The 57671-nt window shown below is 51.2% G+C and carries 51 protein-coding genes, 1 other RNA gene and 3 pseudogenes (1 of these 55 running past the window's edge); 23 read left to right on the top strand and 32 right to left on the bottom strand.

Annotation, left to right across the window (positions count from 1 at the left end):
- Nucleotides 1–224 precede the first annotated feature (224 nt).
- The 3 genes and pseudogenes from Dpoa2040_RS18335 to Dpoa2040_RS04175 form a co-directional block, all read right to left on the bottom strand.
- A pseudogene (locus tag Dpoa2040_RS18335) lies at nt 225–572 on the bottom strand (IS630 family transposase); the annotation flags it as partial.
- 117 nt (nt 573–689) lie between these two features.
- Nucleotides 690–1151 (bottom strand): GNAT family N-acetyltransferase, encoded by a 462-nt coding sequence (locus Dpoa2040_RS04170; RefSeq protein WP_168640403.1) that lies wholly within the window; start codon nt 1149–1151, stop codon nt 690–692.
- Nucleotides 1152–1276: 125 nt separating this feature from the next.
- Nucleotides 1277–1462, bottom strand: a pseudogene (locus Dpoa2040_RS04175) (IS630 family transposase); the annotation flags it as partial.
- A 264-nt stretch (nt 1463–1726) separates the two neighbouring features.
- On the opposite strand from Dpoa2040_RS04175, the gene Dpoa2040_RS04180 reads away from it, so the two are divergent.
- On the top strand, nt 1727–1978 hold the full coding sequence (locus Dpoa2040_RS04180; RefSeq protein WP_168640404.1) for an HTH domain-containing protein: 252 nt from the start codon (nt 1727–1729) through the stop codon (nt 1976–1978).
- Between the two features lies 1 nt (nt 1979).
- A complete protein-coding gene (locus Dpoa2040_RS04185; protein WP_050569381.1) occupies nt 1980–2870 on the top strand; it encodes a DNA adenine methylase in 891 nt (296 codons plus the stop codon).
- Here Dpoa2040_RS04185 and Dpoa2040_RS04190 read toward each other — a convergent pair.
- The 13 genes from Dpoa2040_RS04190 to Dpoa2040_RS04250 all read right to left on the bottom strand — a co-directional run bounded on the left by Dpoa2040_RS04190 (nt 2867) and on the right by Dpoa2040_RS04250 (nt 17517).
- A complete protein-coding gene (locus Dpoa2040_RS04190) occupies nt 2867–3583 on the bottom strand; it encodes a hypothetical protein (protein WP_042873749.1) in 717 nt (238 codons plus the stop codon). The genes Dpoa2040_RS04185 and Dpoa2040_RS04190 overlap by 4 nt on opposite strands.
- Before the next feature lie 243 nt (nt 3584–3826).
- Nucleotides 3827–4327, bottom strand: a complete 501-nt coding sequence (locus Dpoa2040_RS04195; protein ID WP_042868356.1) for a serine acetyltransferase — start codon at nt 4325–4327, stop codon at nt 3827–3829.
- 26 nt (nt 4328–4353) lie between these two features.
- Complete coding sequence (locus tag Dpoa2040_RS04200; protein WP_168640405.1) at nt 4354–5748, bottom strand: DUF4832 domain-containing protein; 1395 nt, start codon at nt 5746–5748, stop codon at nt 4354–4356.
- A gap of 38 nt (nt 5749–5786) precedes the next feature.
- Nucleotides 5787–6194, bottom strand: a complete 408-nt coding sequence (locus Dpoa2040_RS04205) for a hypothetical protein (RefSeq protein WP_168640406.1) — start codon at nt 6192–6194, stop codon at nt 5787–5789.
- A gap of 18 nt (nt 6195–6212) precedes the next feature.
- Nucleotides 6213–7325: a glycosyltransferase family 4 protein gene (locus Dpoa2040_RS04210; protein ID WP_168640407.1), complete on the bottom strand. Its 1113-nt coding sequence runs from the start codon at nt 7323–7325 to the stop codon at nt 6213–6215.
- 1 nt (nt 7326) lies between these two features.
- Complete coding sequence (locus tag Dpoa2040_RS04215) at nt 7327–8538, bottom strand: glycosyltransferase family 4 protein (protein ID WP_168640471.1); 1212 nt, start codon at nt 8536–8538, stop codon at nt 7327–7329.
- Nucleotides 8539–8547: 9 nt separating this feature from the next.
- Complete coding sequence (locus Dpoa2040_RS04220; protein ID WP_168640408.1) at nt 8548–9537, bottom strand: glycosyltransferase family A protein; 990 nt, start codon at nt 9535–9537, stop codon at nt 8548–8550.
- Nucleotides 9534–10913: a capsular biosynthesis protein gene (locus tag Dpoa2040_RS04225; protein WP_168640409.1), complete on the bottom strand. Its 1380-nt coding sequence runs from the start codon at nt 10911–10913 to the stop codon at nt 9534–9536. Before Dpoa2040_RS04225 ends, Dpoa2040_RS04220 begins: the two co-directional genes overlap by 4 nt.
- Nucleotides 10910–12121 carry a lipopolysaccharide biosynthesis protein gene (locus tag Dpoa2040_RS04230; RefSeq protein ID WP_168640410.1) on the bottom strand — a complete coding sequence of 404 codons (1212 nt, stop codon included), beginning with the start codon at nt 12119–12121 and terminating at the stop codon, nt 10910–10912. Before Dpoa2040_RS04230 ends, Dpoa2040_RS04225 begins: the two co-directional genes overlap by 4 nt.
- A gap of 13 nt (nt 12122–12134) precedes the next feature.
- On the bottom strand, nt 12135–14267 hold the full coding sequence (locus Dpoa2040_RS04235) for a polysaccharide biosynthesis tyrosine autokinase (RefSeq protein ID WP_168640411.1): 2133 nt from the start codon (nt 14265–14267) through the stop codon (nt 12135–12137).
- A 2-nt stretch (nt 14268–14269) separates the two neighbouring features.
- The gene (locus tag Dpoa2040_RS04240) at nt 14270–14827 is read right to left on the bottom strand and encodes a polysaccharide biosynthesis/export family protein (RefSeq protein WP_042868344.1); all 558 of its coding nucleotides are present in this window, start codon (nt 14825–14827) and stop codon (nt 14270–14272) included.
- A 1-nt stretch (nt 14828) separates the two neighbouring features.
- Entirely contained in the window at nt 14829–16115 is a 1287-nt protein-coding gene (locus Dpoa2040_RS04245) for an outer membrane beta-barrel protein (protein WP_168640472.1), read from the bottom strand.
- Nucleotides 16105–17517, bottom strand: a complete 1413-nt coding sequence (locus tag Dpoa2040_RS04250) for an undecaprenyl-phosphate glucose phosphotransferase (protein ID WP_128569664.1) — start codon at nt 17515–17517, stop codon at nt 16105–16107. Before Dpoa2040_RS04250 ends, Dpoa2040_RS04245 begins: the two co-directional genes overlap by 11 nt.
- 462 nt (nt 17518–17979) lie before the next feature.
- On the opposite strand from Dpoa2040_RS04250, the pseudogene Dpoa2040_RS04255 reads away from it, so the two are divergent.
- Nucleotides 17980–18207, top strand: a pseudogene (locus Dpoa2040_RS04255) (substrate-binding domain-containing protein); the annotation flags it as partial.
- Nucleotides 18208–18223: 16 nt separating this feature from the next.
- Here the strand turns inward: Dpoa2040_RS04255 and cadR are convergent.
- The gene (gene cadR, locus Dpoa2040_RS04260; RefSeq protein WP_042868335.1) at nt 18224–18655 is read right to left on the bottom strand and encodes a Cd(II)/Pb(II)-responsive transcriptional regulator; all 432 of its coding nucleotides are present in this window, start codon (nt 18653–18655) and stop codon (nt 18224–18226) included.
- Nucleotides 18656–18725: 70 nt separating this feature from the next.
- Here cadR and Dpoa2040_RS04265 point away from each other — a divergent pair, with 70 nt between their 5' ends.
- Complete coding sequence (locus tag Dpoa2040_RS04265) at nt 18726–21077, top strand: heavy metal translocating P-type ATPase (RefSeq protein WP_168640412.1); 2352 nt, start codon at nt 18726–18728, stop codon at nt 21075–21077.
- A gap of 465 nt (nt 21078–21542) precedes the next feature.
- Complete coding sequence (locus Dpoa2040_RS04270) at nt 21543–22370, top strand: DUF1868 domain-containing protein (protein ID WP_168640413.1); 828 nt, start codon at nt 21543–21545, stop codon at nt 22368–22370.
- 181 nt (nt 22371–22551) lie between these two features.
- Here the strand turns inward: Dpoa2040_RS04270 and ahpF are convergent, their stop codons facing one another.
- Nucleotides 22552–24114 (bottom strand): alkyl hydroperoxide reductase subunit F, encoded by a 1563-nt coding sequence (gene ahpF / locus Dpoa2040_RS04275; protein WP_168640414.1) that lies wholly within the window; start codon nt 24112–24114, stop codon nt 22552–22554.
- 71 nt (nt 24115–24185) lie between these two features.
- Nucleotides 24186–24749, bottom strand: coding sequence for an alkyl hydroperoxide reductase subunit C (ahpC, locus tag Dpoa2040_RS04280; protein ID WP_042868321.1), 564 nt, complete (start codon nt 24747–24749; stop codon nt 24186–24188).
- Nucleotides 24750–25025: 276 nt separating this feature from the next.
- Between ahpC and Dpoa2040_RS04285 the strand changes: the two genes are divergently transcribed.
- Nucleotides 25026–25256 carry a hypothetical protein gene (locus Dpoa2040_RS04285; RefSeq protein WP_042868318.1) on the top strand — a complete coding sequence of 77 codons (231 nt, stop codon included), beginning with the start codon at nt 25026–25028 and terminating at the stop codon, nt 25254–25256.
- Between the two features lie 44 nt (nt 25257–25300).
- Here the strand turns inward: Dpoa2040_RS04285 and Dpoa2040_RS04290 are convergent, their stop codons facing one another.
- The 7 genes from Dpoa2040_RS04290 to prfC form a co-directional block, all read right to left on the bottom strand.
- Entirely contained in the window at nt 25301–26053 is a 753-nt protein-coding gene (locus Dpoa2040_RS04290; RefSeq protein WP_168640415.1) for an SDR family oxidoreductase, read from the bottom strand.
- 35 nt (nt 26054–26088) lie between these two features.
- Nucleotides 26089–26808 carry a 4'-phosphopantetheinyl transferase gene (locus tag Dpoa2040_RS04295; RefSeq protein ID WP_042868316.1) on the bottom strand — a complete coding sequence of 240 codons (720 nt, stop codon included), beginning with the start codon at nt 26806–26808 and terminating at the stop codon, nt 26089–26091.
- 397 nt (nt 26809–27205) lie between these two features.
- Nucleotides 27206–28039, bottom strand: a complete 834-nt coding sequence (locus Dpoa2040_RS04300; RefSeq protein ID WP_210423824.1) for a TatD family hydrolase — start codon at nt 28037–28039, stop codon at nt 27206–27208.
- 10 nt (nt 28040–28049) lie between these two features.
- Nucleotides 28050–28238, bottom strand: coding sequence for a stress response protein (locus Dpoa2040_RS04305; protein WP_042873744.1), 189 nt, complete (start codon nt 28236–28238; stop codon nt 28050–28052).
- 87 nt (nt 28239–28325) lie between these two features.
- Entirely contained in the window at nt 28326–28487 is a 162-nt protein-coding gene (locus Dpoa2040_RS04310; RefSeq protein WP_168640416.1) for a DUF1328 domain-containing protein, read from the bottom strand.
- 167 nt (nt 28488–28654) lie between these two features.
- On the bottom strand, nt 28655–29311 hold the full coding sequence (gene osmY, locus Dpoa2040_RS04315; protein ID WP_371810576.1) for a molecular chaperone OsmY: 657 nt from the start codon (nt 29309–29311) through the stop codon (nt 28655–28657).
- Nucleotides 29312–29667: 356 nt separating this feature from the next.
- Nucleotides 29668–31257 carry a peptide chain release factor 3 gene (gene prfC / locus Dpoa2040_RS04320; RefSeq protein ID WP_042868313.1) on the bottom strand — a complete coding sequence of 530 codons (1590 nt, stop codon included), beginning with the start codon at nt 31255–31257 and terminating at the stop codon, nt 29668–29670.
- Nucleotides 31258–31671: 414 nt separating this feature from the next.
- Between prfC and Dpoa2040_RS04325 the strand changes: the two genes are divergently transcribed.
- Nucleotides 31672–32544, top strand: coding sequence for a hypothetical protein (locus tag Dpoa2040_RS04325; protein ID WP_168640417.1), 873 nt, complete (start codon nt 31672–31674; stop codon nt 32542–32544).
- Nucleotides 32545–32647: 103 nt separating this feature from the next.
- Here the strand turns inward: Dpoa2040_RS04325 and Dpoa2040_RS04330 are convergent, their stop codons facing one another.
- On the bottom strand, nt 32648–33328 hold the full coding sequence (locus Dpoa2040_RS04330) for a YtjB family periplasmic protein (protein ID WP_168640418.1): 681 nt from the start codon (nt 33326–33328) through the stop codon (nt 32648–32650).
- Nucleotides 33329–33456: 128 nt separating this feature from the next.
- Between Dpoa2040_RS04330 and serB the strand changes: the two genes are divergently transcribed.
- From serB to nadR, 3 genes are all read left to right on the top strand, one after another.
- Complete coding sequence (serB, locus tag Dpoa2040_RS04335; RefSeq protein ID WP_168640419.1) at nt 33457–34434, top strand: phosphoserine phosphatase; 978 nt, start codon at nt 33457–33459, stop codon at nt 34432–34434.
- A gap of 49 nt (nt 34435–34483) precedes the next feature.
- Nucleotides 34484–35869: a DNA repair protein RadA gene (gene radA / locus Dpoa2040_RS04340; protein WP_168640420.1), complete on the top strand. Its 1386-nt coding sequence runs from the start codon at nt 34484–34486 to the stop codon at nt 35867–35869.
- A gap of 71 nt (nt 35870–35940) precedes the next feature.
- On the top strand, nt 35941–37197 hold the full coding sequence (gene nadR, locus Dpoa2040_RS04345; protein WP_168640421.1) for a multifunctional transcriptional regulator/nicotinamide-nucleotide adenylyltransferase/ribosylnicotinamide kinase NadR: 1257 nt from the start codon (nt 35941–35943) through the stop codon (nt 37195–37197).
- A gap of 28 nt (nt 37198–37225) precedes the next feature.
- Here nadR and Dpoa2040_RS04350 read toward each other — a convergent pair whose 3' ends face one another.
- From Dpoa2040_RS04350 to zapA, 3 genes are all read right to left on the bottom strand, one after another.
- Complete coding sequence (locus Dpoa2040_RS04350) at nt 37226–37840, bottom strand: 5-formyltetrahydrofolate cyclo-ligase (RefSeq protein ID WP_168640422.1); 615 nt, start codon at nt 37838–37840, stop codon at nt 37226–37228.
- A 44-nt stretch (nt 37841–37884) separates the two neighbouring features.
- Nucleotides 37885–38067, bottom strand: a non-coding RNA gene (gene ssrS / locus Dpoa2040_RS04355) — 6S RNA.
- Between the two features lie 81 nt (nt 38068–38148).
- Nucleotides 38149–38478: a cell division protein ZapA gene (zapA, locus tag Dpoa2040_RS04360; protein ID WP_012883229.1), complete on the bottom strand. Its 330-nt coding sequence runs from the start codon at nt 38476–38478 to the stop codon at nt 38149–38151.
- A gap of 207 nt (nt 38479–38685) precedes the next feature.
- Here zapA and Dpoa2040_RS04365 point away from each other — a divergent pair, with 207 nt between their 5' ends.
- Genes Dpoa2040_RS04365 through ubiI form a run of 4 tightly spaced genes read left to right on the top strand, consistent with a single transcriptional unit; the run spans nt 38686 to nt 43049 of the window.
- Entirely contained in the window at nt 38686–39270 is a 585-nt protein-coding gene (locus tag Dpoa2040_RS04365; RefSeq protein ID WP_042868298.1) for a YecA family protein, read from the top strand.
- 38 nt (nt 39271–39308) lie between these two features.
- Nucleotides 39309–40640, top strand: a complete 1332-nt coding sequence (pepP, locus tag Dpoa2040_RS04370; protein ID WP_168640423.1) for a Xaa-Pro aminopeptidase — start codon at nt 39309–39311, stop codon at nt 40638–40640.
- On the top strand, nt 40637–41815 hold the full coding sequence (gene ubiH / locus Dpoa2040_RS04375) for a 2-octaprenyl-6-methoxyphenyl hydroxylase (protein WP_168640424.1): 1179 nt from the start codon (nt 40637–40639) through the stop codon (nt 41813–41815). Before pepP ends, ubiH begins: the two co-directional genes overlap by 4 nt.
- Nucleotides 41816–41837: 22 nt before the next feature.
- Entirely contained in the window at nt 41838–43049 is a 1212-nt protein-coding gene (ubiI, locus tag Dpoa2040_RS04380; protein ID WP_168640425.1) for an FAD-dependent 2-octaprenylphenol hydroxylase, read from the top strand.
- Between the two features lie 134 nt (nt 43050–43183).
- Here the strand turns inward: ubiI and Dpoa2040_RS04385 are convergent, their stop codons facing one another.
- Nucleotides 43184–43504 (bottom strand): hypothetical protein, encoded by a 321-nt coding sequence (locus tag Dpoa2040_RS04385; RefSeq protein WP_168640426.1) that lies wholly within the window; start codon nt 43502–43504, stop codon nt 43184–43186.
- Between the two features lie 283 nt (nt 43505–43787).
- On the opposite strand from Dpoa2040_RS04385, the gene Dpoa2040_RS04390 reads away from it, so the two are divergent.
- The 4 genes from Dpoa2040_RS04390 (at nt 43788) to Dpoa2040_RS04405 (ending at nt 49656) form a co-directional block, all read left to right on the top strand.
- Nucleotides 43788–44330, top strand: coding sequence for a DUF1440 domain-containing protein (locus tag Dpoa2040_RS04390; protein WP_042868288.1), 543 nt, complete (start codon nt 43788–43790; stop codon nt 44328–44330).
- Between the two features lie 281 nt (nt 44331–44611).
- A complete protein-coding gene (locus Dpoa2040_RS04395; RefSeq protein ID WP_246867244.1) occupies nt 44612–46486 on the top strand; it encodes a DUF1800 family protein in 1875 nt (624 codons plus the stop codon).
- 13 nt (nt 46487–46499) lie between these two features.
- A complete protein-coding gene (locus Dpoa2040_RS04400; protein WP_168640428.1) occupies nt 46500–47723 on the top strand; it encodes a DUF1501 domain-containing protein in 1224 nt (407 codons plus the stop codon).
- Nucleotides 47724–47751: 28 nt separating this feature from the next.
- Nucleotides 47752–49656 carry an addiction module gene (locus Dpoa2040_RS04405; protein WP_168640429.1) on the top strand — a complete coding sequence of 635 codons (1905 nt, stop codon included), beginning with the start codon at nt 47752–47754 and terminating at the stop codon, nt 49654–49656.
- A gap of 92 nt (nt 49657–49748) precedes the next feature.
- On the opposite strand, the gene Dpoa2040_RS04410 is transcribed toward Dpoa2040_RS04405, so the two are convergent.
- Nucleotides 49749–50201 (bottom strand): hypothetical protein, encoded by a 453-nt coding sequence (locus tag Dpoa2040_RS04410; protein WP_168640430.1) that lies wholly within the window; start codon nt 50199–50201, stop codon nt 49749–49751.
- A gap of 605 nt (nt 50202–50806) precedes the next feature.
- On the opposite strand from Dpoa2040_RS04410, the gene Dpoa2040_RS04415 reads away from it, so the two are divergent.
- The 5 genes from Dpoa2040_RS04415 to Dpoa2040_RS04435 all read left to right on the top strand — a co-directional run.
- Nucleotides 50807–52444 carry an ABC transporter substrate-binding protein gene (locus Dpoa2040_RS04415; RefSeq protein ID WP_168640431.1) on the top strand — a complete coding sequence of 546 codons (1638 nt, stop codon included), beginning with the start codon at nt 50807–50809 and terminating at the stop codon, nt 52442–52444.
- Entirely contained in the window at nt 52422–53387 is a 966-nt protein-coding gene (locus tag Dpoa2040_RS04420; protein WP_168640432.1) for an ABC transporter permease, read from the top strand. The genes Dpoa2040_RS04415 and Dpoa2040_RS04420 overlap by 23 nt, the downstream gene beginning before the upstream one ends.
- 85 nt (nt 53388–53472) lie before the next feature.
- Complete coding sequence (locus Dpoa2040_RS04425; protein ID WP_168640433.1) at nt 53473–54318, top strand: ABC transporter permease; 846 nt, start codon at nt 53473–53475, stop codon at nt 54316–54318.
- Complete coding sequence (locus tag Dpoa2040_RS04430) at nt 54315–55994, top strand: ABC transporter ATP-binding protein (protein ID WP_168640434.1); 1680 nt, start codon at nt 54315–54317, stop codon at nt 55992–55994. The genes Dpoa2040_RS04425 and Dpoa2040_RS04430 overlap by 4 nt, the downstream gene beginning before the upstream one ends.
- A 482-nt stretch (nt 55995–56476) precedes the next feature.
- Nucleotides 56477–57671, top strand: partial view of a methyl-accepting chemotaxis protein gene (locus tag Dpoa2040_RS04435; RefSeq protein WP_168640435.1) — the 5' portion only. Its footprint extends 398 nt past the window's final position; the window shows 1195 of its 1593 coding nt (coding positions 1–1195); the start codon lies at nt 56477–56479; the stop codon falls past the right edge of the window.

Raw genomic sequence — 57671 nt, forward strand, 5'->3', positions numbered from 1 at the left:
AATTTCAAAATTTAATCATGCAAGATTACAATATAAAGAAATAAAATCTGGAAAAATGATTTAATTCACATCTGACAACAGTCATATTTTAATTGATATGACTTTCTTATACATTAATTAACGCATCATATTACCGCTCCACTTTAACCAGCCCATACTTATTACCGGGTAACGACAAATCGGCATTCATAAATTGGCTTACCTGACCAGTAATGATCACATGTATCTGCCTGTTTCAGATACCAATGCAAGGTAGCGCGGTGACGCGTTATATCAAAAAGCCTGTTGACGATCAGCAGCGGCAACGCCTGAATAATATCGGCGGCCAGCCACAGTGGAGCACGTGCTGATCTGAGGCTTTTAGCCCTTCAATGCCCTGTAAAGTAAACTAATTTATCCCTCTTTCAACGGAAGAACGGGTAGCGTATAGCATGTTGGCGACCTCGGTGACGGTCATTCCTCACTGCAGCATCAGTACGGCAGCCGTCTGGCATGATTTTTATCACGCGTTGCTGGGCTGCTTTACGCATTAGTTGTCGCTCTTCACCGGGGATAGCAGCTATGATCGGCATCGCTTAGTTCAGTTGGTGATGTATGATTTTTGGCGATTGATCAGATCGCTCAACCCAAATCCGCAGTTCCATTTAAGTGATCGACTAATTTGAGAAGCTATTTATTTGAGAAGCCATTTAGCCTAATAGTTTCTTTTCAAAACAAATCGCTTCTTCCCGCCCCTTGTAAATACCATAATTATCAATAACATGATAACCATTTGCCAAATAAAACCGCACCGCAGCCTCATTTACCTTCCGAGTCTCAAGGCAGACAGAAAGGTAACCATAATCAAATGCAGCCGTTTCCAGAGCCTGAAGGACCATTCGACCAAATCCCTTATTTTTTTCTAATGAAAACATTCTTTTAATTTCACACACATGCGCCATTAATGGCCGAAACCCACCACAAGCTACAGCCTTACCCTTATTCAAAACCAACAAAAATAAAGCGCCCTCCTGAGAAAAATTGGACAACGCTGCGCGTTTTGAACCATCACTACCGCTGATATTCGAAAGAGAATCATTTAAAAGTTGTATTAACTCCATAACCTGCTTATCGTCAGCCGGTTGGTTGATTATTTTAATTTCAATACTCATTAACACCTCTTTATTAAATTAGTCGCTAAGATAATAGTAGGTTATACAGCATTAAAATTTTTGACCGATAGCGGGAATATAAATAATTTGTCTTTCTGAGGATTTAATAACAAAGCGTAATAAACTTTATGGATAGCCGCCATTTTTTCTGCCTGGTGCGGGTCACAGATATACAGTGTCGGTACGGCCCGTCACCATACCAGCCCCGCCGCAGGCAACCAGCGACGGATTATACCGGCATGGAACTGGCATCCTGTTATCTCATTGATTTTTATTGTCAGCAGCTCAGTGCTCCAGCGGGAGCGCTGGTGTCAACAACACCGCTTAATGACCGCTTTGCGGTCTTATATCAGTGTTGCTGACACTGGTAACCGAAATCACAGGGTAAGTGTTTCACAAGTTGTACCAGCAACGCACAATTCAGACTGAGTTACCTCCAAGTGATCTACTATTTGGCGCAGCTATTTAGTTGTCAGAGCCACTATGTAAGCTGTAGACCTAGCATGCCATTGCATGCTATGATATTATTATTAATAGCCATAAAAAGTGCTTGATATATGCCTTGGGACAGAAATGTGAGTCGTAATGAACAACTTATGCTCCAAGTGTTAGAGTCTGCTGTGCAGCCTCTAAATCTGAGAGAGATAGTTAATGCAATAAATGCTATCAATAATACTAGTCTGGCTGGAAAAACTCCGGAAAAATCGCTTTACTCGATAATTTATAGGCGTGAAAAAAGAAGAAAAGAAAATGGTCAAACACCAATATTCATAGTAAATAAACGTGGTGGAACACAGTATTACTCAGTAAATAAAGAGGCCATTTAAAATGAGTGTTCCTCATATAATTCCTTACCAAGGAAGTAAAAGAAAAATAGCAAATGAAATATTAAGTAATATTGAATTTAAGGTTGAAGGAAGACTTTTTGAACCTTTTTCTGGTTCGGCTGCAATCACCTTATCTGCTGCGAGTCAGGAAATAGCAAGGGGTTATGTTATAGGTGATAAATATAAACCACTAATTGACCTGTGGAAGGCTATCATTGATTCTCCCGATAAGGTTGCGGATGAGTACCATAGACTTTGGAATGCCCAACTTTATGATCCAAAAGATTTTTTTTCTAAAACCAGAAATCAGTTCAATATTGATAACGATCCAGTTAAGTTTCTTTATTTAGTCGCACGTTGTGTAAAAAATGCTATTAGATTCAATGTTCAAGGCGAGTTTAATCAATCTCCAGATAATCGGAGACTAGGAACGAAGCCTGATCGTGTGAAAAGGGAAGCTGATAGAGTATCGAGGTTATTATCTGGAAAAGTTGAATTTCGCTCAGGTGACTTCATGGAAATACTCAAAGATGTAACTCCTGAAGATGTTGTTTATATGGATCCACCTTGGCAAGGAACAAGCAATAAAAAAGATCCTAGGTATGCATATTTATTAGATTTGGAGCGTTTAATCGAAGGGCTTAGTGACCTTAATCAGCGCGGTATTCCTTATCTACTATCATTTGATGGGACTTGTGGAGATAGGACCTATGGTAATGAACTGCCAGCAGAGTTAGGCCTGACAAAAACAGGCATTCATGCTGGCAGATCGAGTCAGGCCACCCTTCTGGGAAGAGATGATGTGACTATTGAGTCTCTATATCTATCTCCCGCTCTGGTTGAACGGGGTGAATTTACCAGGGGAAACGTTCAGCTTAAAATGTTCGCCTAACCATTATAGCGCTTGTGAATTATAGCTTTTATCAATTCCTGAGGAGAGCAGCCAATGTTAACGCTCTCCTTGTATAGGCTATCAAAATCTTTAACTTCTTTACCTTCCCAGGTCAGATTTATACTTCTCTGGGTGCGCATCGCAACGTGTGTATAATTTTCTGGGGTAGCCCAGTAACAAGTCTTGCAAATATTTAGATCAAAATAATTTTTCAGATTTTCACAATGCTCACAGTCCCAGGATTTGGATCTCTGCATAGATTTTGATAGAAGCATGAAATCTTCAGAGTTGCGCTCTCCTGCAATATCCCCAGAGATATAATATGGAACTCTGTGATCGATTTGTAATTCATAAGCGGGAAGAGGCTGTTTGGATATTGAACAGAATAGGCCATCACGCTCTATAAGTTTACCTTTTAAAGAGTGAGGAAAGTTTATTCTACCGCCGAATTTGTGTTTTTTAATATCTGAAGCGGGACCAAATATATATTCGGCTATTGTTCTATTGTCAGAACTCTTAATGTTTCTAGTTATTAGTGGAACTCCGTTGTCTCTTACATCACCAACGGCGCGAGCTCCATGAACAAAACCAGCATTTCTAATTTGTTCAGAGTTTATTGATCCATATTGAACGATATGATTTATTACAAAAATCGCCCGAGAACTGCAAACTTTCAAGACATCCCTTAAATAATCTTCAAGCTCTTTTTCCACAATCCATAATCTCAGCATCAAAAAATAGCATCATGATAACCATGTTTTGATACTGACATCAATCATAATGCTGGCTTGATTGTTTTTCATTTATTATCAATTCCTTGAGTATGGTTTAGGTTTAATTTTCAACATGTAAAAGTTCACGGTTAACTGCATTAGGATGCTTTTTAACCAGAGAACTCTATTACGCGGTAAGACTAAATTCTGGGGGGACTACACGCACACAGCGCCTGCACGCATTTAATTCAACTCCCTGACCCCATACCCCACGACCACTTTATTCGCAGCAAGACTCTTGGTGACCACCGTTCCGGCCCCCACTTTTACGTTATCACCTAACGTAATATCGCCAAGCAGAATGGCATTGGCGCCAAGCTCCACCTGGTTACCCAATACCGGGCTTTTCGTGACCTGACCATCACGGTTTATCACACTGCCAATGGTCACGCCCTGCCGTAACGTACAGTTGTCCCCAATGATTACGTCATAATTCACCACAATGCAGTGAGGGTGATATATTTTCAGCCCAAAACCAATTTGGGTTCTGTGTGGAATTTCCACACAGAACACCCACTCATTAATAACTTTATTCAGAATCACAAAAGGAATGCTGATAATTTTCAGCAGCGCATTTGATGACTGGTAGAGGGTAGCAAGGCGAAACAACAATATTACCAGTTTAGCTTTAACACTGCCCGCTGCTTTAACTTCACGCCATACATGGCCAATATTTTTCAGCATATGAATATCTATTCTTTATTCCGCGCTCAGCGCACCGTTACTGTGGAAACCCGATACCAACCATCAGCCTGTTTGCCTTCGTTGGCAAGATTAATTCGTGATACCCCTTTCGCATCCAGCATCGCCACATCGATATTATACTGCCCGGCTGGCAGCGCTTCCGGCATTGCCAGTTGATAAATGAACAAATGCTGCCCCGGCAGCCAGGCACGGATATTCTCCGTCGTTTTACCCATAATCATCACGTTATTAGCATCATTCGCTACACGATAAGCCAAATCATATTTCAGATAAATGGGTGCTACACCGTCATTAAACCACTGGCTGTTTAATGTCAGGCTCTGCCCTTTCGCCAATTCAGACTCATGGGTTAAAGAAGCCAGGCGGAAACGGTAGCCAAGCTTAGTCAACGCGTTATCCACAATATCCCGATATGCAGCGGGTACGATGCGCGATTTCAAATTAATGGTACTGGCATGTTGTGCCAGCGCCCAGTCAAATGTCGCCTGCACTTGCTCACGCGTATAATGCTGAACGCTCTGCCACTCCGACATATAACCACAGATTTCCAGACTCACCGGCGCACGTTGCCACACAGAACTAAAATTTGGATAAAGGACTCCAGCATTCTGTAGCTGTTGAGGATAATAATCTTGCATGTGACTCCATGTTGCTGAAAAGTTATGCCAGTCTCCCCAGCAATCTGCACGCCATCCCGCGCCTTGTTTCGCTGCACTTGCCAGCGTATCGCCACCGTTAATTAACATAATTTTTGGGCTGTTGGGAAACGCCGTAACATACATGTTGACGTATGTATCCAGTTGGGCTGAGGTATAGCGCTCCAGTAGCGGCTTAATCGAGGGAAAATTGCTGTTGTGCCACTCGCCCCATGAACCTATCAAGCCAATATCGATATAAGCCAGGTTTAAATTACCGTCATAACGCTTACCAAAAGCGTTAAGCAAACGCTGGCTGTATTTGATAAACACCGGGTCGGTCCAATCCGGTACAAACGTTTTTTTATCCGGCGTCCACTCCCCTTTGATGCCTTTTTGGATCAACCAATCAGGAATTTTTGAGCCACTGGCAGGCTCATCCAGAGCCATAAAACGCAGCCCTACCGCCATCGCAGGCTGATGCTGGCGAGCCAGATCGAAAACGGCATCCACAAGCTGAAAGTTATATTGCCCTTCTGCCGGCTCCAGTTCGCTCCAGTAAAAGCGATCATATTCAATACCGGTATCAGGATAATCAGCCAGCGATAATGTGATGCCATTACCTTTATTAAAGCTGGCAACGCCATTGCCCGGATTGGTTAACGGACCATTTAGCCCTCTGGGAGTGACGGTCGTCATAGATTCGCCAGCCATCCCCAACGCCGAAAATAACAAACCTCCTAACGCAATAACTTTAAAGTTCATTTATGACTCCTTATTTCCACATCAGCAGAAACCGGAGGTCAGTGATCCTTCAGGCTGAGCCACCAATCCCAAATCCCTAAGTGGAAATGTGGGAAAATGTCAATACCCAAGGCAGACTTAATCATATATAGCGTTAATAACGTCGCAAGCGTGCAGAACAACCCAAGAAACAGGATCAACGCCGTCAGCAGAATGCGAAATAGCGTCGATTCTTTACGTGGACGCTTACGGTGGTCCAGACCGAACAAAAAAACGAAGTAATAGCGCCGGTTCAAAAAAGGAAAACTTTTACGCACATCGATCCAATGCATTGACGATGCCGTGACAGACAACACTGCCTGCTCAACAGCCAGTCGTTGTTCCAATGTCAGTTCTGTGTCGGTTTTGTCATCAAGCGCTTCATAGAAGCGTTCAATGACTAACGGGCGTTTATTAGATTCGTTCACTATTAACCTATTGATGTATTAACTCGATAATTTATTTACTGAGGTGTAAACGGCCATCGTTTGTTGCGCGATTTTTTGCCAATTATACCGTTGTAAATATTCAGAGTAATCAACAGATAACGATTTAGAACGCTGTGCGATTTTTTCAGATAAATCTGCCACGTCTCCTACATTGAAATACGCGTCTGATGCTAATTTCACCTCCAGATTGGCTGGAATATTACTGACCACGGCAGGCAATGAGAACGACATTGCCTCCAGCAACGCAATAGGTAACCCTTCATGATATGAGGGCATTACAAATAGTTTAGCTTGTGAAAAGACAGTTTGTAGTTCGTGCCCCATTAAAAATCCGGTCAGGATCACATTGGGGGTTTCATGGGCTAACTGTTTTAACCGTTCGCTATATGCAGTCGGGTGATCAGCATCGCCAACCAAAACCAGCGGCATCTGGATGCCTGATTGCTTATAGGCGGCGATAAGGTCGTGCAGACCTTTTTCTTCCACGAAACGGCCTACTGCAACCACATAGTTTTGCGGCTGAAGGGAAAAACGCGACAGCGTTTGATTAATCACTTCAGGTGTCAATTGCTGAGATAGGTTCACACCGTTATAAATAAGATGCGCATCATCCCGGCCATATTTTCTTTTGATCATCTCGTTAATGACTTCGGAGATCACAATCACTTCATTGGCATATTTCACTGCAACCTTTTCACCCAGCAACAGCACTTTTTTAGCCAGAAATCCCCATTTCTGACGTTCATAATCCGGTCCATGATGAGTAAAAACCACTTTTTTACCCAATAAACGTAACAGCGGCACCACCAGGCCGGGGCCAATAGCGTGAACATGCACCACAGTGGACTTATCAAAACAGGTCGCAAATGCAGCGAGAACAGAATGGACGATTGCCTCTAATGACCGTTTTTTCGGCGCTAATAACGCACGGGTCATCACTCCGCGATACTGTGATTCTTTATAATTGACATAGGGTGAGCGTGCCAGAACACAAATATCTACATCAAAGTGCTGTTTTATAGTTGGGTATAAATTTTGGCAATGTGTTTCCACACCGCCAGACACGTTTGGAATACCACGTGTACCCAAGACGGTAATCTTAGTTGTCATATTATTTTTCGCTTATTATTTCCTGATAAAGCGCTAATAAAGATGCTGTGTGTGTATGCAATGAATATTTTTCGCTAAGACGCTGACGCGCGTTCAATCCCATTTCTCTGGCTTTTTGTGGATTCACCGCCAGGTCATCAAGCACATCGGCCAGCGCCTGGACATTACCCGGCTCGAATAAAATGCCATCGATATTATCGCGGATTTGTTCGGGAATACCGCCAATACGACCACCCACCACCGGTTTGGCGAACGCCATAGACTCCAGTACCGACATTGAGCAGTTCTCATAATATTCGGAAGGAACCACCACCGCACGAGCCTTTCTAATCAGCGTATTAAGCTCTTCGCCCTGTTGTTTATAACCCAGGAATTCCGCATTCGGAAATTGTGCGACCAGATCGTCATACAGCGGTCCGCTACCCGCTATTTTTAACGGGATTTTATTCCGCATTTGCTGATGTGCGCGGGCCAGAGTAGCAACGCCTTTTTCCCGACTCAGGCGGCCAATAAACAGAAAATAACCTTCGTCTTCAATGTCCTCTAACGGCTGGCTGTCATCAATCCCGTTCACAATGACATCGATACGAGAATGCGGCAGTTTACGAATGAGTTGGCTGCGTAAAAATTCGCTGGGTGAAATAATCACATCCAGCGCCTGATAATTTTGGGCAATATTCTGCCAGGCCGCCTCTAGCGAAAGCAGCAGGCTTTTTGATGCAGAACCCTGCTGACAACGGTATTTAACCGCGTTAAAGACCGAACCGGTTAAACAAGCATCGCAAACCTTGCCATCACGCAGCATGGTGTATGAAGGGCAGATAATTTTGTAGTCATGAGCCGTTAACACGGTTTTACAACCAAACTTCCGTGCGACATTAATCAACGACGGCGTAAGCTGGTGGTAGATATTATGGAAATGGACAATATCCGGTTTTTCTTTGCGCAATAGCGCCAACAACTTTTTGCAGGCTTGCGCATTATGAATAAAGTTAACCGCGGTTTTTACCGCCGCTACCACGCCACTGTGCTGGTGGTAATCCACATTATTGACAAAATAGGGCGCGTAATCTGACGGGAAATTATTTTCATGTTGCATGGAGAAAGCGATAACCTCAACACCGGCTGCTTTCAGCATTTCACTTTCCTGAAAATAAACCGTTTCTGCGCCACCCTTGATATAGAAAAATTTATTGACTAATAAAACTTTCATCATCCCAGCCTATTCATGAATAACCTTGCTGTCTGGCGGAGTCATAGGGTCGCGCATTGTTCTGCTTAACCCCTTTACCAACCCAGCCGAAAATACCGTCAGGTTCATCACACTTTGCAATCCATTCAATAGTGAGCGGTTCTTAACCGTTTTTAATGCCACAAAAATTAGTAACGGCAATAACGTTATGCCAATCACACTGGCGCTAAACGTCAATAATCCCAGCAGCAGCGCCAACAGATACACCGCAAAAATCGCCTCGTTTTTAACAATTTTTAATGCCTCGCGGAAATGGGGGGTGCCCCATGCGCTGCGCAACAACTCGCCCGGCGCCCAAAGAAAACCCGTTGTCCAACGATATTGCAGCATTTTAAATGTTGGCATGGTGTACGAGGTGTGACGAAAATAAGGCACACTCAAGCGATGTAATTTATATCCGGCAGCGTGCAGACGAATGCCTAATTCAGCCTCTTCATAACCATGCAGGCTGCGGTGGGTGAGATAGCCTATTTTTTCAATGGCCGAACGGCGGTATAACCCCCCGCCCCCAAGATGGCTACAATCGCCCAGCGGATATATTTTATGAATGCGTTGCTTGCGCGATTTAAATTCATAATTTGCTGCATCATCCATTTCTACCGTTCCAGCCACGCCGGCGTACTCTGGATGTGCCGCCAAAAATGCAATCCCCTGCTCAATAAAACCGTCTTCCAGCATCATATCGCCATCCATTAGCAGGAGATAATCCCCCTGGCTGTACAGATAGCCAAGCTGGTGCCCCACGCCACAACAGCGTTCAGACGGTTCCGTCAGCGACACCACGGTTACGCCTTTGGCGCTGGCAAGCTGCTGAGTGTTGTCGGTTGACAAGCTATCGGCAACAATAATTTTATGAGGGTAATCGGCAATATGGCGACGAATACTATCGATAGTTTTCTCGATACATTCCGCCTCATTGAACGTTTTAATACTCACTGAAATAAAAGATTTATCACTCATACAGTCTTTCCCGTATAGCGGTGGACAGAATGGCGTATCACCAGACTTGAGCCTAGTGATAAATAAAATAGGAATTGCAACATGGGAATAATCATCAGAATCTGACTATAAGGCAGACTCAACAGACAGCCAATTGCAAACACATTAAATGCCGGAGAAAAACTCAGCAATTGCAAATCTTGCCGGTCTAACTCATTACGCTCCAGCACTGGCTTTGGATGTGCAATAATTAATATATAAACAGTTAATCCAATAAAAAATAGTGTTCCTACCACACCCACTTCCCATAGCAACACACTTAATGAAGTCGAATCAATAATCAGGTTATAGATAATATTTAAAAACCCCGGAGAAACGGCACTACCACTATTGGTTGCATTTAATCCATAACCGAATAAAGTACCGGAAGGTCCCCACATATCGTGATTCTTCAACCAGAAAAATAGGGTAGTAAAACGCCCCAGCTCACCTGATTCCATAATATAATTGGTATCGAAAATATAACTTAACGAATCCAGAAATACGCTAGCGGCGCTTTTTGTCGGATCGCTGCCAAACGCCGAGGAGTAACCAGAAGCCAAAATCGTAATCGCCACGGTAATCAGTAACGCCATGCCGATCAAAATCAGTAAAATCGCTTTCAGGTTGACATTACTCAATCCCTTAATATAACCCGGCATCATCCAAACACAGGCCAGTAATAACGGTGAAATCAGGATAACGAACTTCACTTCTCCCAGGATACAGAGGCTAAATCCCAAAATGATATGTAATGCCGTGGATTTAAAGGACGTCAAACCATGTTTAAACTCCGACACTTTTAGCAGCATAATCAGCAGACAGAACAACCCCATCGCTGCAGTATTCCCGCCGCCCATGGGATCGCCGCCAAAAGTACCGACCACGGAATCCCATTTTTCATCTTCGCCACGCAAGGCTACCCGCTTTGGTAAAACGAATAACACCTGATAAAACACGACAGGAAATTGCGCGTAGAACACCCAATACAAGCTACAGGTCACGCGATAAATTTGTGATTCCCGGCAAAATCCCAGCAACAGGCAAAACATAATCAGCGATAACGCAATCTCGTTTTTAAAACCGACAATGGTGACGGTTATTCCCCCCTGCAATAGCGTAGACACCAACGCCATCGCCATAAAAGAGAGATAAAGCGTGATAACCATCAGTTCCTGGGTATCTAAATGCAATCCATCGTAACGGGTTTGCATGATGAGCAGCGCTGACATGATCAGAACCATAAAAAAGGGTAACCACAGCACCGCCAGCAAACCGGTGAAATATTGCGTCAGCCCACAAAACACCAACGTAATAAAGACATATGCCTGCAGATAATGTCCGGTATTTAAATTCATGATTCAGTCATCATGCTTTTCAGCGCATTAGCACGCTTATTCACTTTTATATAAATGAACGCGTAGCGCACCAGCGTCAATACCGAAAAAAGAATCATTGATGTAGCATAATGATGATAAAAATAAGGCACCATCACAAAAGCGATTAATACAATACTTAATTGCTCCAGCTGAATACGCAGAAAATAGCGATGAGATCCAAATATTAATTCAATCACCGTCAACGGACATACTGCCAGCGCCGGGAATAAGTAAGGTAACATATAGCGAGACGTAGGAATGGAATTGATCCACTCCTCGCTGAAAAAAAGATTCATCACCAACGGATAACACACAAACACACCTAATGTGCAGATGACGCCCGCTACCAGTAATACCCGACGAACCTTTTTGAATTCATCATAGTTAAATCGCTTATTTCTAAAATCGGCGGACCATGACGAAAAAATAGAGTTACGCACCGCATTGCCGATGATCACAACCGGCGACAGACAAAAACGGCTTACCACCGAAAAATAACCCGCGGTCAACGAAGAGAACCAAAAATTAATCAGCATAATCGGCAAATTATTATTTACCATCGCCAGCACTTCCGCACTGCCAACGCGGGTAAGGTGGTGAAAATGCTGAGTAAAGAATGCCGTATTACGCTGCGGACTAAAATGCCTAAACGTAATGGTGTGAATATTAAATGAATACAAGATGCAGCCGCTAATCAGCGCCATCATGGTGCAAGCCCAGGCCCAATAAAAGGCGGAGCTATGTGAGGTGAACACAACCGACAATACCACCACCGTCGAAACAGACAGGCGCTGAAAAGCCAGAAAACGATAGTTGCCCGCGCGCAGCGATAAATTCTCGGCTATCAATACCAGCGCATAGGAAAGCGTGAGCAGGTAGAGAAAGAATACGTTTTGCTGGAACAACCATGCGGTCAGTACGGCGTAAGGCACCGCAGTAATCAGACTTTGCAGCGTACTGAACACCACGTTTTGCGCCAACTCACTGTCTTGCTGTTTTGGGATCAGCAGTTGCGATGCAAAGGTACAGACCTGTGCCCCCACCAGCACGATGCTGTAGTTCAGCGCGTAAATCCCCACCTCGGCCATATCATATTTATGAGAAATCAGCCAGATAGACAACGCGCCAATCAGTTGTGAAAGCACCGAGGAACTCGCAATGGTAGAAACACTTTTCAGTAAACTCATATTTTCACTAAACTCATAGATGACCTGTGCGGTTGATGAGCGCATTCATGTGATGGCTCAGGGAACGTATTCCCTCTTTGGTTTCAAGGTCGTTATCAGCCACCTGATTTATTACCGCGCCAATCAGCACCGCGTGGTGATGTTTCACTTTCTCAATGGCACTCAACACATCGCCAGCACGCCACGCACCGGCTTTCAATACAAAAATCAGCCCATCGGTCACCCGATTAATCAGTTGAATATCCTGAGTTTGATTCACAGCAGCCACGTCAATAATTATTCGCTGATAACGTGTTCTCAGTTCCGCCATCAACGTTGCGACCTGTTCGGATGACAGCATCAGCAAAGAAGACATCTGTGCATTACCACGCGGCAGGAAGCTTAAATTTTCACTGACCGTCACCAGAGCGGCATCCATAATGGATTGGTCTTGCAGTATTTCTGCCATGCCAATCGCAGAAGGTTGCGCCAAATCTTGCGTCAACCCGGCGTTGTTAAAGAAATCCAGATCGATAAGCAGCGTTTTTTGGTCCGCACTGAAGGATGTCGCCAGCAAATGCGCCAGCAGTGATCGCCCTTCACCGGCTTCCGTCGAACTGATGGCAATGGTTTGGCAGGATGGATGCGACAACAAAATATGGGTTCTGATGCTGTGGACAATATCCACATCCAGCGGTGACTCGGTTATCAAGCGCACCACCTGTGTTCGTCTCAACCCATTGGTAAAACGGCGAATTTCACCCACTGGCTCCACATTAAGGCGTTTTTTCATCTGGCTGATGCTGTTGATTGAATTATCCAGCGCGGCTCTCACGATGAAATAAACCACCGAGAAAATCAGGGTCAGCATGACAGCCATCACCAGCAGCATCGCTTTATTCGGTTTCGACGGCTTGTCAGTCGGCACCGCAGGGTCATACAACACCGCATCCGGTTCTAAGTAGTTGCCGGCAAGCGTCTGCTCTTTGGTGCGTTGATAGAGCGCCTTATAGAGTTCTTTCGTTTTCTCCAACGCCGTCGTCAGGTTGTTGTATTCATCACGTTTAGACGCCAGCGTCTGGAAGGCCGCTTTTTGTTGATCCAACAGTTGCTGATAGTATTTTTCATCCCTCAGCGCCGCTTGATACTGCTTACTCAGCCCCGTTTCCAGTTCGAGTAACACGGTGCGGGTCTGTTCCTCAATCGCCTGAACCTGGGCTTCCGCTTCCAAAATCTTGGTATGTTTCAGCCCATAGCGTTTGCGTAAATCATATAAAGAACGTCGGGCCTGCGTCAGAGCAATGCGCAAATCCTGAATCTGAGCATGATTAGAAATATCGGGCAGCGAAATGATGTTTTCCAGCGATTTTCCTGCATTCAAACGTACGCTGTTATAGTTCGTTTCTGCGGTGATGCGACGCTGGGTAGCATCCGCCAGCTTCGTGGTGACGATACCCAACTGTTCCGTTTCAAAACCATCCACACCACGGAACGTGAGCAATCCTTCTCTCTTTAGAAACTGATCGATAGCGGCCTGCTGCGCTACAACTTGCTGCCACACCTCTTCCATCTGTTTTTGGTTCAATTCTCTGGCTTTTAACGTCTTAAGGTGCTTTTGTCTCGCCGTATAATTAATGAATGCTTGCGCAACCCCGTTAGCGATTTCAGCCGAAAGCGCCGGCGATGCCGATTCATATGAGATAGTGGCGAGATGCGTGGTGCGAACACCGTTAATCGTCAGGTTTGGCACCATCGCTTTCAGCGCACGATCAACCTGTTGTTGCTCATCAGCCTGGTTATCCGCATTTTTGTCAGAATCACCGTTAATCGCTGAATTTTGGTACAATTTGATGTCCCGTACCGCTTGTTCAAGCACAATACGCGACTGCATCAACGCATACTGCGTTTCGTAATAGCCACTGCGGGTGGAATCGTAGCCATCGACCTGCGGCAAGGGTGAAACATTATCTTGTTGCGCTTTAATCAGCACCGTGGCCGTCGAAACATATTTAGGCGTGATCATGTTAATCAGCGGGTATGCCACTGCCGCAGCAACCAAGCCAGACAGGGCTATCTTCCAGCCGTTTTTTTTGAGTTCTTGGGCAAACCGGGAAAAGTCGATGGTGCTTTCCAGCTTTTTGCCGTTTTCCACAATAGATAGACTCATGTTCAGAAAAAACTCATACCAACAATCACGGTATCACCGGGATGAACTGTGTGTCTTACATCAACATTTTCAATCAGTTGATTGCTCTTCGACAGACGAATAGCAATATCTTTGCGGTCTGCACGATCAGTAAATCCACCGGCCAACGCCAGCGCTTTTTCAACGGTCAACCCCGGCTCGTAGCCATACCCATTCGGCTTGTGAACTTCACCCGTGATATAGAACTTCCGGAATTCGGCGATGCTGACCGTCACCATCGGATTTTGCAGATAGTCACCACGCAGGCGATGAGTCAATTCTTCGCTCACCTGCCCCGGCGTTTTTCCTTTCAACACCAGTTGACCGATATAGGGAAAAGTAATCGCGCCACTTTTATCCAACATGAATTTCATTGTCATCTCAGGCTCGCCGTATACCAGAATATTGACGGCGTCGCCTTCATCTAACTGATAACCGGTGTCCTCGCTGTCAGGTTTGTCCATCTGCTGCGGACTTGACAGGGTACATCCGGCCAGCAATGCGCTCAGGCACAGAAAAATGCACAGCTTTATTATTCTCACGTTAGATCTGTACCTTAGTTGTAAACATAATCAGAGAGTTATCGTGGCCCAGCGTTCTGATGACCTGGCGATTACCATCAGGGCCAATAAAGAAAGAATCAGTATTTTTATTAGAACGGAGCGTGTTTAGTTGGTACTTAATTTCAACGTTAATAGATGGCCTGACGCTATAGTTCATAGCGAATGTGAATACCCTGTTCCTGTCTTTACGATCATCCAGATAATTCTTGTAATCATCTGTCAGGTACGAATAATCGAACGTGGTAGAGAATTTCCCAACCAGCCAAACATGCTGATAAGAGATACCATATTCAGACACCATGATATAGCCACCGACTTCTGTCGGATCTTTGATGCGCTGTGCCGTATGAGCGATAAAAGCAGACTGTTTAACCGGCTTCCACTCACCCTGAATGTTCCAGTTGACGCCACTGAAATCCCTGGCATTCGGGTTATTATCAAAGGTTTTGTATAACCAGGATACGTTCGCATCAATACGGGTTTTGCCTGTAAGCTGCGATTTGACGCCGTATTCCAGGTAATAGTCGTTGTTGTCTTTTTTAGCATCGATTTCATAACGCCGCTGATTATTAGTAAAGCGGTAGTTAAAGCGCGTTGCCTGGGAGTATTGGTCAGTGAGTTCTGCTACCAAACCGTTCTCATGCCATTCCTGCCCAAGGATATAGTTATAAAAATCAATATCGGTATTTCTGATATCACCGGTATGGCCTAAACGCAGTTTTTTAAACAACACAGCAACGTCGGCTTTACCTCGCCCACCCGGTGTACCATAGCTGTAACGTAATTCGCTATTGAAAAGCGTGTTACTCAACGGTGAATGAATACCAAATTCGCGCAACTGTTGAGGCCGAAATCCTTCGGTAATACCACTCCCACGCGCTTCATGGCCAAGGGAATCATCAAGAATAAGCGCTATCCCATGCCTTTGCCCATAGCGCCATGCGCCATTAAATCGCAACAGATGATCGGTATAATTATCCGCCGGGGCGCTGCCGTAATGACGATAATCCCCAGAATACATCAGTAAATAGCGGTCCTGATCACGTTGACCAATAGCTTTAAGCGTTGGCTTGAGGCTTTGAAAATCAGATCCTATCACGTCTTGATGATAAGCCTGATTGGTCACGTTACTCTCATGCCCATAATCCAGACCAAGCTGGCTTTGAAAATCAATACCCGCAATACCGATATGCGATTTAGGTACCAGTTCCGCCCAGGAAGGGTGAGGTATTACCATTCCCGCAGCAATGATCAATTTAGTACGCATTTTCACCGATAAAGCCTTTGAAAATGGTTCTAAAGATAATCTTGATATCCAGCCAGAGGGACCAGCTTTGAATGTAGGCAATATCGTAGTAAACCCGTTTTTCCATTTTATCGAGGGTATCCACCTCACCACGATAACCATTAACCTGCGCCAGCCCTGATATTCCCGGCTTCACTTTATGGCGAATCATGTAATTTTCGACCAGTTGCCGATACTGTTCATTATGCACAACCGCGTGGGGCCGGGGACCAATAATTGACATTGTACCTTGTAATACATTGAAAAACTGAGGCAATTCATCTAGCGAGGTCCGGCGTAAAAAAGCGCCAAAGCGTGTAACGCGCGGATCGTTTTTCGTTGCCTGCTTCACAACATCGCTATTCTCCATCACGTGCATCGAGCGAAATTTCCACACTTTGATTTTGTTGCCACTCAGGCCGTAGCGATCCTGCTTGAATAACACCGGCCCAGGCGACGTCAGCTTGATGCCGATAGCAATCACTAATAGCAACGGCGAAATCATCAGCGTAATAATTCCGCCAATGATCAAATCCTCCGCACGCTTAATTACTGAGCCAAGACCGTCAAACGGCGATCTAAAAATACTGATGGTTTGAATATTATTAATGGAACGAAGCTGTGATACGTATGAACTATAAGAATAAAGATCAGGAATAATATAAGTATCAACTGTAGTATCAGACATCATCGACAGAAAATAGCGAATGCGTTTCAACGCAATCATCGGCAGTGCAATATAAATTTCATCTACCCGGCCAGCTTTAGCTTCCTCAACCAGCGCACTCACCTTGCCTTTAAATTCACTTTTTATCAGGTAGCCAAAGCGGGATGGATTGCGATCATCGTAGAAAGCCAACTCTAACTGCATATTAGCGTACTCTTTGAGCAAGGCTTTTTCCGCTGCTAACCCGCCAGGGGTTAATCCTACAATCGCCACCCGAATCCGTTTTTTAGCCATGCATTTGAACGTAATTAAACGCATCAGATAGAGAACGCATAAAGAAAGGGTGTACCAGTAAAATGTAGAAGGAAAATATATGTTATCGAGTTGGTGCAACAGCCCTAGCGAGTACAATGTACCGGCATATGTCCTGACCACCTCAACAAATATGACAGATAGCAATGCGGACACCCACAGCGTTCTCTGTCCACGAAACTGCATATTTTTAAGCCGATTCTGATATAAGCCCGTATATTCCCCAACAAGTAGAAAAGAGGTAGAGAATAGCAGGCTAATCATAATGACATCATCAAAAGCGCCTATGCCCATCAAGAATATCTTGGCACTGACGATTAATGTCACATTGATTGATAAGAAATCCATCAATTTAATAATGGAAAAGTCATTTCCATAGGAAATTTTTATCTGATTGCTAGACACGTTTAATCATAGTCCATTAAATTTTTATTATTCGCACCTCTCCGGTCACGATAATATATCACACAAAAAAAATTTAAAATAGCGACCAGAAAAATCATAACAATACGGCGTCAGAAAACACCAAAATAGACAATAGCACCTATTAATTCATTTATATAAATGATCACACTATTTCTTTTTTATTTTAATTATTTTTTAATAATTAAATATTATGCTAATGCTTATTGAGATCAATATTTGTGATTATTGGTAATGTGTATAATATTTAGCCTGATTAGCTCGCAAGATAATCAGGCCAGAAAATTGAAAGAATGTGGATCGTACGTTGGTCGCCTCAGTTACTTTGGCTGGTAGCAGCACGTCAACGGTTATCAATAGCCGTACCAGACAAGACACTACCCGGCTACTTGCCAAATTCATAGCTCAGTTGCGTCCACTTGCGAGCCTGCTCACTCAGCGTAGGAAGCGGAAAGCCGTGGCCTGCGTGTTCCTCAGGATCTGGCGGTGATGGGGTTCGGCGATTTGGATTTTGCCGCCAGCAATCGTCCCTCTATCACCACTGTCGGCATCGACAGGCGGGAGATGGGCCGCCGGGCCGCTACCTTACTGGCAGACAACATCGCCGGCCATCCCCACAGCGATGCAATTATCGATATCGGCTTTCAGCTCATCGAGCGAGAATCGGCGTAATCGGGTGGGTAAGCGCTTACCCCAAGTGCGTATGGCCGGTGCCGCTGTCTTCAATCTCCAACGCAGACAAACCATGCAGAATGCCGCAGTCGTCCACAGTCTGCGTCACCTGACAGCGTTGGCTAATGTGCATCAGTTGCACTTTCAGTTGCTGTAGCTCCGCAATACGCGCTTCCACATGCCCCAGATGCTCATTCAACAGGATATTCACCCCCTCGCAACTGGCAGCAGGTTGCTCACTGAGCGCAACCAGCGCGCGGATTTCATCGTGGTTCATGTCCAATGAGCGGCAGTTACGGATAAACCGCAACCGATCAACATGAAACTGATGGTAGTGGCGATAGTTCCCTTCGGTACGTTCCGGTTCGGGCAACAGCCCTTTCTTCTCATAAAAACGAATGGTTTCCGGTGTGGTGTTGGTCGCTTTCGCCAGATCGCCAATTTTCATGTAATTCCCCCTTGACCCTATAGTTGCTACAGGGTTTTTACTACAACAAAACCCAGAACAGGAATCAACCATGTCAGAGAAACATTCATCTACTTCTCACCGTCAATTCCAGCCAGTCACGCTGGAAAAACCGGGTAAGGCCCTGTTCCGGCCACATCAGCAGACGCGCCAGACGCCTCACACCGCTAACAATACCCAACAACGTGGGCAAACATGCGCTCATCACTGTTGCGACAATGCGGCACCGACCGAGCCAACCACTACGCTGGAAGGTGCGGAACGTATCGGCGACCAGCAGCGCACGCCGATACGCATTATGCAGATGGACTGCCCGACCGAAGAAACGATGCTGCGAAAAAAACTCGGCACCTTGCCGGAAATCAGCAAGCTGGAATTCAATCTGATGCAACGGGTGATGACGGTTACCCACCGTTACGATGCATTGGACAAGGTGCTGGCCGCCATCCGCACGTTAGGGTTCGAACCTGAAGTTCGCACCGGTGATGACCGCGCTGCCTTGCCGCCGGAGCCGAAAAAAACCTGGTGGCCGCTGGGTCTGGCGGTGGTCGCTGCCGGAGCGGCGGAAGCAGTAGAGTGGAGCGGTTTGCCCGAATGGTGGGCTGCGGTACTGGCGATTCTCGCCGTCGCCGCCAGTGGACTGACCACCTATCGCAAAGGCTGGATTGCCCTGCGTACCGGCAATCTGAACATCAATGCGCTGATGAGCATCGCGGTGACCGGTGCGCTGTTCCTGCAACAGTGGCCGGAAGCAGCGATGGTGATGGTGTTGTTTACCCTTGCCGAACACATTGAGGCGCGTTCGCTGGACCGCGCCCGCAATGCCATTGCCGGGTTGATGAATCTGGCCCCGGATACCGCCACAGTGCAACAGCCAGATGGCAGTTGGCGCGACATGGAAGCTAACACCGTCGCGCCGGGCAGCACCGTACGGATACGTCCCGGCGAGCGTATTGCGTTGGATGGCAACATCACCAGCGGCCACTCCGCTGTCAATCAGGCGCCGATTACCGGAGAAAGCCTGCCGGTGGATAAACGTGTCGGCGACAGCGTATTTGCCGGCACTATCAATGAAAGCGGCTCGTTTGAATATCGGGTGACAGCGGCGGCGGCTAACACCACGCTGGCGCGGATTATTCACGCGGTGGAGCAGGCACAGGGCACCAAAGCGCCAACGCAGCGGTTCGTCGATCAGTTCGCCCGCGTTTACACCCCGCTGGTGTTTCTGGGCGCAGTATTAGTGGCAGTACTGCCGCCGCTGTTTACCGGCGGAAACTGGCAGGAGTGGACCTACAAGGCGCTGGTGCTGTTGGTAATAGCCTGCCCGTGCGCACTGGTGATTTCTACCCCGGTCACCATCGTCAGCGGGCTGGCGGCGGCGGCGCGGCGCGGCATTCTGATCAAAGGCGGGGTATTTCTGGAAAAAGGCCACGCGCTTTCCTGGCTGGCGCTGGACAAAACCGGCACCCTGACCCACGGTAAACCGGTGCAGACCGGCTTTGAGACGCTCGCTGACGTTGACGCCGCCCGCTGTCAGCAACTGGCTGCCAGTCTGGCCAGCCGCTCTGACCACCCGGTATCGCAGGCAGTAGCAAAAGCAGCGCAGGAAATCAGTACGCCATTGCTTGATGTCGATAACTTCAGCGCCGTCGCCGGACAAGGCGTCATCGGCACTCTGCAAGGGCAGCGCTATTTTCTCGGCAACCAGCGACTGGCTCAACAGTGGCTGGGCGATACCGCCACGGGGATTACCGGGCGACTGACCGCACTGGAGCAGGCTGGCAACACCGTGATCATTCTGGGCGACGAGCGGCAAATTTTAGCGTTGATGACGGTGGCCGATACGGTGAAACCCTCCAGTCAGGAGGCTATCAACGCGCTGCATCAGGCCGGCATTAAAACCCTGATGCTTACCGGCGACAACCAGTACGTGGCGCAAGCTATCGCCCGTGATGTGGGCATTGATGAAGCGCGCGGCAACTTGTTGCCGGAAGACAAACTCTCACAGATTGAACGGCTGTCGGCACAGGGCGTGATCGGCATGGTGGGAGACGGTATCAACGACACCCCGGCGCTGGCGCGCGCGGATATCGGTTTCGCTATGGGCGCAATGGGGACCGACAGCGCCATTGAAACCGCCGATGTGGCGCTGATGAACGACGACTTGCGCAAAATTCCAGAATTTGTGCGCATTTCTAAAGCCACACGTACCCTATTAATCCAGAATATCGTGTTGGCACTCGGCATCAAAGCTTTGTTCCTGACGCTCACGCTGCTGGGCATGGGCACCATGTGGATGGCGGTGTTCGCTGATGTCGGCGCCAGCTTGCTGGTGGTAGGCAATGGTCTGCGACTGCTGCGCCAGACGCCAGTTAACGCCCGCCAGCAGCATCAAGCGGCATAGCATCCACCGGCATAAACACGCATCGGGCCGACGGGAAACGCGTCGCTGCGCGCCTTATCGGCACAGTGTCTACAACAGGCTATTTGCAATAAATATTCGCAAAAGTATATAAGCACTCACTAACATCCTTTCCTTCATCGCATCAGGTGACCAACTGGTAGCAGGCGTCTCTCAGTTGCCAGTTGGCGCTTGCTATAAAGCGCGCCATCAGAGTAGTGATTACTCACTTCATCAACAGTTCAGCAACCGGCGGCAAGCCAGTCCCATCGGCACACCTGTTCCGGCTTTTCTGCCACCGCTGGTGCTTCAAACCGAGGGCGCAGCACCCGCGCCGACGATATGTCAGACCCGGCAAAAATTAAGATTCACTTACAACTCCATGACAACATGAAATTTACCCGTCATTAAAGTACGCCTAACCTAGACAAACTGCGCATCCCTCAATCTACACCACCTGGAGGAGTCATGAACCCGTTACGCCGCCGCTTCGTCCTGCAACTGCCGTTGCTCGCTTATGGTATGTCGTTATTTGCCAGCGCCAGAGCCGACGACATGTTCAGCACCATGCGTCCAGCGGATTCTCTGGTGCCCACACCACACGACATTGGCGGCAAATTCGATCCCGATGGCAGCGTCAGCCGCTTTCCCGGCAACACCATTATTTCTCACATCCCGCTGGATTCCGACGCCTCGAATGCGTTTATGACGGTACGCGATACGCTAAAACAGCAGGACTTCAGCCACTGTCTGGCCTTCACCCCACCTTCCAGCTATCACATGACCGTGTTTGAAGGCGTGAACGAAACCAAACGCAGGTTACCGTTTTGGCCGGTTGACCTACCCACCGATGCTCCGATGCAGGCCTGTTCCGATCATCTGGCTCGCAAACTGGCAGGGTTCGACTTGCAAGCCACGTTACCGTTTAAAATGCGTATCACCAACTTCAACGCCCAGCTGGATTCTGGCGCCATACTGCGCCTGACCCCCGCAGATAACAACGAGGAGCGCAAATTGCGTACCCTGCGGGATCAGTTATCTGAGCGGCTGGAGATCCGTGCACCGGACCACGATACCTATGGTTTTCACGTGACGTTGGGGTATCTGGTGCGCTGGATGACGGAAGAGGAATCGCAAGCGTACCTGAAAACCCAACAGGCGTGCCTGCGTTACCTGCAACAACAGGTGCCGGTACTGGAACTGGGCGTGCCGGAATTCTGCGTTTTCAATGATATATTCGCGTTCGATACCCAGTTGAAGGTCGGCCAGCCTGCCAGCACCGTGCCAACGGCCTGACGAGCGTGAGAGTCACGGTGTCCATGTCGCAACACGGCAATAATACCCCTGGGTTTGGCGCATAAAAAAAACCCCTTCAGACAGGCTGAAGGGGCTGGGTCAGTTTAGTGATATGAGGGATAACAGCCCGAAAGTGGGTGGCCAGGCAACAAGATGGAACAGGATTCAGGCCGGAATCTGATTACCCCTGGGTTCTGATCAGATGATCAAACGCGCTCAGAGAGGCTTTGGCCCCTTCGCCAGTGGCGATGATAATCTGCTTGTAAGGTACGGTAGTGCAGTCCCCCGCCGCAAACACACCTTTCACGCTGGTTTCACAACGGACATCGATCTCAATTTCACCGATGCGATTGCGCTCAACCGTTCCTTCCAGCCAGTTGGTATTCGGCAACAGGCCGATTTGTACAAAAATCCCTTCCAGCGCCAGCTTATGAACGCTGTCAGTGACACGATCCTTATACTGCAGGCCGGTGACCTTCTGTCCATCACCCAACACTTCCGTGGTCTGGGCATTCACAATCACGTCCACGTTCGGCAGGCTGCGCAGTTTGCTCTGCAGCACGGAATCCGCTTTCAGTTCTGGCGCGAACTCCAGCAGGGTGACGTGTTTCACCACGCCCGCCAGGTCGATAGCCGCCTCCACGCCGGAGTTACCGCCGCCGATCACCGCCACATGCTTGCCTTTAAACAGCGGACCATCGCAATGCGGACAATAGGTCACGCCACGGGTACGGTACTGCTCTTCACCCGGCACGTTCATGTTGCGCCAGCGCGCACCGGTAGCAATGATGATGCTACGGGATTTCAGCACGGCGCCGGAGGCGGTTTCAATCTGGTGCGGCTGACCCGGTTCAGAAGCCGGAATCAATCTTTGCGCGCTCTGTAAATCGATAACATCAACATCGTAGTCATCTACATGGGTTTTCAGCGCGGTCGCCAGTTTGGCGCCTTCGGTCTTCGGCACCGAAATGTAGTTTTCGATATCGACGGTATCCAGAATCTGACCACCAAAGCGCTCGCCCATCAGGCCGGTGCGAATACCTTTACGAGCCGCGTATACAGCCGCCGCCGCACCCGCCGGGCCGCTGCCGACGATCAGCACGTCATACACCGGACGGCTGTTGAGCTTATCGACCACACGGGCGTTGGCGCCGGTGTCAATTTTACCGACGATCTCAGCCAGACTCATGCGCCCCTGGCTGAAATGCTCGCCGTTCAGAAATACCGTGGGGACGCCCATGATATTGCGATCCTTGATCTCATCCTGAAACACACCGCCATCAATGGCAGTATGGGTAATGTTCGGGTTCAGGATGGACATTAAATTCAGCGCCTGCACCACGTCCGGACAATTGTGGCAGGTCAGCGAATAATAGGTTTCAAAGTGGAACGTGCCGTCCAGGCTGTGGATTTGATCCAGCAATTCCTTCGCTTCTTTCGACGGGTGACCGCCAGTTTGCAGCAACGCCAGCACCAGCGAGGTAAATTCGTGTCCCATCGGCGCCCCAGCGAAGCGAGGCCCGGTGGCCGCCCCCGGATTGGTTACCAGGAACGAAGGCTTACGCACAGGCAGGTCATTATTTTCAAAGAAACTGACTTTGTCGGACAACCCGGCAACCTCAATGAGTAGTTCCCGAACTTCAGCGGATTTCGCTGAGTCATCCAGCGTCGCCACTAACTCAACCGGTTTGGTTAATTTTTCCAGATAGGTTTTCAGCTGGAGCTGCACGTTATTGTCGAGCATAGATTATCCTTGGCGTTGGCGTAAAAATCGGGTGCTATGCACCCGATAGAACATCAGGGGGAGAGTTGAGGTTAGATTTTGCCAACCAGGTCCAGAGACGGTGCCAGCGTGGCATCACCTTCTTTCCATTTAGCCGGGCACACTTCACCTGGATGAGACGCCACGTACTGAGCGGCTTTCACCTTACGCAGCAGGTCGGACGCGTCACGACCAATACCTTCAGCAGTGATTTCCACCGCCTGAATGATGCCCTGCGGGTCAACGATGAAGGTGCCGCGGTCAGCCAGGCCCTGATCTTCACGCATGTTTTCGAAGTTACGGGTCAGCGCGCCGGTCGGGTCGCCGATCATGGCGTATTTAATTTTGGCGATGGTGTCAGAACTGCCGTGCCAGGCTTTGTGAGTAAAGTGGGTGTCGGTAGATACAGAGTAGATATCGACGCCGATTTTCTGGAACTCGTCATAGTGATCCGCAACGTCGCCCAGTTCAGTCGGGCAGACAAACGTAAAGTCAGCCGGATAGAAGAAGAACACGCTCCATTTGCCTTCGATGCTCTGCTCAGTCACTTCAACGAACTGACCATCTTTAAAGGCCTGGTTTTTAAACGGTTTAACTTTAGTATTAATAACGGACATCGCTGATTCCTCATGTATTCCACTGTGTTTGGCTTGGAATGTAAGGTACAAAAATGTGATGCCCATCGCTAATGCGTTGTCTTTATCAAATCAATAAGCGATACCTAACGTTTTGCCAGCAGCACAATCACAACATGCCCGGCGGTAATGGACGCTTACAAACTGTCCGATTATCGGATAAGTACGAAGGATGCAGCACAGAAAAGGGTATGTTATAACAAGCCACACTCTATTCTTTTCAACACGTGTTGCCTGACAACTTACAGGTGGTCGGTTATGAAACTCAGGATGTCGCTGGTTTTTCTCTCATTTGCGGCGGCCAACGCCTCGGCATTTCAGGCCAAACTGACGCCTGTCAACCCGAATGACGCCGCGAAACTGGCGCAGATGGAAACGGCATTCAGTAACGGTCATGTCGCTACAGGTCCGTTGGGTATCTGCGATGCCACCTCAGTGAGCGGTTGCAACTGCCCGTTTTGCACCCAGTTAAGAAGTATTGGGCGTTAAACATCAGTAGCCGCCATCAGAAAAGCTGTCGGTTGGCTTTTGTTTTAACCTTCCTGATCGAGATTAAAGGATCGAAAACGCTCGGCGTATGTTCCTTCCCGCTCGGCAAACCGAAAGGCGCAGGCCCGTGCTACCACAATCTCATCCGCCTGCGGCTGCTGTGACAACAACAGCAGCGTTTCATCAATAAAATCAGGCAACGGCATCGCACGCGGGTCATACCCCTGCTCGCCCTGCAACCCGGTTTGCACCCAGGGCGGGATAATCTCGATGACTTGTACCGATGTCTGACGCAGTTGGCAGCGCAACGCTTGGGTGTAAGCGTGCAACGCTGCTTTGCTGGCACAGTAGGTTGGAGTAATCGCCTGCGGCAAAAATGCCAGTTCGGAGGTCACATTCACTATCGTCGCGTGCGGCTGACGCAGCAAATGGGGAATTAATGCGCCGGTCAGCCATAGCGGACCCAACAGGTTGGTCGATACCGTATCGGTAATCTGTTGCGGGTCCACCTGGGTTAGATCTTCACGCCGCTGAATGCCGGCATTATTAATCAGCACATTGAGCGTCGGATAATCTTGCGTCAACTGTGCGACAAAAGCGTTAATCGCCATAGGATCGCGCTGATCCAATACTCGCCAGACCATGCCGGGGAAAGGTGCTGCGGCCTGCCGCACGATCTCCTCACGCCGCCCGGCGATAATGACCTGATTACCCCGCTGATGGAACGCCGCCGCCAGCCCCAACCCGATGCCCGAACCACCGCCAGTAATCAGTATCGTATTGCCCGTCATTTTCATCGCTGTCGCTCCCTGCCGTCATGACGCCATGCTGTTTAGTTAAACAGAAACGTGGTGATATCACTTTCCCGCAATAGATAAGATCCTGAGAAACTACGCCCAGCCAGATAATCAGCCGACAGGTCAGTCAACAACTGCAAAGTAAAGGTATGCTGTACCGCATCCAGCCCGACCATGCGGACATCCAAGAAATCAAAGTAGCGTTTTACCTTCGGATACAACGCTTTATATAAACTTTCCTTGGCGGAAAAATTCAGTGTCAACATTCTGGCGAAACTCATCGAATCGTGGGAATGCAACCAGTCATATTCAATCTCATCAGCGATGCCGGGCCACAGGTTGCTGGCGCGCTCAGCGTGCATCCAGGTTTCGATATCCAGCCCGATACAGGTGATATCCCGGCTGCATTGATGCGCGGCACACAACACACTATCGACGTTGTGGCTGAGCGAACCTGCGATGCCCTCCGGCCACTGCGGCGAGCGATCAGGCGCACTGGTCAATACATAGCTATCCACGCCCAGCCGGGACATCACCGTCTGCGCCAGATAACGCCCTGCCAGATACTCTGCCCGGCGTTTCGGCACTGAACGCGTGATCGCCTCCGGCATAGGGAACCCTGCCAGGGAAAACAAATCATCACGATACGCCGACAAGTCGAAATAGCAGCGAGCGCAATGCCCTGGGTAAGCAGTCTCATTCCCAGCCGGACTGATGGTCAACCACTCGATATTTTTTATAAATGAAGCAAGCATGTCACTGCACTCTGCAACGTAGAACTATCCCAGTAGGCATAACTGACAGCTGAAATAACCTGTTGGAATAGGTTCTTAATATGTCATAAGGAATAGACGAAGCACGTTAAACGATTTTCGTCGCAAGTTCATACCGCATCAGACAAAGAAAAACATCAAAAAATGACGTTCGTCGCTTTCTTAACTGGCAATATGCGGGTTAGACGCTGTTTTGATTGTTAAATTTGCCGCGTTGACAGCGATACTCACCATAAAAATAGGTTTCTGATGGATACGCAGGCACTCACCACAGGTCGATTCTGACAGACAACGCGATTTGCCAGGTTTATGCATTGTCACGGACAACAGCCGACAAAACAGGGAAATACCGCCGTCTGACGATAAGGTGCCAGACGGATTACGCAGACTCCGATAATCGCAGCCCCGGAAACAACCGGAGTGTATTGGCAAGAATGGCATCTGCAATCACCTGCGGCCACTCCGGACGCAGTTCGCATAGCGCGTCGAATACCGAAACAATACGCTCAGGGCGATTCGGCTGCCCCTGAAATCCGTACACCGGCATATCCGGCGCATCGGTTTCCAGCAACAGTCGGTCAAGCGGCAAACGTGCGATAGCCTGACGGGTCTTGTTGGCGCGCGGATAAGTGATAGTACCGCCGACCCCGATATAGTAGCCAAGGCGGATAAACGTCATGGCCTGATCGTAGCTGCCGGCAAAACCGTGCACCACCCCCGTACATGGCACCGGATGGCGGCGCAGCATCTGCGCCAGTTGATCATGGCTGCGGCGGGAATGGAGAATCACCGGTAGATCATGTTGGGCCGCCAGCTTAAGCTGGGCTGCCAGAAACGCTTTCTGCCGTTCAAATTGCGGCTCCAGCATGTAAAGATCCAGACCTACCTCACCCACCGCGACCAAACGCGGAGGCGAGTACGCCAATGCCGACGCCAGTTCGGCCAGATGCGCCTCCTGATGCCCGGCAATATACAACGGATGTAATCCCAGAGCAGCATATAGAACGGACCAACGCTCACTGAGCGCCAATACCCGGTCAACGTGTTCAGCGGCCACAGCCGGCACAATCAAGCGGCGGACGCCTGCCTGCGCGGCCCGCGCCAAACTGCTCGCGGCATCGTCAGCAAACAGAGGAAAATCAAAGTGGCAATGGGTGTCGATAAACCCAAAGGCCGGCACCTGCGCGTCATCAGATAAAGAATGGGGGGGCAACGGTCATCCCTTAGTGCAAGCTGTCATGCTCTAAGGATACCTTCTCCTGATCTTTTCCGTAATATTCTTGCATCACACCTGCCAGAAAATCGTGGTTTCCCGCGACCCAGGCTCCGTCGCTGTCAACACATTCAGCCCACAGCTCCCACAGGCAACCTTTCCACTGTTTCCATCTGCCAATAGCAACATCCAGATTCATCATAATGACCCCCAGACAAACTTCGGACAAAAAAACAACACAGACAGTGTGGCGAAATAATATGACAGACACATGGAATTTCCACGCCTATGGTCGGCGATGTCCCATAAACAAGCTAAGCAGGAACAAGATAATTCCAACCACAAAAACGATTTTGGCGACGGCGGCAGCCGTACCGACAAGCACACCAAACCCGAAAGCAGCCGCAAGAACCGCAATGATGAGAAAAGGAATGCCCCAGCGAAACATCAGACCTCCTTGCATATGCACATTGAGAGGGGTATCGCCGTCAGTACCCCTGCCAAAAACGGTCTGGGTACGCGGCGACATCCGCAATCACTCAAAGAAAGGGCATAATGGCAACAACAAGCGCACCATCATGCTGCTGTCAATGCTCAGCGGTGAGGCGATAGAATTCAGGATTTCACAGTCAGTTCATTTTTGACGCTTTTGACGCCGCTAACCGCCTTGGCAATCGCTTCAGCCCGTTCAGCTTGCGCCCGGTTGGCGACCTGGCCAGTCAACAACACCACGCCATCTTGAGTGACCACCTTGATATGACGAGAAGGCACGATGTCATCCGCCAACAATTTGGCCTTGATGGTACTGGTGGTGAGGGCGTCACCAGCATACGCGCTAACCGACTGCACACCGCTGCCATCCTTCACCTGTAATTTATCACTGACCGATTTCACCCCTTCAGTCTGGACGGCAATTTTCACCGCTTGGGTCGCCATCTGCTGGCTGGCAATAAATCCGCTAAGCATCACCACACCATCGTGGGTGGAGACGGAAATATTATTGCTGTCGAGCGTTTCGTCTTTTAGCAATGCGCCTTTTACTCTGGCGGTGAGGGTGCTGTCGTCTACATAGTCAGTAGCCTTCTGTACGGAATTATCGATTTTCTTACCTGCGGTATCGGCGATACGCTGCGCCTGCTGTACCAGCGTTTCCTGCTCAGCCTGCGCCTGACCACTTGCCAGTACCGAACCCAGTACCAACGCCGCCAGCGCCAATCCACACTTAGCCCACCGTTCACATTGCATCGAAAGTGTAATCTTGGTCTTTTTCATCAATACCTTCCTTATCGTTATCGCCTGTTTTACAACAGGTTCACTACTACATCGTATCAGAACGATTCGTTACGTCATTTCAGATTATTCTATTAACCAATCAAATATAAAAAACATAAAAACCTAATTTTAAACGAATAATGGTTAAATAAACTAAAACCTTAACACACTGGTAACTATAGACAATGGCAGGCAAAAACCCAGCACAGAACGGCGGGAAGACAGTGATTTCAGATTTGTCCGTGGCAGGGAAACGATCAGAAGACAGTCATCATGTTATTGATAGTTAATCAATATGATAAAACTACCCACTCCTGGCGGAGTGGGTGATATAGCAACGATTAATATACCAACGATTAATGTTCGCGGGTCTTATGGAACTGCACGTCAGGATAACGCTCCTGCGCGAGATTGAGGTTAACCATGGTCGGCGCTACATACGCCAGGTTGTCGCCGCCATCCAACGCCAGATTCGGCTCGTTCTTGCGCTTGAATTCCTCGAACTTCTTCACATCGCCGCACTCAACCCAGCGTGCGGTAGAGACGTTCACCGATTCGTACACCGCTTCCACGTTGTATTCGGTTTTCAGGCGGGCTACCACCACGTCAAACTGCAACACACCGACCGCACCCACGATCAAATCATTGTTGATAAGCGGTCTGAACACCTGCACAGCGCCTTCTTCGGAAAGCTGCACCAACCCTTTAAGCAACTGTTTTTGCTTAAGCGGATCACGCAGGCGAATACGGCGAAACAGCTCCGGCGCAAAGTTGGGAATACCGGTGAATTTCAGATCTTCGCCCTGAGTAAAGGTATCGCCGATCTGAATGGTGCCGTGGTTATGCAAGCCGATAATGTCACCCGGCCAGGCTTCTTCCACATGGGAGCGATCACCTGCCATGAACGTTAGCGCATCAGAGATCACTACGTCTTTGCCGGTACGCACCTGACGCAGCTTCATCCCTTTCTCGTACCGTCCGGACACCACACGCATGAACGCCACACGGTCGCGGTGTTTCGGGTCCATATTGGCCTGAATCTTAAACACAAAACCGCTGAACTTCTCTTCGTCGGCACTCACCACACGCGCATCGGTCTTACGCGGCATCGGCGCAGGCGCCCAGGCCACCAGACCATCCAGCATGTGATCGACACCGAAGTTACCCAGCGCCGTACCGAAAAATACCGGCGTCATTTCACCGTTCAGAAATGCATCTTGATCAAACTCGTGGGAAGCGCCTTTCACTAATTCCAGTTCTTCGCGCAACTGCGCGGCCAGATCTTCACCTACTGCCTGATCCAGTTCCGGATTATCCAGCCCTTTGACGATGCGCACCGCCTGAATGGTATGACCCATACCGCTCTGATAGAGATAAACCTCGTCCTTATAAAGGTGGTATACGCCCTTAAACAGCTTGCCGCAGCCAATCGGCCAGGTAATCGGCGCACAGGCGATGTTCAGTTCGTTTTCCACCTCGTCCAGCAGTTCCATCGGGTCGCGGATATCACGGTCGAGTTTGTTCATGAAAGTCAGGATCGGCGTATCGCGCAGACGGGTCACTTCCATCAGCTTACGGGTCCGGTCTTCTACGCCTTTGGCGGCATCGATCACCATCAGGCAGCAGTCAACCGCGGTCAGCGTGCGGTAGGTATCTTCGGAGAAGTCTTCATGCCCCGGCGTATCCAGCAGATTGACCAGACATTCACGGTACGGGAACTGCATCACCGAGGTGGTAATCGAGATACCACGTTGTTTTTCCATCTCCATCCAGTCAGATTTAGCGTGCTGGTTGGAGCCGCGTCCCTTTACCGTACCGGCGACCTGAATCGCCTGTCCGAACAACAGCACCTTTTCCGTAATGGTGGTTTTACCGGCGTCAGGGTGAGAGATAATGGCGAATGTCCGACGTTTCGAGACTTCGCGTGCGTATTCACTTGGAGACATGTTATTCAGGCTTCTTTAATAGTTAGGTGACGACATCTGCATCACGCAAGCGATGCCGCACCAGACAAAATTAGGAAATAAAAGACAGATAAAGCTGTCTGATGCCAATCAGTTAAGCCATCAGGACACGGGTAAGCGTGGCCGCACGGCAGAAAAGTTCCTCTAAGCACTTTTACACGCGTTTTCCCCCACACAGGCTTAAGTGACAGGCATCGTAGCGACAGATGGATAAGGCGCTCATTTTCTCTGATTTACCGGCCCGGCACAATCAATCATGACGTAAACACCGCCGGTGGTAACCTAAACCCTATATGAGTCACGCTCTGACAATAACATTTAGAAACACTCATAAAGATTCGTTTTACACTCACCGATAACAAACAGGCTAACGCTTACCTAATTTAAGGAGAAAGCATGGATCTGTCTGTTATCAATGCGGGCTATAGCCATTCTCAGGACCCAACCACCTCGCCATCGAACGCCGGGCAACGCCTCGACACAGAAAAACGCGACCCGTTGACCGGAAAAACCATCACCGCCCCCACCAGCATCAAGGTTTCGCAAGAAACCCTGACGCGCTGGCGCCAGGGCACCTCACAAAGCGAACCGCTGAGTAAGGAAGAACAGGACAAACTGACGCGCACCATTCGTGATCTGCGTAATGATATCATCACGCGCACCGCCTCCGGCGTCAGTCTGGACAACCCGCTATTCAAAGACCCTTTCACCGCCAGCAATGCCCTGCTTTTCAGCAGTTGGGCCAATAATATCAACGCTGACAGCCACCTCAGTAAAGAAGACCTCCTGACGCTGGTCCACGACGTGTTGGCCTACGGCTTTACCAATCAGCAGAGCAATATCACCAGCGCGATGCAGCTGAGTGTGAAAAAAGCCGAGCTGACGGCTATCAAAGACAAGTACCTGAACAGCGACTATCAGCAGCAAGCACAAGCGGCCATCAACAGTTTTTTCAGCCAGAAAGTCGCCAATGAAGACAGCATCAGTAAGGCGCTGATGGAAGGGGAATATCGCATCGGCATCGAAATGGGTGACACCGCTCGTGCCGCCTGGGCACAAAGTCAGCTACAGAAATATGACACCGGCACCAGCGACGTGCAGCTCAAACGCCAGCACATTTTCGCACTGGCGAGCAATAACAACGTTGACGGTTGGTTCGACTCATTCCGCCATTACCTGCAAACGTCCCCGTCACCCAGCGACTGGGAACAGCACAATATCGATGCATTACAATCCCAATGGCAGCAGTTCCAGCAACGTCTGGGTTAACTGAGACTGTAGAGCACAATCAAGGACTGATTGTGCAGGGACAGAGTGTAAAGGGACAACGTGTGCCGAGCTAACCGGGGCAAATATGATGAAAGAACCCTGTTCAGGGTTTATGGAGTTTGTCCTCGTCCTGCGTAGTTGGGCTATCGTCGTTGGCCGGTTCATAATCCTGCGACGAGGCATTGGCGGTCAACAGGTAAGGCGACTGTTGCCAGCGGGAGCGGCGATGTTGCAACAAGGTGCGGGCCAAAATAATGCCGATAGCCAGCGCCATCATAATCATCAATCGCAGGATGTTGGTGGTGTTGTCCACCTGACGGGCTTCCGTCGCCAGCACATGGGTGTCCAGTGTCATGCGAAGAAAGCCAATCGGCCCGTCCTTACTGTTGACAGGTTCGACCAACTGGTGATTGAAATAGCTGCCGGCGCGGCTGCCATCCAGCGCCAGCCGGTCACGTACTTCCACCTGTTCACCCGCACGCGCCACCAGCGTGCCGTCCTGCAAGTACAAGGCGGCATCCAGAATTCGGCTGTGATCGGTAAGCTGGTGCAGCGTTTCCTCAATCCTGCTGCTGTTGTCGCTATTGCTCTCCAGCAACGGCGTCAGGTTAAACGCCACCTGACGCGCCAGCGTGCGCGCCAGTTCCTCCACTTGCTCGGAACGGGCCATCTGATGACTGAGACTGAAATAGGACGCGCCCTGCAGCAATATCACCAGCAAAGCCAGACAGATCAGCACAATGGCCGTACGATGTAAGCGAAATTTAATCCTGGCCCGAACCATGGTAATACCTGTGAGATTTGGATACTTTCATGTTGCCAGAAGCGTTAGCGATAGGATAGCTTGTTGCGTTGATTTGTAACCGTCCACCCCGTCAATGCTCACTACCCGCAGGAAAGGATATTTAACCCATGTCGAACCGTTTGACCTATAGCGATCTGCCCGATGAGATCAACTGCTGGCCAAATTTGCCGCTGTCGCTGAGTGACGACGAAGTCATGCCGCTCGACTATCGCGCCGGCAATACCGGTTGGCTGATGTACGGCGATGTGCTCGACAAGTATCTGCTATCCCGCATCCAGCGTCGTCTGGATGACCCGCTGGTGATTGTCAGCGCCTGGAGCGTAGACGACTATCAGGTGGTGCGGTTGGCGGGCACCCTGACGCCGCGCATCACCAAAGTCGCTCACGAACTGGGGCTGGACGTCGCGCCGATGGGCAATACCCCAAGTTTACGTTCTCCCGGCCTGCTGGTAATGGACATGGATTCCACCGCCATCCAGATCGAATGTATCGATGAAATCGCCAAACTGGCAGGCACCGGTGAGCAGGTAGCGGAAGTGACCGAGCGCGCCATGCGCGGCGAGCTGGATTTCGCGGCCAGCCTGCGCCAACGCGTCGGCACGCTGAAAGGCGCCGATGCCAACATTCTGCGTCAGGTGCGGGATACGCTGCCGTTAATGCCGGGGTTGAGAAACATGGTCAAGCAGTTGCAAGACGCGGGCTGGCACCTGGCCATCGCGTCCGGCGGTTTCACCTATTTCGCCGACTACCTGCGCGACGAACTTGGGCTGGTGGCGGCGGTCGCCAATGAAATGGGGATGCGCGACGGCAAACTGACCGGTGAAGTAATAGGCCCAATCATTGATGCGAAATATAAAGCGGATACGCTGCGTCAGTTGGCGGAAAAACTGGACATTCCACCTCATCAGACGGTCGCCATCGGCGATGGCGCCAACGATCTACTGATGATAAAAGCAGCCGGTCTGGGCATCGCCTACCATGCCAAACCCAAGGTCAACGAGCAGAGCACGGTCAGCATTCGCCACGCCGACTTGACCGGCGTATTGTGCATTCTCAGTGGTAGCCTGAGACACGAAAAAAGCTGAGCCACACCGTAACACTCGCAGTAAAAAAGCAGTAACGAGGAGGTAATTCATGGCCAAAGCCGTCAAACGCGCTTTTGTCTGTAATGAATGCGGGGCCGACTATCCACGTTGGCAAGGGCAATGCAGCGCCTGTCACGCCTGGAACACCATCACCGAAGTGCGTCTGGCCGCCGCGTCCTCCTCATCACGCAGCGACCGTTTCTCTGGGTACGCCGGAGACAGCGGCAACGTCAGCCGGGTGCAAAAACTTTCAGAAATCAGCCTGGAGGCGCTGCCGCGCTTCTCCACCGGTTTTCAGGAGTTTGACCGGGTGCTGGGCGGCGGCGTGGTCCCCGGCAGCGCCATTCTGATCGGCGGCAACCCCGGCGCCGGCAAAAGTACCCTGTTGCTGCAAACCCTGTGCAAGCTGGCCGAGCGGATGAAAACCCTGTATGTCACCGGCGAGGAATCGCTCCAGCAGGTGGCGATGCGCGCCCACCGTCTTGGCCTGCCCGCCCAGCACATCAACATGCTGTCGGAAACCAGCATCGAGCAAATCTGCCTGATTGCCGAGCAGGAACAGCCGAAACTGATGGTGATCGACTCCATTCAGGTGATGCATCTGGCAGATATCCAGTCGTCTCCCGGCAGCGTAGCGCAGGTGCGGGAAACCGCTGCCTACCTGACACGCTTTGCGAAAACCCGCGGTGTCGCCATCATCATGGTCGGCCACGTCACCAAAGACGGTTCGCTGGCTGGTCCGAAAGTGCTGGAACACTGTATCGACTGTTCAGTGCTGCTGGACGGCGACGCCGATTCTCGTTTCCGTACCCTGCGCAGCCACAAAAACCGTTTTGGCGCCGTCAACGAACTGGGCGTATTCGCCATGACCGAGCAGGGGTTGCGTGAAGTCAGTAATCCATCCGCTATCTTCCTGAGCCGGGGCGATGAAATCACCTCAGGCAGTTCGGTGATGGTGGTGTGGGAAGGCACCCGGCCACTGCTGGTAGAAATTCAGGCGCTGGTGGACCAGTCGATGATGGCGAACCCGCGTCGGGTCGCGGTCGGGTTGGAACAGAACCGATTGGCTATCTTGCTGGCGGTGCTGCATCGCCACGGCGGGTTGCAAATGTCGGATCAGGACGTGTTCGTCAACGTGGTGGGAGGCGTCAAGGTAACGGAAACCAGCGCCGACCTGGCGCTGCTGCTGTCGCTGGTGTCCAGCTTCCGCGACCGACCGCTGCCGCAGGATCTGGTGGTGTTCGGCGAAGTCGGACTGGCCGGAGAAATCCGCCCGGTGCCGAGCGGCCAGGAGCGTATTACCGAAGCGGCCAAGCATGGCTTTAAGCGTGCCATCGTACCGTTTGCCAATATGCCGAAAAAACCACCCGCCAATATGCAGGTGATGGGCGCGAAAAAACTGTCGGACGCCCTGGCGATCCTGGATGATCTGTAATTTCAATTAGGCTTTATTTATCATAACGTTAATATGACGCAGCGTTATCCGCCACATCGGAGTATCAGACCATGTCTCCCTACGATTACCTGAAAACAGCCATCAGACAAAAAGGCTGTACCCTGCAACAGGTCGCCGATGCCGCGGGTATGACCAAAGGCTATCTGAGCCAGTTGCTCAATGCCAAAATCAAAAGCCCCAGCGCCCAGAAGCTGGAGTCATTGCACCGTTTCCTGGGGTTGGAATTTCCTTACCAGCAAAAAAGCATCGGTGTCGTCTTCGGCAAATTCTACCCGCTGCACACCGGCCACATTTATCTGATTCAACGTGCCTGTAGCCAGGTGGACGAGCTGCACGTAATTCTCGGTTACGACGAGCCGCGCGATCGCCTGCTGTTTGAACACAGTTCCATGTCGCAACAACCCACCGTCAGTGACCGCCTGCGCTGGTTGCTGCAAACCTTCAAATATCAGAAAAATATTCACATTCACGCCTTCAACGAACAAGGTATGGAACCCTACCCGCACGGTTGGGACGTGTGGAGCCGCGGTATAAAACAGTTCATGACGGAAAAAGGCATCGACCCCCGCTACGTCTATACCAGCGAAGAGCAGGACGCGCCGCAGTACAAAGAGCATCTTGGCATCGAAACCGTGCTGATCGACCCGAAACGCTCGTTTATGAGCATCAGCGGCGCGCAGATCCGCCAGGACCCGTTCCGCTACTGGGACTATATCCCCACCGAGGTGAAGCCGTTTTTCGTGCGTACTGTGGCGATTCTGGGCGGCGAATCCAGCGGTAAGTCTACGCTGGTCAACAAGTTAGCTAATATCTTCAACACCACCAGCGCCTGGGAATATGGCCGCGACTATGTGTTCTCTCATCTGGGCGGCAACGAAATGGCGCTACAGTATTCCGATTACGACAAAATCGCGCTCGGTCAGGCACAGTACATTGATTTTGCAGTGAAATACGCCAACAAGGTGGCGTTTATCGACACTGACTTCATCACCACGCAGGCATTTTGCAAAAAATACGAAGGCCGGGAACACCCGTTCGTACAAGCGCTGATTGAAGAGTACCGCTTTGATCTGGTGATTCTGCTGGAGAACAACACCCCCTGGGTAGCGGACGGCCTGCGTAGCCTGGGCAGCGCGACAGATCGCAAAGCGTTTCAGGACGTGCTCAAGAATATGCTGGCAGAAAACAACGTGCCGTACGTTCATGTCACCGAATCCGACTACGACAGCCGCTTTCTGCGCTGTGTGGAACTGGTGCAACAGATGCTGGGACACGACCAGCAACACCCGGTGCCAGCGGTGGGCTAACGGCTAACCTCACCGCTCGCACGCCGCGTTACCAGCACCAGTGATGGGAAGGCGTGATGATTTCCGGCAACGGCACGTCCCAGCTTTCCACCGGTAATGCATCCATCTGCTGGCAGTCATGCGCCAGCCCGATAGGGTATGGGCCTCGCGCTTGCCAGTGTTGCAACGTGCGGTCATAAAATCCGCCGCCCATGCCAAGCCGCTGCCCGTTGGCATCGAATGCGACCAGCGGTGTCAGCAGCACATCCAACTGCTCAACCGGCAATACCTGACGTACATCCAGCCGCGGCTCCTGAATCTTCAGTCGATTCCACACCAGCTCAGTATCCGGCGCATAGCGTAAAAACAGCAGATGCCCACGGCAGAACGGGTGTAACACCGGCAGATAAACCTGTTTTTGCCGCTGCCATAACATCTCGATTAACGGCTGGGTATTCAGTTCACCGTCAAATGACAAAAACACCGCCACCCGTCTGGCATCGCCAAGGCGTGCGTGTTCCATCACCCGCTCTGCGGCCTGACGGGAAAAATCCGCTTGCTGATCAGAGCTTAACGCACGGCGACGTTGACGAACCTGCTGACGAATGTGCTGGCGTAATGATGCAACGGGAGAAAGATTGGAAGATGCACTGGCTGAGTTCATGCGCAGTCACTGTCATGCAAATAAATAAGGGGAATAAACGAGAGGGAATCTCCGAGATGCCGCCGCAGGCTGTAACCCTTGAACCCTTGGTTCAAGGTGAACGTAACGTCGCAATCTTAAGGCTTCTCGGACAAACCGAGCGTGCTCACCAACTACGGATCGTTACATTCTGTTGGTTGAAATATCGGCTCAGGGGACTTGCCCGCTGACGAACATCTCAGAGAAATTTTGTTCCTTCAACGCTACCTTATCATGTCTGGCAGCGATGTGTTACCCAAAAAAACGTACTTTTGTCAAAACGAGACGCGCTACTCAAATTGCGCGCCCTGACGCTCGGTAATCCGGCCTTGCTCCAGCAACGCCTGTTCAATTGTCTGCTGCAACATGCGGATACGCTGCTCCATATTGGCGGCATAATCGCGGGTTTTCAACCGCTCCTGCGCCAGTTCATGGCACACATTAAGCGCCGCGATGAACACCAGTTGCTCAGTATTCGTCACCCTGGTACGCACCTTGAGGTCCTGCAACCGCTGGTTAAGATCCTCCGCAGCCTGATTCAGCGCATCCTGCTGTTCTGGCGGACAATTGACTCTTAACGAACGGCCAAAAATCTGAATATCTACCGGTTGTGCAGACATGTCACCTTCGCCTTATTTCGCTTCACGCCCGCAGAGGAACATCCGCTGCACGGCCCGTGACGGAGCCTTGAAAAAGCGGGCGCTACTATATATATCCACAATAGAAGATACAAGCCCTTTCCGGGTCTGGAAACGGAGCTTGCTGGTATAGCAACGGAGCTTGGTGGTAGCATAACATGAACGACCTGCCAACGACGATGAATGCTCATGTCTATACAGAATACACTCCCCGGTTATGAAGTTATCGACCAGCTATTACAACAACATCAGGTTGCCCTGACCGCCGCCGAAATGCACGGTCTGGTCAGCGGTATGTTGTGCGGCGGCAACCACGACGATAGCTGGAAAACACTGACGTTCGAACTGACTAACGATGGTATGGCTTTCCCACAGACGTTGGCCCAACCATTACAACAACTGTATCAGGTGACCCGCGATACACTGGAAGACGAGGGTTTTATGTTCCAGTTGTTCCTGCCGGACGACGCGCTGGAACAGGTCAGCATCTTTGACCGCGCCGACGCGCTGGCCGGATGGGTCAACCATTTTCTGCTCGGCCTTGGTGTCGTCCAGCCTCGCCTTGACAAAACGAAAGGTGAGCTAAAAGAAGCGATTGACGACCTGCGCAATATTGCTCAGCTCGGCTACGACGAAGATGAAGACAAGGATGAACTGGAGCAGTCGCTGGAAGAAGTGATCGAATACGTACGGGTGGCGGCCATCATGTGCCATAACGAATTTACCCGCCCGGTGAGGACTGCGCCGGAACAGAAAAAACCGACACTGCATTAACACACATTCTGCATTGATGCCTTTTTCAGGAGCAGGTAATGAACCAACAAGAATATCTCCGCCGTCGCCTGGCTCTGCTGGACAAAATGGCGCCCGGCAGCGCGGCGATTCTGTTCGCCGCGCCGGAAGTGCAGCGCAACGCGGACAGCGACTACCCTTACCGCCAGAACAGCGATTTCTGGTATTTCACCGGTTTTAATGAACCGGAAGCTGCGCTGCTGCTGATCAAGAGCGACGAAAATCACCACCACAGCGTGTTGTTTAACCGGGTGCGCGATCTCACCGCCGAAATCTGGTTCGGTCGTCGTCTCGGCCAGGAAGCCGCGCCGGCTAAACTGGGCGTGGACCGCGCGCTGCCGTTCAGCGAAATCGGCGAACAGCTGCATCTGCTGCTCAATGGTCTGGATGTGGTCTACCATGCACAGGGGGAATACGCCTATGCCGACAAGCTGGTGTTCGCCGCGCTGGAAACCCTGCGCACCGGCGGCACACGCAAGGGCTTTCGCGCGCCGGCCACCCTGACCGACTGGCGACCGTGGGTGCACGACATGCGCCTGTTTAAATCGCCGGCAGAAATCGACATCCTGCGCCGCGCCGGTGAAATTAGCGCGCTGGCCCACACCCGTGCGATGGAAAAATGCCGCCCCGGCATGTTTGAATACCAGTTGGAAGGGGAAATCCACCACGAATTCAACCGCCACGGCGCACGCTATCCGTCTTATAACACCATTGTCGGCAGCGGCGAAAACGCCTGCATCCTGCACTACACCGAAAACGAATGTCAGATGCGCGACGGCGATCTGGTGCTGATCGACGCCGGATGCGAATACCAGGGCTACGCGGGCGATATCACCCGCACATTCCCGGTCAACGGCAAATTCACCCCGGCGCAGCGCGCAATTTACGATATCGTGCTGGAATCGGAAGTGCGCGCTATTGAGATGTTCGCGCCGGGCCGTAGCATCCGCGAAGTGAATGAAGAAGTGGTGCGCATCATGCTGCGCGGCCTGATCAAACTCGGTATCCTGCAAGGCGATGCAGATACCCTGTTCGCCGAACAGGCGCACCGTAAGTTCTTTATGCACGGTCTGAGCCACTGGCTCGGCATGGATGTGCATGACGTTGGCGACTACGGCACCGCTGATCGTGGCCGGCCACTGGAGCCGGGCATGGTGCTGACAGTAGAACCGGGCCTGTACATCGCGCCGGATGCTGATGTACCGCCGGAGTATCGCGGTATTGGCATTCGCATCGAAGACGATATTGTGATCACCGCAACCGGCAATGACGTGCTGACCGGAAACGTAGTGAAAGATCCGGATGACATCGAAGCATTGATGGCAAAAGCAGCAGCAGGATACGCCTCATGACGGTCATGATTGTCGGCGGCGGAATGGCAGGCGCAACGCTGGCGCTGGCGATCTCCCACCTGTCGAACGGTCGGGTTCCGGTAGACCTGGTCGAAGCCCGCTCGCCGCAAGAGCACCAGCACCCCGGTTTTGACGCCCGCGCCATTGCGCTGGCCCAGGGCACCTGTATGCAGTTGGACGCTATCGGCGTCTGGCAGACGTTCGCCCCCGTCGCCACCCCCATCACCAGCGTACACGTCAGTGACCGGGGTCACGCAGGGCGGGTACGGTTGCAGGCCAGCGATTACCGGGTACCGGCGCTAGGTCACGTGGTTGAACTACACGACGTCGGCAAACGATTGTTCTCGCTATTACAACAGGCGCCCGGCGTGCGATTGCATTGCCCGGCAACGGTAGTCAGTATGCAGCGGGAAGAGAGCAGCGCGTCACTGCAGTTGGACAACGGTACCCTGCTGAGCGGGCAACTGCTGGTGGCAGCCGATGGCTCTCACTCCCGGCTGGCACAGTACGCCGGTATCCAGCGGCAGCACGCGCCTTACGAACAGGTGGCTGTCATCGCCAATGTCACCACCGCGCAAGCACATCAGGGCCGCGCCTACGAGCGCTTCACCGAGCACGGTCCGCTGGCGCTGTTGCCAATGAGCAAAGGCCGCAGCTCACTGGTGTGGTGCCACCCGCTATCACAACAGACCGAGGTGGATAGCTGGAGCGATACACAGTTTCGCCAGCAGTTGCAGCGGGCGTTTGGCTGGCGGCTGGGGGCGATAACCCAGGTCGGCGAGCGTCACAGTTATCCGCTGGCACTCTCGACCGCCAGCCGGCACATCAGCCACCGGTTGGCGCTGGCAGGCAATGCGGCGCAAACTCTGCACCCCATCGCCGGGCAAGGGTTCAACCTCGGTTTGCGCGACGTGATGACACTGGCGGAAACCGTGGTGGCCGCAGTCGAACAGCAGGAAGATCCGGGCAGCCAAATGGTGTTGCAACGCTATCAACGTCGCCGCCAGCCAGATCAGCACACCACGGTAACCTTGACCGACGGGCTGGTGCGCGTCTTCTCCAACCGCCTGTTTCCGATGGAAGTCGGGCGGAATCTGGGGCTGATGGCGATGAATGGCCTGCCGCTGCTGCGTGACGTGCTGGCACGGCGTACGCTGGGCTGGGTGGAACGTTAATACAGACAGGAATTCATGCTCTATGCAATCATTTGATGTGGTCATCGCGGGTGGAGGAATGGTCGGGTTGGCACTGGCCTGTGGTTTGCAAGGCAGCGGCCTGAGCGTCGCGGTGCTGGAAAAGCAGGCGGCCACGGCACCATCGGCAACCGGTCCGCACGCGCTGCGCGTATCCGCCATCAATGCCGCCAGCGAAACGCTGCTGCGTAAGCTCAACGTCTGGCCGGGCATTGCCGCACAACGGCTAAGTCCCTACAACGACATGTACGTCTGGGATAAAGACAGCTTCGGCAATATTCGTTTTTGCGGTGAAGAGTTTGGGTTTTCCCACCTCGGCCACATCGTCGAAAACGATGTCATCCAGTGGGCATTGTGGCAACAGGCAGCCCAATCGCGGGATATCACTCTGCTGGCGCCCGCTGCGCTGCGGCAGGTAGCCTGGGGCGAAACGGAAGCCTTCATTACACTGGAAGACGGCAACATGCTCACTGCCCGGTTGGTGGTGGGAGCAGACGGCGCACACTCCTGGCTGCGCCAGCACGCTGATATTCCACTCACTTTTTGGGATTACGGCCATCATGCGCTGGTCGCCAACATCCGGACTGAACAGCCGCACGGCGCTACCGCCAGTCAGGTATTCCACGGCGACGGTATTCTGGCATTTCTGCCGCTCAGCGACCCGCATCTTAGTTCGATAGTCTGGTCGCTGCCGCCAGAACGTGCCCGACAAATGTGCGAGCTGCCTGCCGAGGAGTTTGCCAGACAACTGGCAATCACCTTCGATATGCGGCTGGGGCTGTGCCAGTTAGAGAGTGACCGCCAAACCTTCCCGCTTACCGCGCGTTATGCCCGCAGCTTTGCGGCTCACCGGCTGGTGCTGACGGGCGATGCGGCACACACCATTCATCCGCTGGCGGGTCAGGGCGTCAACCTCGGTTTTATGGACGTGGCGGAGCTGATTGCCGAACTCAAACGGTTACAGGCGCAAGGTAAAGACATCGGCCAGCACCTGTATCTGCGACGTTACGAACGGCGTCGCAAACACAGTGCGGCCATGATGCTGGCGAGTATGCAGGGCTTTCGTACCCTGTTCGCCGGTTCACACCCGGTTAGCAGCCTGCTGCGTGATATCAGCCTGAAGCTGGCGGACACACTGCCAGGCGTCAAGCCGACGCTGGTACGTCAGGCGATGGGGCTTAACGATCTCCCTGACTGGCTGAACCACGCCAGTTAACCTGAAGTAAAACTATTAACCTGAAGTAAAACTATTAACCTTAAGTAAAACTATCGGGCTGCGTGCGTTCATGGCGCAGCCCACACATTACAGCCCACGTATCAGTAATCAACCAGTGGCTGCTTTTCATCAGCTTATTTCCTTCCCGCCAGCATTTCTGCATCCTGCTTCATAAAAACCATCTGACTGGTTACGTTTAATCTGTGCAGTGGTAACAAGGAAAATAAGAGCAGCCCTTTCTTTGAGTATATCGCCGAATAATAAGAAAACATGAAAATATAAATCCACCGAGCGCATAATAAATATTCATCGCTACCACCCCCTGAAATAACGAAATAAATAAAATGATAATGAATTGAAATAAAATAATCGATATTCCAGTCACTTGAACGATAACGAATACAGTTGGATGTCATCAACATCGCAAAGAAAACCACGCCAATTATTTCCATCACATAAGATAACACCTTAATATTTCATTATGAAATTATCCAATCCGCAGAAAAAAAAACACCACACCCCTGTCACAATAGAGCATAAAAATTAATATCCACCGCATTAAAAAAACACCATTTGAAATTAGTAGCAATTAACTTATCAGATAAATAATAACGATAAGCAATACTCGAACACCGTAATTCAAAGGCGTATACTGCCGGCAAAGATGAACGTGATTATTTAAGGAGAGTGAATTATTCACTGTTCATCTTTTCTTTTTTGTTCTTAAGGAGAAATACCATGCAAGCTCGTACTATTAAGGAAAAAATCATACTGGCAGTGGTGGTTGGCATTATTGCCGGCATCATTTGCGCGATTGCCAAATTTGGCTGGGAAATCCCCTTCCCGCCTCGTACTCCGGCAAGGGATCTCACCAACCCGCCTCAGCAATTATTACAGCAGCTTGGCATGTCGTTTGATCTCTCCCACCTGACATATCTGTTCAATGGTAACCCACGGCCTATCATGAGCTTCATCATGCACTTCGGCTTCTCAATTACCTTTAGCGTGCTTTATTGCGTAGCGGCGGAATTCTGGCCACGCATCAAACTGTGGCAGGGTGCGTTCTACGGCCTGGTGCTCTGGGTGGTGTTCCATGTCGTGCTGCTGCCATTATTCGGCACTGTACCTGCGCCATGGGACCAGCCATTCGCCGAACACTTTTCAGAAATTTTCGGCCACATGTTCTGTTTCTGGGTAGCGGAGCTGGCACGGCGTGACCTGCGTAACCGTATCACCCATCAGTCAGAAGACAACACATTGACCACGCAACACGCGCACTGATATCACGCTCTGATTATCTGGTTACCTAACCCCTAACTCTGATTAGGGGTTTTTCATATCCTCTCGCCCGTTTTTTCCTTCGGCCTGCCAGGCTTTTCCCCCACCACCAACCTGTAACAGGGGAACCGTTCCACCTGGCACCTAAACCAAAACATCCTACAGTCATTTCATGACGCAGGAAGCGTCATCATGAAATAACTAAGGACACCGCAATGATGCCCATTTATTTTCTTACGTCTTCGTATGTTCTGATATCTCGCCACGTTTTTAGCCGTGTCTGCATGGTTGGCATATTACTGCTGCTTTGCGGCAGTGCTCGTGCGCTCACACCTGATGATGCCCGACATTTACTTGAACGCACCAGCTTTGGCGCCAGCAAGCAGGATATTGCAGCCCTGCTGCCGCTTTCCAGAGAGCAGGCGGTATCACAGTTAGTGGCATCACTGGATAAACCGCACTATATTCAGCCACCCGCTTATATTTCCCGGCCTCGTCCCAATTACTGGGACAAAGACTGGGAAAAAGAGCAGGTGGTGTTTTACCGCATCAATGAAATTCATCAGTTACAAGACTGGTGGATGCAGGAGATGATTGAAACCCCCGCGCCATTCGCCGAGCGGCTGACGCTCTTCTGGCACAATCACTTTGTTTCCCGTTTCCAGAACACCCGTATTTCCGCGCCTTTTTATGATCAACTGCTGCTATTTCGCCGCTGGGGCGGCAAAGATTTTCGCCAGTTACTGAAAGGGATTTTGCGTGATCCAATGATGTTAAGCGGATTGGATAACGTGAAAAATACCCGTACACACCCCAATGAAAACCTGGCCCGTGAATTGATGGAACTGTTCACGCTGGGTGTCGGCCATTACAGCGAACAGGATGTAAAACAGGTAGCGCGCCTGCTGGCCGGGCATACTGTCGCTCAGAATGACGGCTGGCGCTATCTGGTCAATGAGCAAGAGCGCGACATCGGGGAAAAAACGATCCTTGGGCAATCGGTAGCAGGCAATGCCAGTGACGAACTGGATCAGTTAGTAGAGATATTATTGCGCCAGCCCAGCACCGCCGAGCGCATTGCCGGAAAATTCTATTATGAGTTTGTTTCCATCACACCGAATGACGAGGAAGTGCACAGGCTGGCGGGGATATTGCGCGACAGCGATTATAACTTGCGGGCGCTACTCAACGCGCTGTTATTAAGCGAAGCATTTTGGGCACCGGAAAACCGCGGCAATTTAATCAAATCTCCGCTGGATGTGATTGTCGGGTTTGCCCGCACCTTTCGCCTGCGGATGCCCGATTACCGCATCCTCACGGACTATGCCGCTGTGCTGGGGCAAGAGCCATTCAGCGCGCCGGATGTTTCCGGCTGGAAAGGCGGCCTGAACTGGTTAAACAACAGCCAGATCACCAACAGAAAACGTATCATTGAACGGCTGTGGATTGCCGTTAGCCAGTCATATCGGCTCGCGGACGAGTCTGCTGACGGATTGCATATTCGTTTCAGCTCCGAATACCGACAGGTTCCCGCCACGTTCAGTGTACGCGTCAACCAGCAGCCTGTCGGGACGATTACCGCCAAAGCCGGCTTGCTCACACAAGGTATTGAGAAAGCCTCTAACGAATCTGCGGCCATGAAACCTATGTGGGAAAATGCCACTATTCCCAGCGCCGCACTGCCGCCGCACCCGCAAACCGTCACACTCGGTTTTGCGCTGAAAGACGTGGATACCCATCTGTTCATCAACTGGATAGCGCTCAACGGCAAGCGTTATAACCCATCAAGCGCGCGTTGGGTAAAAGCGGTAGCAGGCCGCTGCCCGAATGGGGTGCCGACCGGTGCTTTTTATTGTGATGCCGAGCTGGAGTTCTCGTTAGATAACACCGTCAGCACTGACCGCGCCTCGCTGGAAGACTTACAAACACCACTGAACTTCAACATTGAATATGGCACGGCACGGTTACAGCTACACCCTCAGCCTACGGTGACAGCAGATACGCCGTCATCCCCTTTGCCACTACTTCCCCCGCTGATGCCCGCGCTGCCTGATGATGTCGCCTCTGTGATGCAAGCGGCATCTGCCAGTCAGCTCAGGGAATTACAGCAGCAGATGTATCGGATTCTGAGCATAGACCCGGCCTATAACCTGAAATAATCCGGAGTGATATATGACGACTGCACCTGACTATACCCGCAGAAATTTGCTGAAACTGTTTGGCGCGTTACCATTAGTCTCGCTGTTACCTGCCCCTGTGCTGGCTGAAAACCTCCAGGCATTACGCCAGCAAACCGGCCAGCGCAGGCTGATCATCGTCGAGTTGTTTGGCGGTAACGATGCGCTTAATACCCTGATTCCCTATCGTGACCCGCTTTATCGTCACTATCGACCCAATCTGGCTATTCCGGCCAAACAATGGCTCCCTCTCAACGATGAATTCGCTTTTAACTCCGCGCTCGCCGCGCTGGAAACGATTTATCAGCATGGGGAACTGGCTATCATCCCGGATATCGGTTATCCCCATCCCACACTGTCGCATTTTGATGCCACGACTATCTGGAATACCGGTTATACCGATCCCACACGACATTCAGGCTGGGCAGGCCGCACGATTGCCGCCAATCAACGCTGGGCCAGACACCACGATGCGGATGGGATTGTGTTCTCAGGTTCGCCAGATTTTATCCAGCAAGAGGGGGTGCACGCCCTCGAACTTCAGGACACCAGTACGCTGCTGTCTGACGAGCCAATGCGCTTACAACCCGACGCGCAGACAAGCAGCGCCGCGTCACATTACCTGCGAACCCTGATAGAAAATCACCAAAATATCAGCCAACGCATTCGGCAAAAACTCAATCGCCCCAATCCGTTTGAACGATTATTCAACCCCACGCAGTCAGGCTACATGGAACCGGTTTACATTCAGGGGGCGCAGTTGCTGTGGCTGATCGCCTGCGGCGTTGATACCCCGGTGCTGAAATTAGGCATGTCGGGCTTTGATCTGCATTCACTGATGCATGAACACCATAACCCTCTCTTGCAACAACTTGCCCGGCTACTGACAGGATTGCGTCAAGGGCTGATGGATATCGGCACCTGGAACGACAGCCTGATTCTGGTGCAATCAGAATTTGGTCGCAGGCCGCAAGAGAACGCCTCCGGCGGTACGGACCACGGCTCCAGCGGCGTCGCTTTCTTACTCGGCGGCGTCCTCAACGGCGGCATATATGGAACACGCTCAGACCTTGCCAAACTGGATGAAGCGGGCAACCCCGTCTTTACCACCGATTTTCGCCACCTCTACTCCAGCATTGTGACGCAGTTCTGGCAATTGCCTCATAACCCATTACAGCAGGAAGGTTTTTCCCCTCTGGCTTTGCGCTTCTACACCTAACGCCATCATGACGACAAGGATGACTATCATGAATCACGATGCCACTGCACGCCAAATCAGGAACGACGCATACAGCAGTACTGAACCACAAGATGTTATTCACGAGCACGTATCGGATGGGGAATTGATATACACAACCTCGTTGCCTGACGTATGCGATATTCTGGTGTGCGTTACCCTGTATAACGAACCACCGATTGCCCTTAACAACACATTGGCGGCATTATTTCGCAGCCATACATTGACTTACGGTGATGACCCGACGCCGCCATCATTGGTGATTTGCATCATCACCGACGGTGAGTCTGCATTGCATCCTGACACTCGATGCTGGCTGGCCTCGTCAGGTTTCACGCTGTCCGATTCCTCAGGCACGCCAGCGCCCCATAAAGGCAGCCACAATTGTTTGCACGTTCAACGCAGCCGCAGCTCTGACAGCCAACCGGTTGGAAAGATTTCCACCTCGCTCAAGCCTTACTGCAAAAAGTCTCTGCCCCAACTGCTACTGGCCGAGAAACGAGACAACCGAGGGAAACTGGATTCGCACAACTGGTTTTTTCGCCATCTTTGTCGTCTAATCACCCCGCGTTATGTGCTGCAAATCGATACCGGCTCGATTCCTGATGTCGCCTGCCTGTACAACCTGTATCACTATCTGGAACAACATCCTGATTGTGCGGCACTGGCAACGCATACCCTTACCGCGATGCCGACCGACACCAGGCTGCTGACAAACTGGCAATACAGTGATTTTCTCTGGGAAAAACTCACCGACTGGCCGGTGAGTCAATGCCTGGGCTATATGGATGTGATTCCCGGTCAATGCAGCCTGATACGCTATGCAGCATTGGTCGCCCCCGGCCCGCAGGGTTCATGCCCTTTACAGCACTACTTGCGCGGCCTGCATCCCAAAGGGCTGCTGGAACACAATCAATTTCTGGCAGAAGATCGCGTACTAGGGTTTGAACTCATCAAAGATACCCCTGCCACCACGGAGTACCTGCCATCAGCCAGACTGGAAACGGATGCCTGTTCCACACTGGGGGAACTGATGCGCCAGCGCCGTCGCTGGATCAACAGTACTCTGGCGGTTCGCTTCGCCACCTTGCTGGAGTTGCCTGCGCTTTGGCGTAATGCATCGCTCTCACGTCCCCGAAAACTGCAGATTACGTTGGCCATACTGTGGCATTGCAGCTCGCTGTTTACCTTACTCCTTACCCCTACGCTGCTGAGTATGTCAGCCGCAATCAGTATGCCGCAGCTGTTATCAACCACATCACAGGAGATGACAGCCTATCTTTGGGCAGGCAGCGTATTATTACTGTGGTTTGGAGTAATGTTCCTAAGCCGATCATGCAATATCAACACCGCATCAGGGCTTATGCTGCATCAGATTGCGATGATTATCATAGGACTCTCGACGACCTTACTCACCCTTTGTAGCCTGATCACTTATCCGCTGGCGATAATCATGTTACTTGCAACGCCATTGCTACTTGCCGCTATCGTTTCACCCGATAACCTAAGCGCATTGTGGCGTATGGCAATTTTCTATTTACCCAGTTTGCTGTTTTTCCCGTTATATCTGACCACTTACTCTCTCGCACAGTTCAGTGATGTCAGTTGGGGAACCAAAGGGCTTATCCATCTCACCGCCAATAAAACTTCAATGCGCTGGCAACGAGCACGGGATAAAATACTGTCGGGATGGTTGATGACGAATGTGCTGCTTACCCTGACCCTGCTGCATACAGGAGAGCGTTTCAGTCTTTGTTTTGCCTCTGCATTGATTGGTTTTATTCTGATACGCTATGTTATTGCCGCACTGTGTCACCACTTTCTTACGACAACCGCCCCTGTCGTTACCAACACTCACCACAACCAAACCGGTAATCATGGTGATGGCATAATTAATGGCAAACCGGCAAAGTAAGATAGTGACTCAAAAACCCTAAAAGGGCCGCAGCATTAACAACCTGTTCAAATCATAGATAAAAAACCTAACCCCATGAGCCGTGGACACTGCTACTTCACGGCCATTATCTTGCGTAAGGCACGACTGGTAATGCCAAAATCCCTGGCAATTCTTTCCTGACTCACGCCCTGGCTTAACAATGATGTGACGGCAATATGCCTGAGTTTCAAATAAATTCCCCAGGACGAAGGAATGTCCAGGGCATTATCAGGCATTGAGTGGAACAGCATTTTTTCATGGGTCTTTTCCGACAGGCGCATCCCCACTCGCTGAACAAACAGAGGATAATTCCTGCTGATATAAATTCGACACCCTCCGTGGCTGATAATAAACTCGATCATTTTATCAAAACCATCATTCTCAATAATTTCTGACACAACCCAAGGCAATGAAGAAAGTACCTTCACTTTATTATTTAAATAAAAATCATTAAACACCACAAAGCGGGGGTCATTTAAATCAGGCAAACCAGAAAATATACTGCGAAGAATACAATAATCCACGCCACCTCCTTTTTTCAAAAGGCGTAACCGACGGATAAAAAATAAAAATTAAATAATAAACATCCGAAATCAAATATAGGAAATAAATAAAAAATGAACTTAAAATCCAGATGACAATATATTTCCACAGAAATAACACGATGAAAACATAAAAAACAGCAAAAAAAGAAAGGCAATGGGAAATAATAATATAAACAATATAAATGGATTATTATAATAAATACTGGATCATAACTGGAAATTACCAAACATCAGTGAGAGAGTTGGCAAAATAATCAACTTAGAGAGAATTATTTACAGGGTCAAAAAAGACCTTATAACCAAATCATTCATTTTTTGCCTTCTGGCTCCTGGCTCCGCTTACTCCTAACTATTACCGCTCAGCCTCGTCACCTGGGAAAGCTGTTTTTCCAGGCGGTTACCGGCCAGCAGCATTCATCTCCATTCCTCATGTACCCTACGTATTTATACACTTCTCCTTTATTTTTATATCTTTTTAGGAATTAAAAATAATTTTTTATACTTTTACACCCTTATGACACCCCCCTAGAGTACATAGCTATGACTACACTTCTTCTAAGCTAAATTTTTTGAGGACTCAGGGAATGGCAACATTATATCCGGCACCTCCGACAAGCAAAACATCACGGATAGCTTTACTTATCGCAGCGCTGCTGTCTCTGGCAGTAAGCGCATCGCCTTTTGCCAACGCGGCAGACGCGACCGCCACACCCGTGTCAGGCGGTACGTTGAATATCGGGCTGGGCAGCGACACCCCGGTTATCGATCCGTCCATTACCGCTTACTCTGTCGCCGCGCTGGTTGCCCGCAACGTGGTGGATTCACTGGTAGGTCAGGCAGAAGACAACCGTTTTACCCCCTGGCTGGCTGAACGCTGGGAAATCAGCGACAACAATACCCGCTACACCTTCCACCTGCGTAAAGACGTGACGTTCAGCGACGGCACCAAACTGGATGCGGCAGCAGTAAAATATAATCTGGACCGTATTCTCGACCCCAAAACCACCTCCAGTTACGCAAAATCCCTGCTGGGACCGATTGATAACATCGCCACACCGGACGACTACACGGTAGTGATCAGCTACAAAAACCCGTTCGCTGCGCTGTTACAAGGTTTGAGTCTGCCTTTCCTTGGCATTCAGTCGCCGACGTACCTGAAAAATACGCCGAATACCAGCAACACCCTTGTCGGTTCTGGTCCGTTTATTCTGGAGTCGTTCATAAAAGGCAGTGGCAGCCGCCTGAAAAAACGCCCGGATTACCATTGGGGACCGGGTTATGCCGCACACTCTGGCCCAGCTTATCTGGATAAAATCGAATTCAAATACCTGCCGGAATCGTCAGTGCGCCTTGGCGCGCTGAGCAGCGGCCAGGTACAGGCGATTGACGCCGTCCCCCCCGCCAATGCCGCCGCACTGAAAAAAGACCCTCGTCTGGAATTGATCACCCGCGAGAACCCCGGCGTTAATCGCGTACTTTATCTGAACACCTCCAAAGGCCCGTTCCAGGACGTCAACATACGCCGCGCCTTCTTGCACGCAGTGGATGCGGCATCGGCGACAAAAGTCGCGTTCTTCGGCACCCTGAAAGCCGCGGACAGCATTCTTGGCCCGTCCACGCTGTATTACGACAAATCAGCCGCCGCACTGGGTGGTTTTGACCTGAAAAAAGCCAACCACCTGCTGGATGAAGCCGGCTGGAAAACCAAGGATAGCGACGGTTACCGCACCAAAGACGGCAAACGCCTGACTGTGAATTTCGTCTATAGCACCGGTTCTTCAGAAGCAGCGGAAATTACCCTGTTTCAGGCCGTGCAGTATCAGGTGAAACAGGCCGGTATCGATCTCCAGCTCAGCCCGGTGGACAGCGGGGGCTTTATCAGCCGCACCAATGACAATGACTATGATATCGCCTCTAACTACTTTGTACGCGCCGAGCCGGATATCCTGCGTACGGTGTTCGACTCCAACTACATTCCGCCCAACGGCAACAACTTCAGCCGCATCCACTCGCTGGATGAGCCGTTGAGAAAAGCCATCGGCGCCAGCGACGCTGAGCGTAAGCAGCTTTACAGCGCTATTCAGCATGAACTGCTTGATCAGGCTTACGCGGTGCCGCTGTTTATCCCGGCCTACCAACTGGGGCTGTCGAAAAAAGTGCAAGGCATCAGTTGGGCCACTAACGCGAAACCGAACTTCTATGATGTCTGGATTAAACCGTAACCGGGCCGTCACGGCCCTCCAGCGACTCTTCACCATCGTGGCGGTGCTTTGGGGCGCCGCCACACTGACGTTTATTGCCGTTAAACTGATCCCCGGCGATCCGGTGGCGATCTTAAGCGGTGGCGATAACGTGGTGGATGAGGCGTACCGGGCAGCACTGATCAAACAGTTTGGACTCGATCAGCCGCTGTGGATGCAATACCTGCGTTACTGTGGACAGGCGCTGCAAGGCGATTTCGGTGTCAGCTATCAATACCGGCAGCCGGTAGTCACATTGATTGGTGACGCCATGCGGGAAACCATCCAGCTTGCGATTAGCGCATTAGCACTGGCATTGCTGCTGTCGGTTATCAACGCGTTGCTCACTGCCGGTCGTCACGCCCGGCTGCGGGCATTGCTCTCCTGGCTGGAGCTGACGCTGCTCAGCACGCCGGTTTACTGGATCGGCATCGTATTGCTCAGCGTTTTCAGCTTCCGGCTACAGTGGTTTCCGGTGATGGGCAACGACGGGTTGATATCGCTGGTGCTGCCGGTCATCACGCTGGGTCTGCCGCTGGCGGCGCTGTTAAGTCAGGTGCTGCGCGACGGACTGGAAGAGGCGCTGTCGCAACCGTTCGCGCTGACAGTGCGTACCCGCGGCGTTAGCGAAACCTGGCTGCGCTTGCGGCACGGTTTGCGCCATGGCGCGCTGGCTGCTTCAACGCTGACCGGCACGCTGCTGGCGGGCGTGTTGAGCGGTTCGGTGCTGACCGAAACCGTGTTTGGCCGCGCCGGCATCGGCCAGATTACCCTTCACGCCATCGAAAGCCGTGACATGCCGCTGGTGCTGGGGCTGGTGATGCTGTCCGCGCTGTTATTTGTGGTCATCAACCTGCTGGTGGATGCGCTGTATCTGCTTATCGATCCCCGTTTGAGAAAAAAGGCGAACGCCCATGAGCAGTGAACCGTTAACCTATAAACCTGTAGTTCATCAACCGTTAGTACATCAACAATTAGTCCATCAACCTATAACAGGTAACGGGCTTCTGATGCGGATACGCCGGTTCCGGCACACCGCCTATCGCAGCCCCTGGCTGGCACCGGCCACGGTGTTGCCTGCCGCCGCCGTGTTGCTGTTACTGCTGGCGGTATTTTTTCCATCGCTGCTCACACATCACCTGCCGGATCAGATGGACATGGGGGCAGTGCTCCAGCCTCCCGGCACAGGCCACTGGTTCGGTACCGACCCACTTGGGCGCGATGTATTCACCCGTGTGGTATACGGTACGTCGTTGTCACTGAGTATCGGCGTTGGCGCGATGTTGATCGCCTGCATCGGCGGCATACTGCTGGGTACGCTATCAGCGCTGGCACCGTTGCCAATACGCCGCGTGCTGGTGCGGTTGCTGGATATTATGCTGGCGTTTCCGGAAATGCTGTTGGCGTTGCTGGTCATCGCCGTACTGGGCCGCGGCCCGGAAAACACGCTACTGGCGGTCGGGCTGGCAGGCGTCGCCAGCTATGCACGGCTGGTACGCTCGCAGGTGCTGCAGGTGAAACTTTCTGGCTATGTGGAACATGCCGTCGCACTGGGCGAACATCCGTTGTACATCGTGATACGTCATATCATTCCCAACACCTTACGACCATTGCTGATTCTGGCGACCATTGGCGTCGGCAATGCGGTATTGTCCGCCTCGGCACTGAGTTTTCTTGGGCTTGGCGTGGTGCCGCCTACCGCCGAATGGGGCGCACTACTGGCCGATGGCCGCAACTTTTTGGATATCGCCCCCTGGGCCAGCCTGTTTCCCGCCAGCGTTGTCGCGCTGTCGGTGATCGTTATCACTCTGCTGGGCCGGCGTTTGCAGGCCATTCTGGCCAGGGGGACGGCATGAGTCAGTCTGCTTCGCAGCCATTACTGCGCGTTGATGGGTTGAGCGTGACCTTCCCCAGCCCGTACGGGCCGGTGGAATCGGTGCGCAATTTGTCGTTTCAGGTCAATCCGGGGGAGATACTGGCGCTGGTGGGCGAATCCGGTTCCGGTAAATCGGTCACCGCCCGCACGCTGGTTGGTCTGGCGGGTGAACGGGCGCACATTCAGGCCAACGCCATTGAACTGGTGTGCCATGACGGTAACCGGTGCGATCTGCAAAAACTGAGTGCCCGGCAATGGCAACAAGTGCGAGGCCGGGAGATCGGCTTTGTCTTGCAGGATGCGCTGGTATCGCTCGATCCGCTGCGGCGCATCGGGCAGGAAGTGGCAGAACCACTGCTGACCCATAAACTGGCCTCGCGTGACGATGTAGCAACCCGCGTCGCTGAACTGCTGGCTCAGGTCGGTATTCCCGATCCTGCCAACCGTGCCGCACAATACCCGCATGAGCTGTCCGGCGGTTTGCGCCAGCGGGCGCTGATCGCCTCAGCGCTGGCTGCCGGACCCAAACTATTGATCGCCGACGAGCCTACCACCGCGCTGGATGCCACCGTCCAGCAACAGATACTCACGCTGTTTACCACTCTGGCGCAAGCCGGGCACGGCGTGCTGCTGATCACCCACGATCTGGCGGTGGTTTCGCAAGTCGCCGATCAAGTGATGGTGATGCAACAAGGCGAGTTGGTGGAGCACGGCCCGGCACGACAGGTGCTGTCCGCGCCGCAACACCCATACACCCGCAGGCTACTGGCGGCAATTCCGACTGCCGCCACCCGTGGCAACTGGCTGGCAGGAGCAAACCCGCTCAGTGCGCAGGCATCGCGCGTGCTCTCCGGCGCTGGCGATGCAGGCAAAAAGAGCGGGCTGGCGTTGCAGGTAGATGAAGTCTCTGTCTGGTTCAAACGCCCGGATGGCAGCCGCCTGACCGCGGTAAACAACATTTCGCTGGCGGTGGAACGTGGCGAAACGCTGGGCATTGTTGGCGAATCCGGTTCAGGTAAGACCACGCTGGGGAAAGTGATGCTGGCGTTACAGTCACCGGACAGCGGTGAAGTGCGCCTGTCCGGCCACCCCTGGAGCACACTGGCCGAACGGCAACGCCGCCCATTGCGCGCCCGAATCCAGACCATCACTCAGGACCCGCTCAGCTCGTTCGATCCGCAGTTCACCATTGAACAGATCCTGTTGCAACCGTTGCGGCTACGACGCGATCTCAGCCCACACGCCCGTCAGCAACGTATTCTTACCCTGTTGGAACTGGTAGGGTTATCGCCAACGCTGCTTTCCAGACGGCCACCATCGTTGTCCGGCGGGCAGCGCCAGCGTATCTCCATCGCACAGGCGTTGGCGGCGGAGCCGGATGTGCTGATTTGTGACGAACCGGTATCGGCGCTCGATGTCACCACGCAGGCGCAGGTGCTGGACCTGTTGGTGGCGTTGCAGCAATGCCTGCACCTGTCGATGGTGTTTATTTCTCACGATCTGGGCGTAGTGCAGCACATGAGTCATCGGATTGCGGTGATGAAAGATGGCGATGTGGTAGAGCGAGGTACCGTGGAACAGATATTCTCTCAACCACAACACCCCTATACCCGGCAATTACTTTCCACCGTCGCCCCGGTGGTGGTTAGCCGGTAATGGGGGAGGTCCATCCACTGTTGTTGAGACTCACTGTTGTTGAGACTCACCGTTGCTAAGAATCTTCGTTGCTAAGACGCGCATATCATCAAATCAGCGCCTCCCGAAAGATACAGCCCACATCAGATGGGCTGTATTGCTTTGATTATTTGCGGCAAACGAATCAAGCCATCGTGACGAGATTCATGCGGCATCATGCAGGCAACGGCAATTAACGTTGATCATAGAGTTATTCATAAGGTACGACATCGTATTACTGGCAGTGCTTTTCTATTTATCTACCTCTGATCTACATAGCCCTCAGATACGCGTCGTTTTATTCACAAAAGACCAAAAATCACTAACCGGGATCACAAAACCATCGTTCCAAAAATAAAAAAACAATTTGCCAAAATCACGATTCACTCTATAAAACGGAACAGACTTTTGAATTATCATGCCGTAACTAAAGACACCTTCTCTTAATTAAAAAGAAAACCGCGATGAAAAAACTCTCACAATTAACCGTCTTTTCAAAACTCTTGCTAGGGTTTTCCGTGCTCATCGTCATGATGCTGTTGCTCGGTATTGTGGCGATTTACCAGCTCAACGCCAGTGACAATAATGTTGGCACGTTCAAGAATAACCGTATGCCCGGTGTCCGTTATACGCTGGAAATGCGTGGTATGTTGTCGGAAATACGGCTGCAACAGGTGCAATATATTGCGTCGAAAACACCGCAGGAAATCGAAGGCCATCGGGTCGAGTTATTGCAGAATCAGGATATATTCCTTAAAGCTCAGGCCAATTACGCTAACCTGCTGAAGAATGCGCCGCAGGACAAACAAGCGTTATTCAATCAGGTTGTTGATAATTTTAAGAACTTTGTTGATGTTAACAGTAAAGTCATTGATGCCGTCAACAACGGAAGGCTGGACGAAGCCAGTAAAATCAGCGGCGCCGTCTCCTCCAAATATCGCACCCAGTTAATGAAAGATCTGGCGCAATTGGTGGATATGGAAATTGCGGCAGGTGAACAGGCCGGCGTCGCCTCGGAAGCTGGCTATAAAGATGCGCTGTATACACTATCCGGCCTGCTGGTGCTGGCACTGATTGCCACCGCCGTCATCACCACGTTAATTACCCGCAGTCTGTCACGTCAGCTTGGCGGCGAACCTGATTACGCGTCAGCCATTATGAATCAGGTTGCATTAGGGAATCTGCGTGTTCCTATCGCGCTGCGTGCCGGTGACACCAACAGTTTGCTGGCGACCATGAAACTCATGAACGAAAAACTGGCTGAAATCATTCGGGGTATCGTGGAAGGTAGTGAATCTATCTCGCTTGCCGCCAATGAAATGGCTCAGGGAAATAGCGATTTGTCACAGCGTACCGAGGAGCAAGCGGCGTCGCTGGTGCAAACCTCTTCCAACATGCAGCAGATTACTGAAACGGTAAAACGCAACGCCGACAACGCCCATCAGGCCAGCGAACTGGCGCGCCAGACGTCTCAAACCGCGGTACACGGCGGCAATGTGGTAGACGACATGCTCAAACGTATGCATGAAATTTCCGCCAGTTCGCAGAAAATCGTCGATATTATCTCGGTGATCGAAGGCATTGCTTTCCAGACCAACATTCTGGCGCTTAACGCTGCGGTGGAAGCGGCACGCGCAGGCGAACAAGGCAAGGGATTCG

This window comes from Dickeya sp. CFBP 2040 (genome assembly GCF_012273755.1).
In the GTDB taxonomy this organism is placed as follows: Bacteria; Pseudomonadota; Gammaproteobacteria; order Enterobacterales; family Enterobacteriaceae; genus Dickeya; species Dickeya poaceiphila.

Excerpts from the sequence above, each read along its gene's own strand:
- Dpoa2040_RS04170 (WP_168640403.1), bottom strand. The coding sequence starts at position 1,151 with ATGAGTATTGAAATTAAAATAATCAACCAACCGGCTGACGATAAGCAG.
- Dpoa2040_RS04185 (WP_050569381.1), top strand. The coding sequence starts at position 1,980 with ATGAGTGTTCCTCATATAATTCCTTACCAAGGAAGTAAAAGAAAAATA.
- Dpoa2040_RS04195 (WP_042868356.1), bottom strand. The coding sequence starts at position 4,327 with ATGCTGAAAAATATTGGCCATGTATGGCGTGAAGTTAAAGCAGCGGGC.
- Dpoa2040_RS04200 (WP_168640405.1), bottom strand. The coding sequence starts at position 5,748 with ATGAACTTTAAAGTTATTGCGTTAGGAGGTTTGTTATTTTCGGCGTTG.
- Dpoa2040_RS04210 (WP_168640407.1), bottom strand. The coding sequence starts at position 7,325 with ATGACAACTAAGATTACCGTCTTGGGTACACGTGGTATTCCAAACGTG.
- Dpoa2040_RS04215 (WP_168640471.1), bottom strand. The coding sequence starts at position 8,538 with ATGAAAGTTTTATTAGTCAATAAATTTTTCTATATCAAGGGTGGCGCA.
- Dpoa2040_RS04220 (WP_168640408.1), bottom strand. The coding sequence starts at position 9,537 with ATGAGTGATAAATCTTTTATTTCAGTGAGTATTAAAACGTTCAATGAG.
- Dpoa2040_RS04225 (WP_168640409.1), bottom strand. The coding sequence starts at position 10,913 with ATGAATTTAAATACCGGACATTATCTGCAGGCATATGTCTTTATTACG.
- Dpoa2040_RS04230 (WP_168640410.1), bottom strand. The coding sequence starts at position 12,121 with ATGAGTTTACTGAAAAGTGTTTCTACCATTGCGAGTTCCTCGGTGCTT.
- Dpoa2040_RS04235 (WP_168640411.1), bottom strand. The coding sequence starts at position 14,267 with ATGAGTCTATCTATTGTGGAAAACGGCAAAAAGCTGGAAAGCACCATC.
- Dpoa2040_RS04245 (WP_168640472.1), bottom strand. The coding sequence starts at position 16,115 with ATGCGTACTAAATTGATCATTGCTGCGGGAATGGTAATACCTCACCCT.
- cadR (WP_042868335.1), bottom strand. The coding sequence starts at position 18,655 with ATGAAAATTGGCGATCTGGCGAAAGCGACCAACACCACACCGGAAACC.
- Dpoa2040_RS04265 (WP_168640412.1), top strand. The coding sequence starts at position 18,726 with ATGTCAGAGAAACATTCATCTACTTCTCACCGTCAATTCCAGCCAGTC.
- Dpoa2040_RS04270 (WP_168640413.1), top strand. The coding sequence starts at position 21,543 with ATGAACCCGTTACGCCGCCGCTTCGTCCTGCAACTGCCGTTGCTCGCT.
- ahpF (WP_168640414.1), bottom strand. The coding sequence starts at position 24,114 with ATGCTCGACAATAACGTGCAGCTCCAGCTGAAAACCTATCTGGAAAAA.
- ahpC (WP_042868321.1), bottom strand. The coding sequence starts at position 24,749 with ATGTCCGTTATTAATACTAAAGTTAAACCGTTTAAAAACCAGGCCTTT.
- Dpoa2040_RS04285 (WP_042868318.1), top strand. The coding sequence starts at position 25,026 with ATGAAACTCAGGATGTCGCTGGTTTTTCTCTCATTTGCGGCGGCCAAC.
- Dpoa2040_RS04290 (WP_168640415.1), bottom strand. The coding sequence starts at position 26,053 with ATGAAAATGACGGGCAATACGATACTGATTACTGGCGGTGGTTCGGGC.
- Dpoa2040_RS04295 (WP_042868316.1), bottom strand. The coding sequence starts at position 26,808 with ATGCTTGCTTCATTTATAAAAAATATCGAGTGGTTGACCATCAGTCCG.
- Dpoa2040_RS04305 (WP_042873744.1), bottom strand. The coding sequence starts at position 28,238 with ATGAATCTGGATGTTGCTATTGGCAGATGGAAACAGTGGAAAGGTTGC.
- Dpoa2040_RS04310 (WP_168640416.1), bottom strand. The coding sequence starts at position 28,487 with ATGTTTCGCTGGGGCATTCCTTTTCTCATCATTGCGGTTCTTGCGGCT.
- osmY (WP_371810576.1), bottom strand. The coding sequence starts at position 29,311 with ATGAAAAAGACCAAGATTACACTTTCGATGCAATGTGAACGGTGGGCT.
- prfC (WP_042868313.1), bottom strand. The coding sequence starts at position 31,257 with ATGTCTCCAAGTGAATACGCACGCGAAGTCTCGAAACGTCGGACATTC.
- Dpoa2040_RS04325 (WP_168640417.1), top strand. The coding sequence starts at position 31,672 with ATGGATCTGTCTGTTATCAATGCGGGCTATAGCCATTCTCAGGACCCA.
- Dpoa2040_RS04330 (WP_168640418.1), bottom strand. The coding sequence starts at position 33,328 with ATGGTTCGGGCCAGGATTAAATTTCGCTTACATCGTACGGCCATTGTG.
- serB (WP_168640419.1), top strand. The coding sequence starts at position 33,457 with ATGTCGAACCGTTTGACCTATAGCGATCTGCCCGATGAGATCAACTGC.
- radA (WP_168640420.1), top strand. The coding sequence starts at position 34,484 with ATGGCCAAAGCCGTCAAACGCGCTTTTGTCTGTAATGAATGCGGGGCC.
- nadR (WP_168640421.1), top strand. The coding sequence starts at position 35,941 with ATGTCTCCCTACGATTACCTGAAAACAGCCATCAGACAAAAAGGCTGT.
- Dpoa2040_RS04350 (WP_168640422.1), bottom strand. The coding sequence starts at position 37,840 with ATGAACTCAGCCAGTGCATCTTCCAATCTTTCTCCCGTTGCATCATTA.
- zapA (WP_012883229.1), bottom strand. The coding sequence starts at position 38,478 with ATGTCTGCACAACCGGTAGATATTCAGATTTTTGGCCGTTCGTTAAGA.
- Dpoa2040_RS04365 (WP_042868298.1), top strand. The coding sequence starts at position 38,686 with ATGTCTATACAGAATACACTCCCCGGTTATGAAGTTATCGACCAGCTA.
- pepP (WP_168640423.1), top strand. The coding sequence starts at position 39,309 with ATGAACCAACAAGAATATCTCCGCCGTCGCCTGGCTCTGCTGGACAAA.
- ubiH (WP_168640424.1), top strand. The coding sequence starts at position 40,637 with ATGACGGTCATGATTGTCGGCGGCGGAATGGCAGGCGCAACGCTGGCG.
- ubiI (WP_168640425.1), top strand. The coding sequence starts at position 41,838 with ATGCAATCATTTGATGTGGTCATCGCGGGTGGAGGAATGGTCGGGTTG.
- Dpoa2040_RS04390 (WP_042868288.1), top strand. The coding sequence starts at position 43,788 with ATGCAAGCTCGTACTATTAAGGAAAAAATCATACTGGCAGTGGTGGTT.
- Dpoa2040_RS04395 (WP_246867244.1), top strand. The coding sequence starts at position 44,612 with ATGGTTGGCATATTACTGCTGCTTTGCGGCAGTGCTCGTGCGCTCACA.
- Dpoa2040_RS04400 (WP_168640428.1), top strand. The coding sequence starts at position 46,500 with ATGACGACTGCACCTGACTATACCCGCAGAAATTTGCTGAAACTGTTT.
- Dpoa2040_RS04405 (WP_168640429.1), top strand. The coding sequence starts at position 47,752 with ATGAATCACGATGCCACTGCACGCCAAATCAGGAACGACGCATACAGC.
- Dpoa2040_RS04415 (WP_168640431.1), top strand. The coding sequence starts at position 50,807 with ATGGCAACATTATATCCGGCACCTCCGACAAGCAAAACATCACGGATA.
- Dpoa2040_RS04420 (WP_168640432.1), top strand. The coding sequence starts at position 52,422 with ATGATGTCTGGATTAAACCGTAACCGGGCCGTCACGGCCCTCCAGCGA.
- Dpoa2040_RS04425 (WP_168640433.1), top strand. The coding sequence starts at position 53,473 with ATGCGGATACGCCGGTTCCGGCACACCGCCTATCGCAGCCCCTGGCTG.
- Dpoa2040_RS04430 (WP_168640434.1), top strand. The coding sequence starts at position 54,315 with ATGAGTCAGTCTGCTTCGCAGCCATTACTGCGCGTTGATGGGTTGAGC.